Source organism: Herminiimonas sp. CN, assembly GCF_000622895.1.
Classification (GTDB): domain Bacteria; phylum Pseudomonadota; class Gammaproteobacteria; order Burkholderiales; family Burkholderiaceae_D; genus AVCC01.
Window position 1 is genome coordinate 1 of sequence record NZ_AVCC01000013.1, and the last position, 57,039, is coordinate 57,039.

Annotated in this window: 52 protein-coding genes, 1 tRNA gene and 2 rRNA genes (1 of these 55 only partly in view); 21 read left to right on the plus strand and 34 right to left on the minus strand. The window is 59.7% G+C overall.

The features are described 5' to 3' along the window. The 3 genes from HMCN_RS17290 to HMCN_RS0104695 all read right to left on the minus strand — a co-directional run. A partial coding sequence (locus HMCN_RS17290) for a UDP-3-O-acyl-N-acetylglucosamine deacetylase (RefSeq protein WP_035625830.1) occupies positions 1-164 on the minus strand: 164 nt, incomplete at its 3' end. Between the two features lie 47 nt (positions 165-211). Then, positions 212-841 carry a lytic transglycosylase domain-containing protein gene (locus HMCN_RS0104690; RefSeq protein ID WP_025916289.1) on the minus strand — a complete coding sequence of 210 codons (630 nt, stop codon included), beginning with the start codon at positions 839-841 and terminating at the stop codon, positions 212-214. Between the two features lie 56 nt (positions 842-897). Then, positions 898-2,622, minus strand: a complete 1,725-nt coding sequence (locus HMCN_RS0104695; RefSeq protein WP_025916290.1) for a proline--tRNA ligase — start codon at positions 2,620-2,622, stop codon at positions 898-900. A gap of 209 nt (positions 2,623-2,831) precedes the next feature. Here HMCN_RS0104695 and HMCN_RS0104700 point away from each other — a divergent pair, with 209 nt between their 5' ends. Both HMCN_RS0104700 and HMCN_RS0104705 read left to right on the plus strand, forming a co-directional pair. Continuing rightward, entirely contained in the window at positions 2,832-3,401 is a 570-nt protein-coding gene (locus HMCN_RS0104700) for an RNA pyrophosphohydrolase (RefSeq protein WP_025916291.1), read from the plus strand. Then, a complete protein-coding gene (locus HMCN_RS0104705; protein ID WP_025916292.1) occupies positions 3,394-3,972 on the plus strand; it encodes a CNP1-like family protein in 579 nt (192 codons plus the stop codon). Before HMCN_RS0104700 ends, HMCN_RS0104705 begins: the two co-directional genes overlap by 8 nt. Before the next feature lie 46 nt (positions 3,973-4,018). Here the strand turns inward: HMCN_RS0104705 and proB are convergent, their stop codons facing one another. The 4 genes from proB to rplU form a co-directional block, all read right to left on the minus strand. Beyond that, positions 4,019-5,137 (minus strand): glutamate 5-kinase, encoded by a 1,119-nt coding sequence (gene proB, locus HMCN_RS0104710; protein ID WP_025916293.1) that lies wholly within the window; start codon positions 5,135-5,137, stop codon positions 4,019-4,021. 141 nt (positions 5,138-5,278) lie between these two features. Continuing rightward, complete coding sequence (gene cgtA / locus HMCN_RS0104715) at positions 5,279-6,388, minus strand: Obg family GTPase CgtA (RefSeq protein WP_025916294.1); 1,110 nt, start codon at positions 6,386-6,388, stop codon at positions 5,279-5,281. Positions 6,389-6,483: 95 nt separating this feature from the next. Then, positions 6,484-6,741 (minus strand): 50S ribosomal protein L27, encoded by a 258-nt coding sequence (gene rpmA, locus HMCN_RS0104720; RefSeq protein WP_025916295.1) that lies wholly within the window; start codon positions 6,739-6,741, stop codon positions 6,484-6,486. 46 nt (positions 6,742-6,787) lie between these two features. After that, complete coding sequence (gene rplU, locus HMCN_RS0104725) at positions 6,788-7,099, minus strand: 50S ribosomal protein L21 (protein WP_025916338.1); 312 nt, start codon at positions 7,097-7,099, stop codon at positions 6,788-6,790. Positions 7,100-7,383: 284 nt separating this feature from the next. Between rplU and HMCN_RS0104735 the strand changes: the two genes are divergently transcribed. From HMCN_RS0104735 to HMCN_RS0104775, 9 genes are all read left to right on the plus strand, one after another. Further along, positions 7,384-8,208, plus strand: a complete 825-nt coding sequence (locus HMCN_RS0104735) for a DUF3025 domain-containing protein (protein WP_035625832.1) — start codon at positions 7,384-7,386, stop codon at positions 8,206-8,208. Positions 8,209-8,351: 143 nt separating this feature from the next. Beyond that, a complete protein-coding gene (locus HMCN_RS18200) occupies positions 8,352-9,350 on the plus strand; it encodes a hypothetical protein (protein ID WP_025916297.1) in 999 nt (332 codons plus the stop codon). Between the two features lie 362 nt (positions 9,351-9,712). Continuing rightward, positions 9,713-10,060, plus strand: a complete 348-nt coding sequence (locus tag HMCN_RS0104745; RefSeq protein ID WP_025916298.1) for a DUF4148 domain-containing protein — start codon at positions 9,713-9,715, stop codon at positions 10,058-10,060. Positions 10,061-10,455: 395 nt separating this feature from the next. Next, on the plus strand, positions 10,456-11,151 hold the full coding sequence (locus HMCN_RS0104750) for a DUF3025 domain-containing protein (protein ID WP_025916299.1): 696 nt from the start codon (positions 10,456-10,458) through the stop codon (positions 11,149-11,151). Between the two features lie 64 nt (positions 11,152-11,215). Next, positions 11,216-12,076, plus strand: a complete 861-nt coding sequence (locus HMCN_RS0104755; protein ID WP_025916300.1) for a DMT family transporter — start codon at positions 11,216-11,218, stop codon at positions 12,074-12,076. Between the two features lie 109 nt (positions 12,077-12,185). Beyond that, positions 12,186-12,728 carry an iron transporter gene (locus HMCN_RS0104760; protein WP_025916301.1) on the plus strand — a complete coding sequence of 181 codons (543 nt, stop codon included), beginning with the start codon at positions 12,186-12,188 and terminating at the stop codon, positions 12,726-12,728. Between the two features lie 46 nt (positions 12,729-12,774). Beyond that, a complete protein-coding gene (locus HMCN_RS0104765; protein ID WP_025916302.1) occupies positions 12,775-13,107 on the plus strand; it encodes a cupredoxin domain-containing protein in 333 nt (110 codons plus the stop codon). Between the two features lie 13 nt (positions 13,108-13,120). Further along, entirely contained in the window at positions 13,121-13,954 is an 834-nt protein-coding gene (locus HMCN_RS0104770) for an FTR1 family protein (RefSeq protein WP_025916303.1), read from the plus strand. Then, positions 13,951-15,324 carry a 4Fe-4S binding protein gene (locus tag HMCN_RS0104775; RefSeq protein ID WP_025916304.1) on the plus strand — a complete coding sequence of 458 codons (1,374 nt, stop codon included), beginning with the start codon at positions 13,951-13,953 and terminating at the stop codon, positions 15,322-15,324. Before HMCN_RS0104770 ends, HMCN_RS0104775 begins: the two co-directional genes overlap by 4 nt. 129 nt (positions 15,325-15,453) lie before the next feature. On the opposite strand, the gene HMCN_RS0104785 is transcribed toward HMCN_RS0104775, so the two are convergent. After that, positions 15,454-15,951 carry a hypothetical protein gene (locus tag HMCN_RS0104785; protein ID WP_025916305.1) on the minus strand — a complete coding sequence of 166 codons (498 nt, stop codon included), beginning with the start codon at positions 15,949-15,951 and terminating at the stop codon, positions 15,454-15,456. Positions 15,952-16,203: 252 nt separating this feature from the next. On the opposite strand from HMCN_RS0104785, the gene secA reads away from it, so the two are divergent. The 4 genes from secA to HMCN_RS0104805 all read left to right on the plus strand — a co-directional run bounded on the left by secA (position 16,204) and on the right by HMCN_RS0104805 (position 21,796). After that, on the plus strand, positions 16,204-18,951 hold the full coding sequence (gene secA / locus HMCN_RS0104790; RefSeq protein ID WP_025916306.1) for a preprotein translocase subunit SecA: 2,748 nt from the start codon (positions 16,204-16,206) through the stop codon (positions 18,949-18,951). 150 nt (positions 18,952-19,101) lie between these two features. Further along, positions 19,102-20,340, plus strand: coding sequence for a bifunctional glutamate N-acetyltransferase/amino-acid acetyltransferase ArgJ (gene argJ / locus HMCN_RS0104795; protein WP_025916307.1), 1,239 nt, complete (start codon positions 19,102-19,104; stop codon positions 20,338-20,340). Between the two features lie 47 nt (positions 20,341-20,387). Further along, the gene (locus tag HMCN_RS0104800) at positions 20,388-21,254 is read left to right on the plus strand and encodes an ATP-binding protein (RefSeq protein ID WP_025916308.1); all 867 of its coding nucleotides are present in this window, start codon (positions 20,388-20,390) and stop codon (positions 21,252-21,254) included. Between the two features lie 92 nt (positions 21,255-21,346). Then, positions 21,347-21,796, plus strand: coding sequence for an NUDIX domain-containing protein (locus tag HMCN_RS0104805; RefSeq protein WP_025916309.1), 450 nt, complete (start codon positions 21,347-21,349; stop codon positions 21,794-21,796). Here the strand turns inward: HMCN_RS0104805 and HMCN_RS0104810 are convergent. The 12 genes from HMCN_RS0104810 to HMCN_RS0104865 all read right to left on the minus strand — a co-directional run bounded on the left by HMCN_RS0104810 (position 21,777) and on the right by HMCN_RS0104865 (position 33,412). After that, positions 21,777-22,202, minus strand: a complete 426-nt coding sequence (locus tag HMCN_RS0104810) for an isoprenylcysteine carboxylmethyltransferase family protein (protein WP_025916310.1) — start codon at positions 22,200-22,202, stop codon at positions 21,777-21,779. The genes HMCN_RS0104805 and HMCN_RS0104810 overlap by 20 nt on opposite strands. Then, positions 22,202-22,390: a DNA gyrase inhibitor YacG gene (locus HMCN_RS19525; RefSeq protein ID WP_025916311.1), complete on the minus strand. Its 189-nt coding sequence runs from the start codon at positions 22,388-22,390 to the stop codon at positions 22,202-22,204. The genes HMCN_RS0104810 and HMCN_RS19525 overlap by 1 nt, the downstream gene beginning before the upstream one ends. A gap of 7 nt (positions 22,391-22,397) precedes the next feature. After that, positions 22,398-23,153 carry a cell division protein ZapD gene (gene zapD / locus HMCN_RS0104820; RefSeq protein WP_025916312.1) on the minus strand — a complete coding sequence of 252 codons (756 nt, stop codon included), beginning with the start codon at positions 23,151-23,153 and terminating at the stop codon, positions 22,398-22,400. A gap of 55 nt (positions 23,154-23,208) precedes the next feature. Further along, entirely contained in the window at positions 23,209-23,832 is a 624-nt protein-coding gene (gene coaE / locus HMCN_RS0104825; RefSeq protein WP_035625836.1) for a dephospho-CoA kinase, read from the minus strand. 230 nt (positions 23,833-24,062) lie between these two features. Beyond that, positions 24,063-24,929 carry an A24 family peptidase gene (locus tag HMCN_RS0104830; RefSeq protein WP_025916314.1) on the minus strand — a complete coding sequence of 289 codons (867 nt, stop codon included), beginning with the start codon at positions 24,927-24,929 and terminating at the stop codon, positions 24,063-24,065. Continuing rightward, a complete protein-coding gene (locus tag HMCN_RS0104835) occupies positions 24,929-26,161 on the minus strand; it encodes a type II secretion system F family protein (protein ID WP_025916315.1) in 1,233 nt (410 codons plus the stop codon). The genes HMCN_RS0104830 and HMCN_RS0104835 overlap by 1 nt, the downstream gene beginning before the upstream one ends. 15 nt (positions 26,162-26,176) lie before the next feature. Next, positions 26,177-27,901, minus strand: a complete 1,725-nt coding sequence (pilB, locus tag HMCN_RS0104840; protein ID WP_051566787.1) for a type IV-A pilus assembly ATPase PilB — start codon at positions 27,899-27,901, stop codon at positions 26,177-26,179. A gap of 135 nt (positions 27,902-28,036) precedes the next feature. Further along, a complete protein-coding gene (locus tag HMCN_RS0104845) occupies positions 28,037-29,338 on the minus strand; it encodes an HlyC/CorC family transporter (protein WP_025916317.1) in 1,302 nt (433 codons plus the stop codon). A 46-nt stretch (positions 29,339-29,384) separates the two neighbouring features. Beyond that, a tRNA-Pro gene (locus tag HMCN_RS0104850) sits at positions 29,385-29,461 on the minus strand. Positions 29,462-29,490: 29 nt separating this feature from the next. Further along, positions 29,491-30,420, minus strand: a complete 930-nt coding sequence (locus tag HMCN_RS0104855) for a polyprenyl synthetase family protein (protein WP_051566790.1) — start codon at positions 30,418-30,420, stop codon at positions 29,491-29,493. Between the two features lie 630 nt (positions 30,421-31,050). Further along, positions 31,051-32,097, minus strand: coding sequence for a dihydroorotase (gene pyrC, locus HMCN_RS0104860; protein ID WP_025916319.1), 1,047 nt, complete (start codon positions 32,095-32,097; stop codon positions 31,051-31,053). A gap of 37 nt (positions 32,098-32,134) precedes the next feature. Further along, positions 32,135-33,412, minus strand: a complete 1,278-nt coding sequence (locus HMCN_RS0104865; RefSeq protein ID WP_035625862.1) for a glycerate kinase — start codon at positions 33,410-33,412, stop codon at positions 32,135-32,137. Between the two features lie 224 nt (positions 33,413-33,636). On the opposite strand from HMCN_RS0104865, the gene HMCN_RS0104870 reads away from it, so the two are divergent. Further along, entirely contained in the window at positions 33,637-34,854 is a 1,218-nt protein-coding gene (locus tag HMCN_RS0104870; RefSeq protein WP_025916321.1) for a hypothetical protein, read from the plus strand. An 88-nt stretch (positions 34,855-34,942) separates the two neighbouring features. Here the strand turns inward: HMCN_RS0104870 and HMCN_RS0104875 are convergent, their stop codons facing one another. From HMCN_RS0104875 to HMCN_RS0104905, 7 genes are all read right to left on the minus strand, one after another. After that, positions 34,943-35,668 carry an amino acid ABC transporter ATP-binding protein gene (locus HMCN_RS0104875; protein ID WP_025916322.1) on the minus strand — a complete coding sequence of 242 codons (726 nt, stop codon included), beginning with the start codon at positions 35,666-35,668 and terminating at the stop codon, positions 34,943-34,945. Between the two features lie 52 nt (positions 35,669-35,720). Beyond that, on the minus strand, positions 35,721-36,416 hold the full coding sequence (locus HMCN_RS0104880) for an amino acid ABC transporter permease (RefSeq protein WP_025916323.1): 696 nt from the start codon (positions 36,414-36,416) through the stop codon (positions 35,721-35,723). Positions 36,417-36,418: 2 nt separating this feature from the next. Further along, on the minus strand, positions 36,419-37,171 hold the full coding sequence (locus HMCN_RS0104885) for an amino acid ABC transporter permease (protein WP_025916324.1): 753 nt from the start codon (positions 37,169-37,171) through the stop codon (positions 36,419-36,421). 132 nt (positions 37,172-37,303) lie between these two features. After that, entirely contained in the window at positions 37,304-38,245 is a 942-nt protein-coding gene (locus HMCN_RS0104890) for an amino acid ABC transporter substrate-binding protein (protein WP_025916325.1), read from the minus strand. 343 nt (positions 38,246-38,588) lie between these two features. Next, on the minus strand, positions 38,589-39,872 hold the full coding sequence (locus tag HMCN_RS0104895) for a Glu/Leu/Phe/Val dehydrogenase (RefSeq protein WP_025916326.1): 1,284 nt from the start codon (positions 39,870-39,872) through the stop codon (positions 38,589-38,591). A 212-nt stretch (positions 39,873-40,084) separates the two neighbouring features. Continuing rightward, complete coding sequence (locus HMCN_RS17300; RefSeq protein WP_035625844.1) at positions 40,085-41,056, minus strand: LysR family transcriptional regulator; 972 nt, start codon at positions 41,054-41,056, stop codon at positions 40,085-40,087. Between the two features lie 6 nt (positions 41,057-41,062). Next, positions 41,063-42,913, minus strand: a complete 1,851-nt coding sequence (locus HMCN_RS0104905) for an ABC transporter ATP-binding protein/permease (protein ID WP_025916327.1) — start codon at positions 42,911-42,913, stop codon at positions 41,063-41,065. Positions 42,914-43,001: 88 nt separating this feature from the next. On the opposite strand from HMCN_RS0104905, the gene HMCN_RS17305 reads away from it, so the two are divergent. The 3 genes from HMCN_RS17305 (at position 43,002) to HMCN_RS0104920 (ending at position 45,364) form a co-directional block, all read left to right on the plus strand. After that, entirely contained in the window at positions 43,002-43,466 is a 465-nt protein-coding gene (locus HMCN_RS17305) for an acyl-CoA thioesterase (RefSeq protein WP_025916328.1), read from the plus strand. A 207-nt stretch (positions 43,467-43,673) separates the two neighbouring features. Beyond that, complete coding sequence (locus tag HMCN_RS0104915) at positions 43,674-44,513, plus strand: isocitrate lyase/phosphoenolpyruvate mutase family protein (RefSeq protein WP_035625848.1); 840 nt, start codon at positions 43,674-43,676, stop codon at positions 44,511-44,513. 158 nt (positions 44,514-44,671) lie between these two features. After that, entirely contained in the window at positions 44,672-45,364 is a 693-nt protein-coding gene (locus tag HMCN_RS0104920) for a MarC family protein (RefSeq protein WP_025916330.1), read from the plus strand. A 15-nt stretch (positions 45,365-45,379) separates the two neighbouring features. Here the strand turns inward: HMCN_RS0104920 and HMCN_RS0104925 are convergent, their stop codons facing one another. The 3 genes from HMCN_RS0104925 to HMCN_RS0104935 all read right to left on the minus strand — a co-directional run bounded on the left by HMCN_RS0104925 (position 45,380) and on the right by HMCN_RS0104935 (position 50,327). Next, positions 45,380-47,062 (minus strand): long-chain fatty acid--CoA ligase, encoded by a 1,683-nt coding sequence (locus HMCN_RS0104925; protein WP_025916331.1) that lies wholly within the window; start codon positions 47,060-47,062, stop codon positions 45,380-45,382. A gap of 113 nt (positions 47,063-47,175) precedes the next feature. Continuing rightward, positions 47,176-48,231, minus strand: coding sequence for an aminopeptidase (locus HMCN_RS0104930; protein ID WP_025916332.1), 1,056 nt, complete (start codon positions 48,229-48,231; stop codon positions 47,176-47,178). 26 nt (positions 48,232-48,257) lie between these two features. After that, positions 48,258-50,327: a molybdopterin-dependent oxidoreductase gene (locus HMCN_RS0104935; protein ID WP_025916333.1), complete on the minus strand. Its 2,070-nt coding sequence runs from the start codon at positions 50,325-50,327 to the stop codon at positions 48,258-48,260. A 179-nt stretch (positions 50,328-50,506) separates the two neighbouring features. Here HMCN_RS0104935 and HMCN_RS0104940 point away from each other — a divergent pair, with 179 nt between their 5' ends. Continuing rightward, entirely contained in the window at positions 50,507-51,712 is a 1,206-nt protein-coding gene (locus HMCN_RS0104940; RefSeq protein WP_025916334.1) for a M20 aminoacylase family protein, read from the plus strand. A gap of 113 nt (positions 51,713-51,825) precedes the next feature. Here the strand turns inward: HMCN_RS0104940 and HMCN_RS0104945 are convergent, their stop codons facing one another. Together HMCN_RS0104945 and HMCN_RS0104950 are read right to left on the minus strand one after the other, a co-directional pair. Further along, positions 51,826-52,611, minus strand: a complete 786-nt coding sequence (locus tag HMCN_RS0104945; RefSeq protein ID WP_155837404.1) for a DUF3047 domain-containing protein — start codon at positions 52,609-52,611, stop codon at positions 51,826-51,828. 218 nt (positions 52,612-52,829) lie between these two features. Then, complete coding sequence (locus HMCN_RS0104950; protein ID WP_081801414.1) at positions 52,830-53,744, minus strand: NAD(P)-dependent oxidoreductase; 915 nt, start codon at positions 53,742-53,744, stop codon at positions 52,830-52,832. Between the two features lie 171 nt (positions 53,745-53,915). On the opposite strand from HMCN_RS0104950, the gene HMCN_RS0104955 reads away from it, so the two are divergent. Further along, complete coding sequence (locus HMCN_RS0104955; RefSeq protein ID WP_025916337.1) at positions 53,916-54,470, plus strand: acyloxyacyl hydrolase; 555 nt, start codon at positions 53,916-53,918, stop codon at positions 54,468-54,470. Positions 54,471-54,625: 155 nt separating this feature from the next. On the opposite strand, the gene rrf is transcribed toward HMCN_RS0104955, so the two are convergent. Together rrf and HMCN_RS0104965 are read right to left on the minus strand one after the other, a co-directional pair. After that, a 5S ribosomal RNA gene (gene rrf / locus HMCN_RS0104960) occupies positions 54,626-54,738 on the minus strand. A 165-nt stretch (positions 54,739-54,903) separates the two neighbouring features. Continuing rightward, positions 54,904-57,039: ribosomal RNA gene (locus HMCN_RS0104965) — 23S ribosomal RNA — on the minus strand; it runs 740 nt beyond the window's last position.

Here is a 57,039-nt window from a genome sequence, read left to right on the forward strand (position 1 = left end):
AGCGCGGCGGCCGGGAAACTGACGATCGGATCGAGATCGACGCGACGAAAGGTGATCCCGCTGTCCGGGCCGCTCGGGCGCAAGGTCAGTTCGACCTTGGTGCCGGAATGCAGCCCGACGCCGACGGTTTTGACTATTTTTTTGATGGTTCTTTGTTTCAACATTTTTTTATTTTTACTGATAATTGCTCGGGCTGATGACAAACAGGAGCCTAACCCTGCAATTTCCACTTGTTCCAGGCCGACAGCACCGCATTCGGATAATCCGGACGGCCGCGGCTGCCGTTATAGCGCCCCAGGGCCAGGTACAGATTGCCTTTTTCCATGTCGATGTACATGCGCAGGATCGCGCAGCCGTAGCGCAGATTGGCTTGCATCTGGAACAGCTTGCTGTGGTCGCTGTCGCCGATGATCCGGGTCCAGAACGGCATCACCTGCATGTAGCCGCGCGCGCCGACCACCGACATCGCGTATTTGCGGAAGGCCGATTCGACCTGGATCAGACCCAGCACCATGGCCGGATCGAGCCCGGCGCGGGTCGCTTCATACCAGACCGACTCCAGGAATTCCTGCCGCATCTGCGTATCGGGGATTTTCTTTTGCAAGCGCTGCGACATCGCGCCCAGCCAGCGCAGGTATTGGATACGCTCACTGGCATCTTCGATCTGCGGCTTGGGCGGCCGCCCGTCGGCAACCGCCTGCGCCAGTGCGACCCGCACCGAATCGGCCAGCGCGATTTCCTGCTGGTTGCCGGCCTGCGCCTGCAGGCAGATGCTCAGGCCAAGGCCCAGAGCCAGTCGCGCACCAATCTTATACACCCTCTCTGTACTACTTAAAACCATGCCGTTTCCGCAATATAATCATGCGACATTATAAATACTCCATAAAAATATCGGGATCACGCAGCCGCCAGGCGGGCCCGCACGAAGTCCGCCATCTCCGCTGCCAGCACCACGGTTGCTGCGCTATCGCGCCGGCCCTGGTATTCCAGCTTGCCTTCCTTCAGACCGCGATCGCCGATCACCACCCGGTGCGGCACCCCGATCAATTCCCAGTCGGCGAACATCGCGCCCGGGCGCTCGCCGCGGTCGTCCAGCATCACGTCGACGCCGGCGGCCTGCAGCGCCGCATACAAACGGTCGGTTTCAGCCTTGACCGCCTCGCTGCGGTCGTAGCCCATCGGACACAGCACCACCTCGAACGGCGCCAGCGCTGCCGGCCAGATGATACCTTTGTCGTCGAAATTCTGCTCGATCGCCGCCCCCAGAATGCGCGTTATGCCGATGCCGTAGCAGCCCATCTGCAGCAATTGCGGCTTGCCATTCTCGTCCAGGAAGGTCGCCTTCATCGATTCGGAATAGTTGGTGCCGAGCTGGAACACATGCCCGACCTCGATGCCGCGCTGGATCGCCAGCACGCCACGGCCGTCGGGCGACGGATCGCCCGCCACCACGTTGCGCAAATCGGCCACCAGCGGCTCCGCCAGGTCGCGACCCCAATTGGCGCCGGTAAAGTGATAATCCTCGGTATTCGCGCCGCAGACAAAGTCGCTCATGCGGGCGACCGTGCGGTCGGCCACTAGCCGGATCGGTTTGAGCGTATCGATCGGCCCCAGGTAACCGGGCTTGGTGCCGAACCATTCGATGATTTCCTCTTCGATGGCAAAACGATAGCCGGCGATGCCGTCGAGCTTGCTCACCTTGACCTCATTCAGGTTGTGGTCGCCGCGCAGCAACAGCAGCCAGACTTCCTTGCCTTCCGGCTTTTCGACCGTCAGCACGATCGACTTGATGGTTTTTTCCAGCGGAATCTTCAGATATTCGGCCACCTGCTCGCATTTGGCCTGGCCCGGCGTGGCAGTCTTGACCAGCGCTTCGCTGGCAGCAGGACGCTGCTCAGCCAGCGGCACCGCTTCCGCCGCCTCCATGTTGGCCGCGTAATCGGAACTCGGGCAATACACGATGGCGTCTTCGCCGGTATCGGTGATGACGTGGAACTCGTGCGAGCCGGTGCCGCCGATGGCGCCGTTGTCGGCCGCCACCGCCCGGAATTGCAGGCCGAAGCGATTGAAAATGCGCACATAGGCGTCGTACATCCGCTGATACGACTGCTGCAGGCCGGCCAGATCGCGATCGAACGAATAGGCATCCTTCATGGTGAATTCGCGCCCGCGCATCAGGCCGAAACGCGGCCGGCGCTCGTCGCGGAACTTGGTTTGGATATGGTAGAAGTTGAGCGGCAACTGGCGGTACGACTTGACCTCCGAGCGCACCACATCGGTGATCACTTCTTCCGAAGTCGGCTGGATCGCGTAATCGCGGCCGTGGCGGTCCTTGACCCGCATCAGTTCCGGGCCCATCTTGTCCCAGCGCCCGGTTTCCTGCCACAACTCGGCCGGCTGCACCACAGGCATCAGCAACTCGATGGCGCCCGCGCGCTCCATTTCTTCGCGCACGATGGCTTCCACCTTGCGAATGACGCGCAAACCCATCGGCATATAGGTATAGATACCGGAGCCGATGCGCTTGACCATGCCAGCGCGCATCATGAGCTTGTGACTGACAATTTCAGCATCCGAAGGTGCTTCTTTAAGGGTGGAAATGAAAAAACGGGAAGCGCGCATGACGATGGATTCTTTTTAAAAAGAGAGAGTTATAATCAACTCAATTTTAAAGTATTCGCAGGCTGATGCATCACATCTTCGTACAATTGGTTCAGAACACTGCACAACGCCGCCCGCGGACGGGTTGTGCACGGTGTCTGGCCGGCACCAAATTAGGTGCCGAACCCAGGATGAGGTGCAGCTAGCGGCAGAAAGTATCGAGGTGCAATATGCTGGACCGTGAAGGGTTTCGCCCCAACGTCGGCATTGTCCTGCTCAACACGCAAAACGAAGTGTGGTGGGGCAAACGGGTGCGCGAGCACTCATGGCAATTTCCGCAAGGCGGCATCAAATACGGAGAATCGCCGGAACAGGCGATGTTCCGCGAACTGGAAGAGGAGGTCGGCTTGCGGCCGGAACATGTCCGCGTGGTCGGCCGCACCCGCGACTGGCTGCGCTATGAAGTGCCGGATCATTTCATCAAGCGTGAAATCCGCGGCCACTATCGCGGCCAGAAGCAAATCTGGTTCCTGCTGCGGATGGTGGGTCGCGATTGTGACGTCAACCTGCGCATCAGCGAGCATCCGGAATTCGACGCCTGGCGCTGGCACGACTATTGGGTGCCGCTGGACGTGGTAATCGAGTTCAAGCGCGACGTCTACCAAAAGGCGCTGCAGGAACTGTCGCGCTTCCTTTCGCGACCAGCGACTGGCGCGCCTCAGTCACAGCGCCACACCGCACGCTACCTGCGCCAACCGCACGCGCCCCGCATGCCGGAAACGGAATCCAAGGATGAATGAATTTCTCATGCAAAAAATCCGCACACTGAGCGTCGTCCGCAACAAGCCTGCGCTTTTTCTGGCAACAGCCGTGCTGGCACTGCTGGCAGGCAGCGCAATGGCGCAGATCCAGTCACAGCATGAAGAAGAAAGCGACCAGGTCAAAGCCTGGCAGGAGCAGCCGGTGGAACTGCCGGCTGCGCCCGATGCCTCCGCCTTGCTGCATTTCGACATCACGCCCAATACGTCACAGCGCTTTCACATCGATCCGAAGGCACTGACGGTCGGCACCGACGGCGTGGTGCGCTACACGCTGGTGGCGCACAGCAGCGCGGGCGCCGCCAGCATCAGTTATGAGGGAATACGCTGCCAGACGCTCGAGAAGAAACTGTATGCATTCGGCCGCGCCGACGGCAGCTGGTCGCGCGCCAGGCGGGATGAATGGCAGCCGATTTTCAAGAATGCCGCCAACCGGCAGCATGTGACGCTAGCGCAGGACTATTTCTGCCGGGACGGTCAAGTCGCCGGCAAGTCCAGCGAAATCATCAACAGGATACGCAGTCACCGGCCATTGCCGGTTTCCGGCAATTAGTTAGGGATGTGTTCAACTTGGCGGCGCCGGTGCAGCGCCGCCCCCCTTACAGCAGCACCAGGTTATCGCGGTGAATCAGCTCCGGTTCTTCGATAAAACCCAGAATCGACTCGATATCTCCGGAAGGATGCCGGATGATGCGGCGCGCATCCGAACTTGAATAATTGGTCAGGCCGCGCCCGATTGCACGTCCGTCTTCGTCGGTACAGGTAATGACTTCGCCCCGGCTGAATTCGCCATGCACCTGGATGACGCCGATCGGCAGCAGCGATTTGCCTTCGTCACTGATTTTTTGCACCGCGCCCGCATCCAGCACGACCCTGCCGGCAGTCTGCAAATGGTCGGCCATCCACTGTTTGCGCGCGGTTAATTGCCCGGTTTGCGCAGTCAACTGCGTACCTATCAATTCCCCGCTTGCCAGACGGGTAAGGACATCATCCTCACGCCCCCAGGCAATTACGGTATGCGCACCGGAGCTCGCAGCCCTTTTTGCCGCCAGTATTTTGGTCAGCATGCCGCCGCGCCCGATGCTGCTGCCGGCACCGCCAGCCATCGCCTCCAGCGCCAGATCGCCGGCCTTGGCATGGTGCACGAATACCGCAGCCGGATCCTTGCGCGGGTCGGCGGTGTACAAGCCCTTCTGGTCGGTCAGAATGATTAATGCATCTCCTTCGATCAAATTTGCCACCAGAGCGCCCAGAGTATCGTTATCGCCGAACTTGATCTCGTCGGTGACCACTGTGTCGTTTTCGTTGATGATCGGCACCACGCCCAAGCGCAGCAGGGTAAATAGGGTCGAGCGCGCATTCAGATAGCGCTCGCGGTGCGCCAGGTCGGCATGGGTCAGCAGCACCTGCGCGGTACGCAAACCGTGCGCCTGAAAACTGGTTTCGTAGATGTGGGCCAAGCCCATTTGCCCGACTGCGGCGCAGGCTTGCAGCTTGTCGATACCGGTCGGGCGCTTTTCGAAGCCAAGACGCAACATGCCTTCGGCAATCGCGCCCGAACTGACCAGCACCACTTCCTTGCCCATCTGGCGCAAACGGGCGATTTGATCGGCCCACCTGGCGATTGCGGCGTGATCCAGCCCCCGCCCGTCATTGGTCACCAGCGAGGAGCCGACTTTAACCACCAGGCGTTTGGCGTTTTGAATAACAGAGTGCATATTTTTCAGTTGCTGCGGGAGAAAAATCGGTCAAGAATCAGCTAACAATCAGCGCGCCCCTGCGCGCTTGCCTTCGCATCGAAAAACGGCGCTAGCGGCACTCGCCGTCCCGCCGCATTTGGAATGCAGATGGAAAACGGCTTAATCGATAATCTTGAAGCGAGGGTCGTCCGGGTCTATCGATGCAATGCCGCGCGCTTCTTCCGTCATTTGCATTTCTTCGGCGCGGTGTTCGGCATTGCGCTTTTCTTCCAGGTGACGGTAAATCGCCGTCACCAACTCTTCGCAGCCCTCGCGATTGAGCGCGGAAATTTCGAATACCGGACCTTTCCAGGCGAAGCGCTTGATGAAATCCTTGACGCGCTTTTTACGCTCATCTTCCGGTATCACGTCGAGCTTGTTCAATACCAGCCAGCGCGGCTTGTCGACCAGCGACTCATCGTATTTCTTCAATTCTTTGACCAGAGCCTTGGCTTCCTTGACCGGGTCAACCGATTCATCGAACGAGGCCAGATCGACGATGTGCAACAGCAAACCGGTACGCTGCAAATGGCGCAGGAACTGGTGCCCCAAGCCGGCGCCTTCGGCCGCACCTTCGATCAGGCCGGGCACATCGGCAATCACGAAACTTTTCTCGTGGCTGACGCGCACCACGCCCAGATTCGGATGCAATGTCGTAAAGGGATAATCGGCAATCTTCGGCCGGGCATTCGAAACCGCCGTGATGAAGGTCGATTTGCCGGCATTCGGCATGCCCAGCAAGCCGACGTCGGCCAGCACCTTCAGTTCCAGCCGCAGTTCGCGCCGTTCGCCTTCCTTGCCGTCGCTCTTCTGGCGCGGCGCCCGGTTGGTCGAAGATTTGAAGTGGATATTGCCCCAGCCGCCCTCGCCGCCCTTGGCCAGCAAGACTTTCTGGCCGTGCTCGGTCAGATCGGCAATGGCTTCGCCGGTGTTGTAATCGGCAATCAATGTTCCAACCGGCATGCGCAGCATGATGTCGTCGGCACCCTTGCCGTAACAATCGGCGCCGCGGCCGTTTTCACCGTCGCGCGCCTTGTGCAGCTTGGAAAAACGGAAATCCACCAGCGTATTGATATTGCGGTCAGCCACCGCATAAATGCTGCCGCCCTTGCCGCCATCACCGCCGTCCGGACCGCCGAAGGGCCTGAATTTTTCACGACAGAATGACGCGACACCGTTGCCGCCGTCACCAGCAATGACTTCAATTTTTGCTTCGTCGATAAACTTCATGTTGTGCCGCCAAAAAACTAAAAAGGCCCTACCTTGGGCAGAGCCTTTCGATTGAAGGCTTTCGCCTTACACTGCGCAATCGTTACAAACGATGCTTATGCAGGTACTACTGTCACGAACTGGCGCTGCAATGCGCCTTTGATGACGAACTGCACCTTGCCGTTGGTCAACGCGAACAAAGTGTGATCCTTGCCCATGCCGACGTTTTCGCCCGGATGCACTTTGGTGCCGCGCTGGCGAATGATGATGCCGCCGGCATTGATTACCTGGCCGCCGTACACTTTAACGCCAAGTCGCTTTGACTCGGAATCACGACCGTTGCGCGTGGTGCCGCCGCCTTTTTTATGTGCCATTTGAAACTCCTTGGTATCTGGTTAGTTCGAGCAACGCCGAATTAAATCAAGCGTTGATGGAAACGATTTGCAGTTCGGTGTAATTTTGACGATGGCCTTGGTGTTTCTGGTAATGCTTACGACGACGCATCTTGAAAATCTTGACCTTGTCGTGACGCCCTTGCGCCACTACCGTAACCAGCACCGTTGCACCTTCAACCAGCGGCGCACCAAATTTAATGGTGTCACCTGAGCCCACTGCGAGCACTTGATCTAGGGTGATTTCGGAGCCAATGTCTGCAGGTATCTGTTCTACTTTAAATTTTTCACCAGCAACAACTTTATATTGTTTGCCACCGGTTTTTATGACCGCGTACATGTGGAACCTCATCAAATGATTGAATAAACTTTTTTCCCGAAACAGGCAAAAACCACCTACCCAACACGGAAAACCGCAAATTATACATGGACTTGCGTTGCCGGTCAAAATCTGCTCAGGTTGATTGCGGCAGGCATGCCGCATCCGTTCCAAGACGGCCGCTCACACACCCCCGCCATCCGAAATGCCAGCCTATATACACACGACCGAAACACAAGCATGTTTGACTATATACTCCGTTTAAACCAATTTTTGCATGCTTGCCGCAAGTCTGGAGTCGCATATTGCCGTCCTTTTACTCTGCCATTGACTGGTCCCGACCATGGTATGCATCGATTCACGCTGCGGCCCAGAACATCATTCATGCGCCCAACTGGCGCGCAGCGTTGAATGCGCAGGCAGTCGTGCTGGCGCTGCGCAATCATCGCGGCCTGCCACTTTCGTTCGTCCCGCAGGGAGATCTCCCCGATGGCGCCGCTTACGAAGCATTCATCAGCGCCAGCGCTTGCGTGCCGACGCGCGAAAATCTGCACGATTTCTTCAATGCGCTGGTCTGGCTCAGTTTCCCGCGCATCAAGCGTGCGCTCAATGCGCTGCAGGCGGCGCAGATCGCACTGGACGGCATCGGGCATGCACGCGGCCCGGCGCGCGATGCGGCCACCATTTTTGACGAAAACGCAGCGCTGCTGCTGGTGCGCGATGCGCCGCCGGGCCGAGCGCGGCTTGACGCCTTGCGCAACCATCAATGGCAAGATGCCTTTACCCAGCAGCGCGGCGATTTCGGCAGCGAGGCCGAAGTCTGGCTGTTCGGCCATGCATTGATGGAAAAACTGGTGGCGCCGTACAAGGCCATCACCGCCCACACCCGTGCGGTGTTGGTGGATGACACTTATTTCGCATTGGATCGCTCTGCGCGCCGCGACTGGATAGACCGCCAGGTCGCACAGGAGCTCACCGATCAAGGGTTGAGCGCAGCCTGCTTCACCCCGCTGCCGGTACTCGGCGTACCCGATTGGTGGCCGGGGCAAGATCAGGCATTTTATGACGATACCAGCGTGTTCCGGCCGCCTAGGGTGGCAAGAAGCCCAGCTGGCAGCGGATGTCGATAAATGTCTCTTATGATGGACTATATTGATAGTATGGCTTCGAGAATGCACATGAAGCCATGCGCATTTTAATTGCGGAATGTTAAACAGCCGCAGGCGGTATTGCATTCTCCATAATGTCGCCGCTTCGGTCGCGTGAGGCAGCCATGAAACGGGTTATTGCGGGTGCGTCGATCGCGCTGTCAATTTTGGCCACGCATGACGTGCGTGCTGCCGACTTGAGAGCCGAGCCGCAGCAGAAAAAGATCGGCAACAGCAACCGTGCGGAAAATAGCCACGGGCTGATGATCCGGGTCGCGGCGGGCGAATGGGGCGATGCGCAGCCGGAAGAGATCGAAGCCTTGCTCTATGCAGTGGCCGATCAACTGCTGGTGCATTTTCCGCAGCGGCAACTAAATCCTATCGTCGTCTCGCCCACCTACCAGAATCCCATTGTGCTGTACCAAAAGGGGCCGGCAAACGAATATCAGGTGCATCTGGCGGCCAAGGGCCGGCGCTGGGCAGAGTATGTATATGAGTTCTCGCACGAGCTGTTCCATATTCTTGCCAACTACGAGAATCACGCGCCGCCCAGAATTGCATCCCATCTGTGGTTCGAGGAAACATTGTGCGAGACGGTCTCGCTGTATGCCTTGAGACGAATGTCGGCGAGCTGGGCGCAATCGCCGCCGCGCCCGGAGTGGGCTGCATACGCACCGGTCCTGAACGCATATGCGGGACGGGTGCTGGGAGAGCCGCATCGACGGCTGCCGGCCAATGCGTCGCTGGCGCAGTGGTTCAAGGAAAATGGGCCGCTGCTGCTGGAAAATCCTTATCTGCGCGGCAAGAACGAACTGATCGCCAATCTGTTCCTGCCGATCCTTGAGCACAACCAGGACTGGCAGGCGGTCGGCTTTCTCAATCTTGACGCACCGCAGCAGAAAATGAATTTCTATGATTACCTGGCCAGCTGGCACAGCAGGACGCCTCCGGAACACCAGGAATTCACCCGCCTTGCGCTGCGGATGTTCCAGTTCGACGCCCCCGAGACGGTTGCGCCCAAGCTCACCAAGGCTGCGGAACCGGCACCGGTGCGGGATCAACCAGCAGATCAACCCGGCGCAATACAACAGTTGCTGGGCGCCGCAGGTTCCAGCCGGAAATAACGGCATTGCTTTCCTGTTGAATACGTTGGAATTTCACCATTTTGTACGCGTGCAACTCAGCGATCTATTGCTGCTCGGGTTGCAGACAAGCACCTGCAACCCAGTCATTTAATACTGATCCGGTACCGATTAAATCTTGCATTGCACATTTCCCGACCTAGAATTCCATTAGGAAGCTAGATGCATCGAATTGGAATTGGTTTGATTGAAGAGCAGATGCGGGTTCCTGAAGATGGCTTGCAGTCAGGCGAGGAATCGGGTGATTGCAGGCATGAGAGGTGGCTCTTTCGGTTGATGCTATGTGAAAGGCATTTGTGACTGAGCCGCCGGACTGGTTATTTTATTACTGGTTGGAGGCTGACATGAAAACCAGATCATTCATTGCTGCGGTGTTTGCATTATCTGCGATCGTTACCGCAAGTTCGGCATTTGCAGATCGCCCTTACCCTCCTGACGAACCGGTCGCAGGATCGACCAAATCCCGTGCGGAAGTGCGGGCTGAATTGGAACAAGCCCGCAAGGACGGCACGTTGATGAATTCGGGGGAGCATGGATTTCATGACGAATGGATCCGGCCGGGTATCGGTGCGGGCGCACAAGGTGTTGCTGGTTCGCGCTATTCCGGACGCACCCGCGAAGAGGTAAAGGCTGAAACGATGGAATATATGAAAAACCATACATCGAGTTTCGACGAGATGTATAGCAGGTGAAATGGCTTGCTTTCAACGCATGATATTCAATGCATGCTGAGTAGCTATCAATCTGTCTCTCGGTAGTGATCCAACTCCCGCGCGGTGCATCGATCCAGATCATGGCGCGGGAGTTTTTCATTCCATCGCCAAATCAGCCGGGCACCATCCCCGCTCCGCTTTCGATACGTGCATCAATAACATACTAAGCCAGGTATTTTAAAACTCCGCAGCAAATACGTGCAGAATGTACTGCGTTTATCAATATACTCCTGCTTGAATCCAAACAAGAAGTTTTAGGGGCCAGAGGCGCGTCGCCATCTTTTTATTCTTCGATTGACTGCTCCGGGGTCTGGTGCGCATCGATTCATGCTGCTGCCTGGAACATCATCGAGGCGCCGGACTAGCGCGCGGCATTGAATGCGCAGGCCGCTGGGCTGGCGCTGCATAACCATGCCGGTTTGCCGTTGTCTTTCGTGCCGCAGGAAAGTTTGCCGGAAGGCACCGCCTACGAAGCCTTCATCAGCGCCGCTGGTTGCGTGCCGACGCGCGCGAATTTGCATGATTTCTTCAATGCGCTGGTCTGGCTGAGTTTTCCACGCATCAAGCGCCAGCTGAATGCGCTGCAGGCGGCGCAAATTGCGCTGGACGGCATCGGCAAGGCGCGCGGCCCGGCGCGCGATGCCGCCACCATCTTCGACGAAAACGCGGCGTTGCTGGTGGTGCGCGATGCGCGGCCGGGCCGGGCGCTGGTGGATGCGTTGCGCAACCATCGGTGGCAGGAAGCCTTGGTCGGGCAGCGCGGCGATTTCGGCGCCGCGGCCGAGGTCTGGCTGTTCGTCCATGCGCTGATGGAAAAACTGGTGGCGCCGTACAAGGCGATCACCGCGCACACCCGCGTGGTGCTGGTGGACGGCTGGTATTTTGCGCTGGATCAGGCCGCGCGGCGGGCCTGGGTCGACCGCCAAGTGGCGCAGGAACTGGCCGCTCAAGGCCTGAACAATGCCGGTTTCACGCCGCTGCCGGTGCTCGGCGTGCCGGACTGTTGGCCGGGGCAGGATGCCCCGTTTTATGCCGATGCCGGCGTGTTCCGGCCTAAAAGGCAGCGCTGAGCGGCGCACGCCGCACTGCATTTCTGGCGCACAATAGCGCCAACTCAACTTTCCAACAAACAAGATGTCGACTGCGCGCCTGATGTTTTTGACCATGACCGCGATGATTGCTTTCGCGGCCAATTCGCTGCTGTGCCGTTTTGCGTTGCGCACCACACCGATCGATGCCGCCAGTTTTGCCGCGATCCGGCTGGTGTCGGGCGCGCTGGCGCTGTGGCTGATCGTTGCGCTGCGCAGCGGCGCATCCGGCAAGCCGACGGCGGGCGGCAACTGGCGCTCCGCGCTGGCGCTGTTTGTCTATGCGGCCGCATTTTCCTTTGCATACGCTGGGCTGCCGACCGGCACCGGCGCGCTGCTGCTGTTTGGCGCGGTGCAGGCGACCATGATGGTCGCCGGCTGGCTGGACGGCGAGCGCCTGTCGCTGCGCCAGGGCGGTGGTTTTGCGCTGGCCGTGGCCGGACTGGTGGCGATCATGCTGCCGGGGCTGTCGGCGCCGCCGCTGGGCGGTGCCTTGTTGATGCTGCTGGCAGGCATCGCATGGGGCGTGTACTCGTTGTGCGGCCGCGGCGTGCCGGATGCGGCGGCGGCCACCGCCGGCAATTTCATGCGCGCTGCATGGCTGGCGCTGGGCCTGAGCTTGGTCATGGCGCTGCTGTCGGAGTTGCGCCCGGACGCAACCGGCGTGCTGTATGCAGTGCTGTCGGGTGCGATTGCGTCCGGACTCGGCTATGTGGTCTGGTTCGCGGCGATTCGCGGCCTGAGCACGCCCGCTGCCGCGACCGTGCAGCTGAGCGTGCCGGTCATCGCGGCGGCGGGCGGCATCGTTTTTCTGCAGGAGCCGATCACGCTGCGCCTGTTGCTGTCGTCGCTGGCGATCCTGGGCGGCATTGCGCTGGTGGTTTTGAGTAAACGCCGGGCAGGTTGAGCGGCCGCGATTTTCCCCTGCATAAAAAATTCCAAATACAAATGAGAATGATTCCCATTGTTGTGCTAGACTCGTTGCATCCGACAAACGCTATAAAGGCAGGCGCACCATGAAAAAAACCCTCGGCACCCTATTGTTATCCGGCCTGGCATTGACGCTGAGTGCGGCCCGTGCGGCAGAAACGCCGATCGGCAAGCACCAGATCCTGCATGGGATGGAAATCGGCGCCGTGTATTTGCAGCCGATCAAGATGGATCCCGAAGGCATGATGGGCAAGGTGGAAGCTACCGATATCCACCTCGAAGCGGATATTCATGCGGTCAAGGACAATCCAAATGCGTTTGCCGAAGGCGACTGGATGCCGTACCTGGTAGTGAAGTACGAACTGAGCAAGGTCGGCAGCAACTTCAAGGCGGCTGGCGACCTGATGCCGATGCAGGCCAGCGACGGCCCGCACTATGGCGACAACGTCAAGCTGTCCGGCCCCGGCAAGTACAAGCTGAAGCTAACCGTGCTGCCGCCGTCGGCCAACACCCACGCCCATTTCGGCCGCCATGTCGACAAGGAAACCGGCGTCGCGCCGTGGTTCAGGCCGTTTGATGTGAATTACGACTTCACCTTTGCCGGCACCGGTAAAAAAGGCGGTTATTGATTGACAAGCGCCGGACCAGTGATCCGGCCCTGATTTTGGAGGCGAAATGTTGAAACGATTAAGCGTATTGTGCGCCGCCCTGCTGTTCGCAGGCGCGGCATCTGCGGCCGAGGATTTGCCAACCTTCGCTTTGAACTGCAACAATGGCGTGTTCACGCCGAAGGTGTTGCAGGTGCCGGCCGGAAAGAAATTCAAACTGGAAATCCATAACGTCGGCACCGAGGCAATCGAATTCGAGAGCAAGCAATTGCGCAAGGAAAAGGCATTGAGTCCGGGCGGCAAATCCTTTGTCGTGATTTACCCGCTGGAACCCGGCGAGTACAAGTACTTCGATGATTTCCATGTCAGCGTCGGCCAGGGCAGCATCGTCGCCAAATAAATTCGATCCCATCATGCAAAATTTCACTCAAATCCTGTTTGTGATGTGGCGCGAAACCGTCGAGGCGATGCTGGTGGTCGGCATCCTGTATGCATGGCTGTCGCATAACCCGGCTGGCGCGCGCGGCGTGAAGTATCTGTGGGGCGGCGTGCTGGCGGGCTTGGCCGGTGCTTTCCTGCTGGGACTGGGGATCGGGGCGATGGGCGATCTGTTGTCGGAAGAAGGCCATGCGTATTTCATGGCCGGCATGCTGCTGGCAGCGGCAGTCCTGATTGTCCATATGGTGTTCTGGATGCGCCGCCATGGGCGGCGGCTGAAGCAGGATATGGAGCAGTCGCTACGCGCCAGCGCACAAACCGAAAACTGGTGGGGCGTGTTTTCGCTGGCGGCGATTGCAGTGGCACGCGAGGGCAGCGAAACGGTGGTGTTCCTGTCCAGCCTGGCGATGGGCAGCAACGGCTTCACCTCGGCGCCATTCTGGCTGGCGCTGGGTTTGGGAGCTGTGCTGGCGGGCGCGACCTTTGCGCTGCTGCAACTGGGCGGCAAGCTGGTTTCGTGGCGCGCGTTTTTCCGCGTCACTGAAATCCTGCTGCTGCTGCTGGCCTGTTCGCTGCTGATGAGCGGAGTGGAAAAGCTGATCGACGTGCAATTGCTGCCGGTGATCGTCGCCCAGGTATGGGACAGCAGCCGGCTGCTGGATGACGGCTCGGTGCTGGGCAGCCTGGTGTCGTCCTTTACCGGCTATCGGGCCCGCCCGGCGCTGCTGAACCTGATCGTTTTTGCCGGCTACTGGCTGGCGATTCGCTGGCTGCTGCGCTTAAGTAATCGTCCGGCGGCTGCCGCATGAGCGCGCTGGCGCTGGCGCCGCTGGGACACTGGCTGCAGCGCCACGGCAGCCTGATCCGGCGCGTGCAATGGGTGGTGGTGCTGTTTTACGTCGCATTGCTGGTGCTGCCGGCGGTGTCGCCGCTGCCCGATGAGAGCGCGCACATCGTCAACAACCTGACCATTTTTGCCCAGTTCGTGTTCTGGGGCATCTGGTGGCCGTTCGTGCTGCTCAGCATGGTGCTGCTCGGGCGAATGTGGTGCGGCGTGCTGTGCCCTGAAGGCGCGCTGACGGAATGGGCCAGCGGCAAGGGCCGCAACCGCGCCATACCGCACTGGATGCGCTGGGGCGGCTGGCCGTTCGTGGCATTCAGCCTGACCACGCTGTACGGCCAGCTGGTCAGCGTGTATCAATATCCGAAGGCGGCCTTGCTGGTGCTGGGCGGCTCCACCGCGGCCGCAGCCGTCATCGGCTACCTGTACGGGCGTGAAAAACGGGTCTGGTGCAAATACCTGTGCCCGGTGAATGGCGTGTTCGGCTTGCTCGCCAAGCTGGCGCCGATGCACTACAAGGTCGACGCCGAGGCCTGGCGCAGTTCCTACCACAGCGCGATCCGGATTCAACCGGTCAATTGCGCGCCGCTGGTGGCGATGCGCCAGATGCAAGGCGCCAGCGATTGCCACATGTGCGGGCGCTGCAGCGGCCATCGCGACGCGATTGCGCTGACTGCCCGCACGCCGAATCACGAGGTGGTCAGGCTGGGCGCACAGCTGGCGACCGGCTGGCAGAGCGTGCTGATCCTGTTCGGCCTGCTCGGCATTGCGCTGGGCGCGTTCCAGTGGACCGTCAACCCCCACTTCATCACCGTCAAGCAGCTGGTCGCCGAATGGCTGATCGAGCGCGACATCCTGTGGCCGTTCGCCGAGAATGCGCCGTGGTGGCTGCTGACCAATTACCCGGCGCAGCGCGATGTCTTTTCCTGGCTCGACGGCGCGCTGGTGGCCGGCTACATCCTGGGCATGGGGCTGCTGATGGGTTGTGCGTTATCCGCCATCGTCGGCACGGCCAGTCGCTTGCTGGGGCCGTGGCAGCGCCAGCGCTTTTATCATTTCAGCCAGGCGCTGATTCCGCTGGCCGGTTGCGGCGTGTTTCTCGGCCTGTCGGCGCTGACTGTCAATTTGCTCAAGAACGATGGCGTGCCGGTATTCTGGATCGGTGACCTGCGGCTGTTGCTGCTGACCGGCGCCAGCCTGTGGTCGTTCTGGCTGGCTATCGGCATTACGCGCCAGTATGCTGCCAGCGCAACCCGGCGATGGGCGGCGCTGGGCGCATTCGGGCTGGCGCTGGCGCTGGTCGATATTAACTGGGTGCTGATGTTCTGGATTTGGTAGATGACAGGAAAAACGCCGTGCAGAGGCATGATCGCGAATACATACTGGCGATGGTATTTTTTGATTCCGCCAAAAAATATGTTGCAGGCATCGAGTTTTAACGCATACCCCAATGCACATTCATTGGAATCAGTCGCGGCCGCGCCGCGCCATGGCGTCCAGCGCGGCTTTCAGGGCCGCATTGCGGGGTGAGCTTTCCAGCGTGTCGGCCAGCATCGCCAGCGCCGAGCGTGCCTGCTGCGGCAGCGTCAATTGCTTGACCGGCTGGGATTTTTTCAGGGCCGGCAAAAACAGTACTTTGAGGCGGATTGCATCCACCTGCCAGCCCCGCTTGAGCAGAATACCCTGCAATTTCGGCAATTGTTGCTTGAGTTTTGCCGCCAGCGCGGCATTCGGCGTCGACAGCACCAGTTGGCCGGATTCGAATTGCAATATCGCACAGGCGTCGAACATTGCCGGCAGCGCCGCCGCGCAATCGGCTTGCAGTGCCGCCATCCTGGTGACGGCCGGCATCAGCGCCGCCATCTTGTCGTGCGCCCGCAAAAAGTCCAGTGCATCTTGCGGCGTGCGCGCCGGCAGCGCCCCGCGGGCGCTGCGCTGATAAGGGGAGTAGGAGGGAGAACGCATGCGTGAAACCTTACCATATCCGCGCCGGCAAGGCGGCTGCACTACCGGGCAGATCCGGGTTCGGCGACAGTTTTCCTTCTGACGCAGGTGCAATCGACCATTGTTTCGGCCCGGTTTAGCCCAATATGCGGAAAATCGCATGCTAAAATTCAATGTTCGACATAGTCCGGCCCGATGCCAGCAGTCATGCAGTGTAAATGCGCAGTGCAGATGCATCGAGTCATTTTTCCGGCGCTTTTTTAGAATCCAAGTATGTCATTACTGACCCAGATTTTCGGCAGTCGCAACCAGCGCCTGCTCAAGCAATACAAAAAAACCGTCCGCGAGATCAATGCGCTGGAAGCGGAGATGGAAAAACTCTCGGATGCGCAACTGCAAGCCAAGACGCCGGCCTTCAAGCAGCGCATTGCGAACGGCGAAAAACTCGACGATCTGCTGCCGGAAGCGTTTGCGGTCTGCCGCGAAGCCAGCAAGCGGGTGCTAAAGATGCGCCATTTCGACGTGCAGCTGATCGGCGGCATGGTGATCCATCAGGGCAAGATTGCGGAAATGGGCACCGGCGAGGGCAAGACCCTGATGGCGACCCTGGCGTCCTACCTGAACGGCCTGGCCGGCAAGGGCGTGCACATCGTCACCGTCAACGATTATCTGGCGCAGCGCGATGCCGACAGCATGGGCCGGCTGTACGGCTGGCTCGGCCTGACGACCGGCGTCAACCTGTCGCAGATGGACCACGACAGCAAGCAGGCCGCCTATGCCGCGGATATCACGTACGGCACCAATAACGAATTCGGCTTCGATTACCTGCGCGACAACATGGTGTTCGAAGCATCAGAGCGGGTCCAGCGCGGCCTGCACTTCGCCATCGTCGATGAGGTCGATTCGATCCTGATCGATGAAGCGCGCACCCCGCTGATCATCTCGGGCCAGGCTGAAAACCACACCGATCTATACTACAAGATCAATGAACTGCCGAAACTCCTGACGCTGCAGATCGGTGAAGAAACGCCGGACGGCAAGGGCAAGGTGGAGGTGCCGGGCGATTACACCAAGGACGAGAAGGCGCACCAGGTTCTGCTGACCGAAGCCGGCCACGAGAAGGCCGAGCAGATCCTGACCGAAATGGGGCTGCTGGCAGAAGGTGGCTCGCTCTACGACGCCACCCATATTTCGCTGGTGCACCATCTGTATGCAGCATTGCGCGCTCATGCGCTGTATTTCAAGGACCAGCATTACGTGGTGCAGAACGGCGAAGTCGTCATCGTCGATGAATTCACCGGCCGCATGATGACCGGCCGGCGCTGGTCCGACGGCTTGCACCAGGCGGTGGAAGCCAAGGAAGGGGTGCAGATCCAGAACGAAAACCAGACCCTGGCCTCGATCACGTTCCAGAATTACTTCCGCATGTACGGCAAGCTGGCCGGCATGACCGGCACCGCCGATACCGAAGCCTACGAATTCCAGGAGATTTACGCACTGGAAACAGTGGTGATTCCGCAAAACAAGCCGAACCAGCGCAAGGACAAACAAGATCAGGTCTACAAGACTGCCGCCGAGAAATATCAGGCGATGCTGAAGGACATTCAGGATTGCTATGGGCGCGGTCAGCCGGTGCTGGTCGGCACCACTTCGATTGAGAACTCCGAATTGCTGTCCGGCATTCTGGATCAGGCCAAGTTGCCGCACAATGTGCTCAACGCCAAGCAGCATGCGCGCGAAGCCGAGATCATCGCCCAGGCCGGCAGCCCGAAAGCGATCACGATCGCCACCAACATGGCCGGCCGCGGCACCGATATCGTACTCGGCGGCAACGTCGAAAACGCGATTCAAACCATCGAAGCCGATCCTGCCATAGCCGATACCGACAAACAGGCGCGCGCGCTAGTGTTGCGCAGTGGCTGGCAGGCGTTGCACGACCAGGTGGTGGCGGCCGGAGGCCTGCACATCATCGGCACCGAGCGCCATGAATCGCGGCGGGTCGACAACCAGCTGCGCGGCCGAGCCGGCCGCCAAGGCGACCCCGGTTCCTCGCGTTTTTACCTGTCGCTGGACGATGCGCTGCTGCGCATTTTCGCTGGCGACCGGGTGCGCGCCATCATGGACCGACTGAAGATGCCGGAAGGCGAACCGATCGAGGCCGGCATCGTGTCGCGCTCGATCGAGTCGGCGCAGCGCAAGGTCGAGGCGCGCAACTTCGACATCCGCAAGCAATTGCTGGAATACGACGACGTCGCCAACGATCAGCGCAAGGTAATCTACGCCCAGCGCAACGAATTGCTGGAATCGGATGATGTGTCGGAAATGATTGCGTCCTTGCGCAAAGGCGTGTTTACCGACCTGTTCCGCGCCTTTGTGCCGGCCGAGTCAATGGAAGAACAGTGGGATATTCCGGGCTTGCAAGCGGTGCTGGCCGACGAATGGCAACTGGATTTGCCGCTGGCGCAGATGCTGGAAGCCGAACCTAACCTGACCGACGAAGAATTACTGCAGCGCACGCTGCAGGCTGCCAGCGCGTCCTACGATGCCAAGATCGCCATCGTCGGCCGGGAATCGTTCGCCGGTTTCGAGCGCAGCGTGATGCTGCAAAGCGTCGACTCGCACTGGCGCGAACACTTGGCCGCGCTGGATCATCTGCGTCAGGGCATTCACCTGCGCGGCTATGCGCAAAAGAATCCGAAGCAGGAATACAAGCGCGAAGCGTTCGAATTGTTCGGCCAGATGCTCGATCTGATCAAGAACGACGTGACCCGGGTCATCATGACGGTGCGCATCCAGTCGCGCGAGGAAATCGATGCGGCGGAACAGGACCTGGCCCAGTCGCATGTCGAGAACGTGCATTATCAGCATGCGGATTTCGATGCCGATGCGGCGCCGGAGGATTTGCTGGCGCCCACTGCACAGCAGCCGAACGTGAACGCGGTGGCGAAGGTCGGCCGCAACGATCCATGTCCTTGCGGCAGCGGCAAGAAATACAAGCAGTGCCACGGCAAGCTGGCGTAAGCGGCTCTGGCTGTTGCGCATAAAAAGACGGGCTTGCCCGTCTTTTTTATTGCCGCCCCCCGGTTCGGCTGCAGGACGGCATTGCTGCATTGTCCTTGGCGGCAGAACGATTACAATACGCTCTTCGTCTACCGCTAGAGTACTCACAACATGGCCGTCAATTCCCCTCTTCCGCTCGCCGCCAATCTCAAGCCGGTGCCCGGCATCCTGCTCGGGCATGCCGAAGCGGGCGTGAAAAAACCCAACCGCAAGGATTTGCTGGTACTGCTTTTGCCCGACAGCGCCACGGTGGCCGGCGTCTTCACCACCAACCGCTTCTGCGCGGCGCCGGTGCAAGTCTCGAAGGCCCATCTGGCAGCGGCGGCGCAATCCGGCCGCCGCATCCGCGCACTGGTGATCAACACCGGCAACGCCAATGCCGGCACCGGCGCGCCCGGCCTGGCCGACGCCAACGCCACCTGCGCGGCGCTGGCTAATCTGCTGGGCTGCGAGCCGAGCCAGATCCTGCCGTTTTCCACCGGCGTGATCCTGGAGCCGCTGCCGGTCGGGCGCATCGTGGCTGGCCTGCCGCAAGCCATCAGTAATCTGGCGCAAGACAACTGGTTCAATGCGGCCGCAGCGATCATGACCACCGACACCCAGCCCAAGGCGGCCTCGCGCAGCGTGGTGATCGATGGCGTAGCCATCACCCTGACCGGCATCAGCAAGGGCGCCGGTATGATCAAGCCGAACATGGCAACCATGCTGGGCTTTCTGGCCTGCGATGCGAAGGTGGCGCAGCCGGTGCTCGACCATCTGGTCAAGCAGGTCGCCGATACCTCGTTCAACTGCATCACCATCGACGGCGACACCTCGACCAACGACTCGTTCATGCTGATCGCCAGCGGCACTGCGGCGCTGGAAATCAACGATATCGGCTCCAGCGCCTATGCGGCACTGGCGCAGGCGGTGACCGGCCTGGCGCAAGAACTGGCGCAGGCGATCGTGCGCGATGGCGAAGGCGCGACCAAATTCATGACGATCACGGTCGAGCAGGGCAAGAGCGGCGAGGAGTGCCGCAAGATCGCCTACTCGATCGCCCATTCGCCGCTGGTCAAGACTGCTTTCTTCGCGTCCGATCCGAACCTGGGCCGGATCCTGGCCGCGATCGGTTACGCCGGCATCGACGACCTCGATGTCAGCCAGCTGAACCTGTATCTGGACGATGTCTGGGTCGCCAAGAATGGCGGCCGCAATCCTGACTATCAGGAGCAGGACGGCCAGCGCGTGATGCAGCAAAGCGAGATCACGGTGCGCGTCACGCTGGCGCGCGGCGCAGCCAGCGCCACGGTCTGGACCTGCGACCTGTCGCACGACTACGTGACCATCAACGCCGATTACCGCTCTTAATACTTGACGATCCGGGCCCGGCGCGCCGGGCCCCACTGCATCCATCCATGACCCAACTCGACCAGTTTCTGATCCGCGCCGAAAGCTTGCTGGCGCGCCTGGAAGCCATCCTGCCGCCGCCGGCGCACGCCACCGACTGGGCCCGCGCCAGCGCGTTCCGCTGGCGCAAGCGCCCCGGCCAGGGCATCGGCTTCCTGCAGCCGGTGGGCCATATCGCGCCCATCGACTTGAACGACCTGCACAACATCGGGCCGCAAAAGCAGCAGATCGAGCAGAACACCCGGCAATTCGTGCAGGGCCGGCCGGCCAACAACGTGCTGCTGACCGGCGCCCGCGGCACCGGCAAGTCGTCGCTGATCAAGGCTTGCCTGAACCGCTACGCGGCGCAGGGCTTGCGCCTGATCGAGGTCGACAAGGCCGACCTGGCCGACCTGCCGGATATCGTCGATCTGGTGGCCGGCCGGGCCGAGCGCTTCATCGTCTTTTGCGACGACCTCAGCTTCGAGGAGGGCGAAGGCGGCTACAAGGCGCTGAAAGTGGCGCTCGACGGCAGCATCGCCGCCCAATCCGACAACGTGCTGATTTACGCCACCTCGAACCGGCGCCACCTGCTGCCGGAACGCATGGCCGACAACGACAGCTACAGGCGCAGCGACGACGGCGACCTGCATCCGGGCGAGACGGTCGAGGAAAAGATTTCCCTGTCCGAGCGTTTCGGCCTGTGGGTATCGTTTTATCCGTTCAAGCAGGACGACTACCTGGACATCGTCGCACACTGGCTGGGTTCGTTCGGCTGCGATGCCGCGCAGATCGAAAGCGCCCGCGCCGATGCGCTGCGCTGGGCCCTGCAGCGCGGCTCGCGCTCCGGCCGGGTGGCTTGGCAGTTCGCCCGCGATCACGCAGGAAAAATGTAAAATCGTAGGGTATGCATGAAAATACAGGATATCCATCCGTATTCATTGCGGATTTCAAAATACAGCAATCAGTATTCATCAAGGATGGTTTAATGCCTGAATCCAGCCAGGTTCCGGTTGCAGTCGCAGTCGGGATTCTCATGCAGCCGAACGGCGATATTTTGCTGGCGCAACGCCCCCCCGGCAAGCCGTATGCCGGCTATTGGGAATTCCCGGGCGGCAAGGTCGAGCCGGGCGAATCCATTCTGGATGCACTCAAGCGCGAGTTCATCGAGGAACTGGGAATCGAAATCATCAGCGCCGAGCCCTGGTGCGGCGTCGAGCACGTCTATCCGCACGCCCATGTACGGCTGCATTTTTTTATCAGCCGCGCCTGGCGCGGCGCGCCGCAAAGCCTGGAAGGACAGGCGTTCGCCTGGCAGGGCAGCGTCGGCGTGGCGCCGCTGCTGCCGGCTACCGTCCCGCTGCTGGAATGGCTGGACCGGCTGCGTTACTCGGCCACGGCGTCGGCCACAGCGCCGATCACAACAGATAAGGAATAAGCGCGCCGGTTTTTTGGCGGTACGCGGCGTAGGCGGGAAAACGGGCCAGCAGCAGGCGTTCTTCACGCCGGATTTTGACGGCCAGCACACCGGCCAGCAGCGCCAGCAAGCCCCACTTCGCCATCGAACCGTACGCCAGGCAGGCGGCCAGGCTGCACAGCAGCACGCCCAGGTACATCGGGTGCCGGACATGGCGGTAAATGCCGCGCGTGACCAGTTCGCCGCCGCTTCTGGGTTCCGGCAGCACGCTGAGGGTACGGGCCGGCATCACGAGCAGCGCGGCAGCGGCTGCGATCAGGCCCAAGGCAAACAGTGCGATGCCGGCCATGGTGAGAGCGGGAGCATGGCTGGGCCAGGCGATCAGCACGATCAGCAGGAATTGCGCAGCAACCAGCAGGCGCGACATCAGGGCTGCAACTTGCCGTCGTCGTCGATATCCTCGGCAGGATCGACGGCGGGAATGACGTATTTCTCCGCGGCCCAGGCGCCCAGGTCGATTTGCTTGCAGCGCTCCGAGCAGAACGGGCGGAAACGGTTTTTTTCGGTCCATTCGAGCTTGCTGCCGCAAGTCGGACAATTTACAAAAGTAGTCATGTTCGATTCAGAAATTGCACAAAGTCAGCTCGAACGGCACGTCGCCTTCGAAATTTTTGGGTTTCACGCTGCCATCCTGGCAACCGAAGCGGATCCACAACATGTATTTATTGGCGGAAATTTCGGGGATGAAACCGAGCTCTTCGTCGATGACCAGACGCAGCATCTGGTATATCTTGCCCTGCAGCATTTGCTGGTAGGTGCCGGACTGCGCGATGATCTTGCTGGTGCTGCCGGATTGACGCAACAGCCGCAGCACCAGGCTCAGGGCCTCGAACAGCGGCAGCAAGGGCGCAAACCATTCGGAGATATCGTCAAACCGCTGCTGCGCCGGGCGCTGCTGCCAGGCGTAATACGAAGGCAAGTCGAACTCGCAGGCGCCGCCGGGGATGATGGTGCGGCCGCGAATGCTCATCAGCCACTCATTGTCGCGCACGTTTTGCCCAGTCCGGCCTTGCGCCGCCACCAGGGTCGCGCTGATGCGATCGAGTTCGAGCAGGATTTCATCGAGTCGCCGGCTTTCCACATTGGGATTGCTCTTGAAGCCGAGCAAGGTCTGCCTCTGGCGTTCCAGTTCTTGCAGCAGATCCGATTTCAGGTCGGCGCGGCCGGCCACTTCGAGCATTTCAAAAATGGTCGAAAGGGCAACGTGGTGTTGCAGCGCATGTTCCTGATGCAGGAAAAAAGTGAATTTTTCATACAGGTCCTCCAGCCGCAACAACGTGCGAATACGCTCGTTGAAAGGATATTCGTAAACAATCAAAGCGTATCCCGGTAAAGTTGTAGGGTTATATGATTCTGAACGATGCTGGCTTAAATTACAAACGTTGAGACATTTTAGCCGCCAGCGACAGATACAGCGCGTGCAACCGCTCGACCTGCGGCAACAGAGCGCCGGCGTCGGCATCATTGAGAATCACGTCGTCGGCCGCTGCCAGACGCGCCGCGCGTGTAGCCTGGCTGGCCATGATCGCGCGCACTTGCGCCTCGCTCAAGTTGTTGCGCTGGATGACGCGCTGGATTTGCAACGATTCCGGACAATCGATGACCAGCACCCGCGTCACCCGCCGGGCCCAGTCGCCGGACTCGACCAGCAGCGGCACCACCAGCATCAGATAGTCGCCCTGCGCCTGTTGCGCGGCGCGTTCGGTCTCGGCCCGTATCAGCGGATGCAGGATCGCTTCCAGCCGCTGTTTGGCGGCCGGGTCGGAAAATACCCGGTCGCGCATCGCGGCCCGATTCATCGCGCCGTCGGCGTCGATGAAGGCAGCGCCGAACTGGTCCCGGATCGCGCCGATGGCAGCACCGTCCGGCGCGCACAAACGGTGTGCAATCAGGTCGGTATCGACGACGGCTGCACCGCGGGCGGCGAACAGGTCGGCCACCGTACTCTTGCCGCTGCCAATGCCGCCGCTCAAACCGACTGAAAACGGATTTTTCATTAATTCCTCAATAGCAGGAAAAGCACTGCCGCAAAGTGTACGTCACAGGACAAGGAGAGTGCCGGAGAGTGCCGGAAGTTCCCGCATTTTCCATCAAAAATAAGGGGTATATTAAAAATATAGTGTATTTCCGCTAATTTTTAAACGGTATTAAAAAACACAGGGCCCTGTATTATTGTCTTCAAGACTGCATCTATTGATCCGGTTTCATACTTGTCCGTACCGCATCATCAGAGCAGAAAGCCGAGCGCATTTTCAGTAATGTATTTTCCATAGAGCAATGCAATCATGCCGGCAGCGGCCAGATAAGGCCCGAACGGAATCGGATTGTCGCGGCCGCGCCTGGTAAACACAATCAGGAAGATGCCGACGGCGGCCCCGACCACCGACGACAGCAGGATAATCGCCGGCAACATGCCCCAGCCCAGCCATGCGCCGAGCGCGGCCAGCAGCTTGAAGTCGCCGTAGCCCATGCCTTCCTTGCCGGTGGCGAACTTGAACAGCCAGTAAATCGCCCACAGGGCCAGATAGCCGGCGGCGGCGCCGATCACCGCGTCCGGCAACGGCACAAAGGTGCCGTTCAGGTTGACCAGCAGGCCGGCCCACAGCAGCGGCAGGGTCAGGTCGTCGGGCAGCAGCTGGGTATCGGCATCGATGAAGGTCATCGCAATCAGCAGATAGGCGAACAGCAGCGTCGACAGGCCCGCCAGGCCGCCGCCGAAACGCCATATCAGCAGCGCCGACAAGGCGCCGGTCAGCAATTCGATGACCGGATAGCGGGCTGAAATCGGCGCGTGACAGGATGCGCACTTGCCTCTTAGCACCAGATAACTGATGACCGGGATATTTTCCAGCGCGCCGATCCGGTGTCCGCAATGGGGGCAGGCCGAACGCGGCAGCATCAGGTCGAAGCGATCGGTGTGCGGCAGGTTCCGGCCGCTTTCGTGCGCCACGTAATTGTCCGATTCGCGCTGCATCATCTTCGGCATCCGATAGATGACCACATTCAGGAAACTGCCGATCAGCAGGCCGAACAGGCCGGCCAGCGCGGCGCCCAAAGCATTGCCGGGCGCCGTAAAAAAAGAAAATTCCGGCATTAGACCACCGACCCCAGCTTGAAGATCGGCAGGTACATGGCAATCACCAGACCGCCGATCAGCACGCCCAGAATCACCATGATCAACGGTTCCATCAGGCTGGAAAGCGAGGCCACAGCATCGTCGACCTCATCTTCGTAGAAATCGGCGACCTTGCCCAGCATCATGTCGAGCGAGCCGGATTCCTCGCCGATCGATACCATCTGCGTGACCATGTTCGGAAATACCTCGGAATTTTGCATCGCTGCGGTCAGGCTGGTGCCGGTGCTGACTTCGGTTTGGATTTTCCTGGTGGCATCCAGATACACCGCATTGCCGCAGGCGCCGCCGACCGAATCGAGCGACTCGACCAGCGGCACGCCGGCCGCGAACATGGTGGCCAGAGTGCGGGTCCAACGCGCGATGGTCGCCTTGCGGATCACTGCGCCGAAGACCGGCGCCTTCAGCAGCAGCCGGTCCATGCTCTGCTGCACCTTCAGCGAGCGCTTCCAGGATTGGAAGAACAGATACAGGCCGCCAAAAGTTATGCCGAAGATCAGATACCACCATTGCACGAAGAAATCCGAAATCGCCATCACGAACAGGGTCGGCGCCGGCAGGTCGGCGCCGAAGCTCTTGAAGACGTCCTTGAATGCCGGCACCACCCAGATCATGATCACCGCCGTGACCACGAAGGCGACCACCAGGATCGAGACCGGATAGAACATGGCCGACTTGATCTTGCCCTTGATGGCGATGGTTTTTTCCTTGTAGACCGCCAGCCGGGTCAGCAAGTCTTCCAGAATCCCGGCCTGTTCGCCGGCGCCCACCAGATTGCAGAACAGCGGGTCGAAATACAGTGGGAATTTGCGGAAGGCCTGATTCAGGCTCGATCCGGTTTCAACGTCGGCGCGGATGTCCTGCACCAATTTGGAAACCGACGGATTGGCGTGGCCCCGGGCGACGATGTCGAACGCCTGCAGCAGCGGCACGCCGGCCTTCATCATGGTGGCCAGTTGGCGGGTAAACAGCGTGATGTCCTTGTCGGTAATCCGCTTGCCGCTGCGGAAGTTCTTTTTCTTGATCTTGGTGACCAGAATGCCCTGGCGCCGTAACGTGACGCTGACCACCGCCTCGCCGCCGGCGCGCAATTCGCCGCGCACCGATTTGCCGGTCTTGTCCTTGCCTTCCCAGGCAAAGATCGCGTCCTTGTTCAGGCGCGCGCTGGCGTTGTTGCGTGATGCGGTTGCCATCTGCTGCCTCCTTGGTTATTCGTTGGTACAGCCGAGGACTTCTTCCAGGCTGGTCAAACCTTGCTTGACTTTGATCAGCCCCGACTGGCGCAGGGATCTGACCCCTTCCAGCGCGGCCTGGCGCTCTATGTCCGGGGCCGAGCCCTGGGCCAGGATGATGCGTTCGATTTCTTCCGAAATCGGCATGATCTGGTAGATCCCGACCCGGCCCTTGTAGCCGCTGCCGTTGCAGCGTTCGCAGCCGACCGGCTTGAACGGTTGCCAGCTGCCGTCCAGATCCGCTTCCTTGTAGCCGGCCTGCAGCAGCACTTCATCCAGGAAAGCGGCCGGCTGCTTGCAGTTGCACAGCCGGCGCGCCAGCCGCTGGGCGGTAATCAGGATCACCGAGGAGGCGATATTGAACGGCGCCACGCCCATGTTCATCAGCCGCGTCAGGGTCGATGGCGCATCGTTGGTATGCAGCGTGGAAAATACCATGTGGCCGGTTTGCGCCGCCTTGATCGCAATGTCGGCGGTTTCCAGATCGCGGATCTCGCCCACCATGATGACGTCCGGGTCCTGGCGCAGGAAGGATTTCAGGGCTGCGGCAAAAGTCAGGCCGGCCTTGTCGTTGACGTTGACCTGGTTGACTCCGGGCAGGTTGATCTCGGCCGGGTCTTCGGCGGTCGAGATGTTGATGCCGGGCTTGTTGATCACGTTCAGGCAAGTATACAGCGACACCGTCTTGCCGGAGCCGGTCGGGCCGGTCACCAGCACCATGCCATAAGGGCGCTGGATCGCATTGAGCAGGATTTCCTTCTGGTCCGCATCGTAGCCCAGCGCATCAATTCCCATCTGGGCCTGGCTCGGGTCGAGGATACGCATCACGATCTTCTCGCCGAACAGGGTCGGCAGCGTGCTGACCCGGAAATCGATCGCGCGCGTCTTGGAGATCACCAGCTTCATGCGGCCGTCCTGCGGTACCCGTTTTTCGGAAATGTCGAGCCTGGAAATGACCTTGATGCGCGAGGCCAGCTTTTCCTTGATCGATAGCGGCGGTTGCGCGACTTCACGCAAAATGCCATCGACGCGGAAGCGGATCCGGTAAAACTTTTCAAACGGCTCGAAGTGGATATCGGATGCACCCAGATTAATCCCGTCCAGCAATATTTTTTGCAGAAACTTGACGACCGGGGCGTCATCAACCTCGGTTCCGGCCGCATCGGTTGCAGCGACGGCGTCGTCCTCAACGAAGTTGATATCGAGATCGTCGCCGATCAATTCGTTCAGGTTTTGCTCGGCATTCTGCCCGAGTTGCTCCAGCAATTGCAGCAGCGCATCGTGCTGCACGATGACCGGTTCGACGATCAAGCCGGTCTGGAACTTGATCTGATCGAGCGCCTGCGTATTGCTTGGGTCCGAGAGCGCGACCGTGACCTTGTTGCCGCGCTTGGTCAGGGCGACTACGCGCTGACCCTGCATCAGCTTGGCATCGATGATTTTTTCCGGCAGCGCCGCGAGATCGAACGCCGACAGGTCAAGCGCCGGATAACCGTAGGTTTCGGAGCAGAACAGAGCCAGTGCGCGCTTCTCGATATGACCGCTCTGGAGCAGCGTATCGATGAAAAAGGATTTTTCAGACAGCGCGTTCTTGTTCAGGGCCTCGGCTTGCGAGGTCGACAAATGTCCCGCTTGCACCAGTGCCCTGGCCAATCCTGACATCGGGAGGGGGGCTATGCTGTTGGGAGAGGCTGCAGCCATAAATGATTCAGTCGGAAAATAACGCAAAAAGACGCAGGAACGCCGTTAGATAATGCCTCCAAGCATCCCGCTTGTAAAGCCTTGCCAGGGCGGAGTCGATTTTTCGGCCTCATCCGGCCCTGCCTTGCCAAGAACTCATGTTTTGCCGCTAGCGCGGCTTTTTGGCATGCGGCGTATCAGTTTGACCACCTTGATTGCCTGATTCTGGACCTGGACGATTTCAATGATGCACTTTGGGAATTTGACGCTGACATTCGCCTCCGGTATATCCTGCAACAGTTCCAGCAGCAAGCCGTTGAGCGTCTTCGGCCCGTCCAGCGGCAGTTCCAGCCCGAGCCGCTTGTTGATGTCGCGCAGCGCGGTGGCGCCATCCAGCAGGCATTCGCCCTGCTCGTCCCACCTGAAGTTGTCGGCACGGGCGGCGCCCGGGGTCGAGGTGGTGAATTCGCCGATCATTTCTTCAATGATGTCTTCCAGCGTCACCAGGCCCTGCACTTCGCCGTACTCATCGACGATGATGCCGAGGCGCTCGTGGTTTTCCTGGAAATACTGCAGCTGGGTAAATACGCCGGTATCTTGCGGGATGAAATAAGGCTCGGTCAGCAGCGCGCGGAAGTGCTCCACCGTCAGCTCCTGCTCCTGACTGAGCAGGGCCACCGCCTTGCGCATGTGCAGGATACCCACGATCTTGTTGATTTCGCCTTCGTAGACCGGCAGCTTGTTGTGATAGCAGGTCACCAGCTGGTGCTTGATCTCGTCTACCGGAACCGACAGGTTCAGGGCTTCGATCTGGGCTCGTGGCGTCATTACGTCTTCAACCGAAATGGTCTCCAGGTCGAACAGGTTGAGCAGGATGCTCTTGTGTTTCTGCGGGATGAAATTGCCGCCCTCCAGCACGATCGAGCGCAATTCGTCCGGCGACAGCCGCTGCTCTTCCGCGTTGGCGCCGGTCTTGATGCGAAACAGTTTCAGTAGTCCTGAAACGAACAGATTGACGAACCAGAGCACAGGCTTGCCGACAGCGATCAGAATTTTGAGGATGAAGCTGGCCGGCAGAATGATGCGCTCAGGGTAAGTCGCGCCGATTACCTTGGGGACGATCTCGGCGAAGATGATCAGCAGGAAAGCCACCACGCCGGTGGCGATGGTGATTACCTTGTCGTCATTGCCGAAGGCGGTAATCGCCATCGCGGTCACCAGTGCGGTCACCAGCGCATTGATGACGGTATTGCCGATCAGGATCAGCGAGAGCACCTTGTCGATGCGCTCCAGCAGCCATAGCGTGGTGCCGGCAAGCTTGCTGCCGCGTTTGGCCAGATGACGCAATCGATGGCGGTTGGCCGCCATCAGGGACGTTTCGGAAATGGAAAAAAAGGCGGAGCAAAGTATTAAAAGAGCGAGCGCAAGCAACTGCACCCAGAGGGGAACGGAATTCAATGGTTTGCCGTTAAAAAGGATTGCACAAGAAAACCGTCCGATAACCTGGTCGGGGTGAGAGGATTCGAACCTCCGGCCTCTACGTCCCGAACGTAGCGCTCTACCAGGCTAAGCTACACCCCGATTGCGATGCAGGCAGAATCTTCGTCGTTTCAGTGATTGCGCTTGACTGCAAAGCTGCATAATTCTAGCAAAGAATTCTTGAATCGACTATCGGGCCATGGCGCCAGCGCCGCTGCAGCCTTGGCGGCGGCCTGCTGCGCCTGGCCGGTGGTGTATTCGAGCGCGCCGGAAGTGGTGATGGCAGCCAGTATCTGATCGAAATGCTGTTCATCGCCGTTTTCGATGCAGGCGCGCACCAGTTCGCGCTGCGCCGGCGTCCCATGTTGCATCAGGTAAATCAACGGCAGCGTCGGCTTGCCCTCGCGCAGGTCGTCGCCGACGTTCTTGCCGATTTCGGCCGCATTGCCGGAGTAGTCCAGCACGTCGTCGATCAGCTGGAAAGCGGTGCCCAGCGAGCGGCCGTATTCGGCGGCGGCTTCGATGTCGGCCTCCGTGGCGCCGGCGACCCGCGCTCCCAATTGCGCCGCCGCCTCGAACAATTTGGCGGTCTTGGAGCGGATGACCTGCAAATAGCGTTCTTCGGTCACATCCGAATCATGCATGTTGAGCAATTGCAGCACTTCGCCCTCGGCCAGCACGTTGGTGGCGTCGGCCAGGATGCGCATGACCTGGATGTCGTCGACCGCGACCATCATCTGAAAGGCGCGCGAATGCAGGAAGTCGCCGACCAATACCGAGGCCGCATTGCCGAATAGCGCATTGGCGGTTTTCCGTCCGCGCCGCATTGAGGATTCGTCGACCACGTCGTCGTGCAGCAGGGTGGCGGTGTGGATCAGTTCGACCACCGCAGCCAGCTCGTGGTGATGGGCGCCGGCATAGCCGTGGGCCTTTGCCACCAGCAAGACCAGGTACGGGCGGATGCGCTTGCCGCCGGCGCTGATGATGTATTGTGCGATCTGGTTGATCAGCGGGACGGTGGAATGCAGACGCGTGCGGATCACCTGATTGACGGCTTCCATGTCGGCGCTGATGGCTTGAAGCGGGTTGCTGCTGGCGGTGAGATCGGTTGCGGTAGACAAGGTGGCGCCTGTAAAAAATCATCGATTGCGGGAATTATACGATGACAATATCGTGCTGTTGTGATCGGCTTCGGCTATCGGGCATGCGGAGGATTGCCGGCAGGGAGTCGCGACGACTTTCCGCAGGGCACCTCAAGCAGCCATCTTCATCTGGAGTATCGTTATTTTCCAGCATCTTGCGCAGACATTCATTGCGCAACCAAAAAATACAAATCCCAGTATAGTGAAAATAGCGCAAGCTTTTGGCGCCTGCGCGGCCAGATGAAGTCGATCGAAACCGCATTATGAAGGGAGGCCAGCGAAACAGCCGATCAGCGGCATCGGACTCGGCACGACAAAACTTGCCATGGCGGAGATTGGCCGATTTCTTGACCTGTGCGGCGCAAAAGTCACCGCATCCGATGACATCGGCCACCTTGCGGCAACCGCTCCGCGCCCGAAATTCATCAATAAAAACATGGGAGTATATTTAAAAATACTTATTTTTCACACTATTTCATTGCGATGTATAAAAATACACATCTTAGTATAATTGCACTCCAAGGCCTCGATGGAAAGCTGGAAACGTTCTCACAGCAGCTTCCAGGAGATCGTTTCGCCGCCGTTCAAGGGCACGATGCTGGCGTCGCCCAGCGGCAATTCGGCCGGCAACTGCCAGTCTGCACGCTGCAAGGTGACCGTTGCGGCATTCCGCGGCAGACCGTAAAACGCCGGGCCGTAAAAGCTGGCGAACGCCTCCAGCTGGTCGAGCGCGCCGGCCTGGTCGAACGCGTGCGCGTACAGTTCCATCGCGTGCAAGGCGGTGTAGCAGCCGGCGCAGCCGCAGGCGTTTTCCTTCAAGCCCTTCGGATGCGGCGCCGAATCGGTGCCGAGGAAGAAGCGCGGATTGCCGCTGACGGCCGCAGCCACCAGCGCCTGGCGATGGGTTTCGCGCTTGAGCACCGGCAGGCAGTAATAGTGCGGGCGGATGCCGCCCTTGAAGATTTCGTTGCGGTTGTACAGCAGGTGATGGGCGGTGATGGTGGCGGCGACCGGGCCGCCCGCTTCACTCACATACTGCGCGGCATCCCTGGTGGTGATGTGCTCGAGCACGACCTTCAGTTCCGGCAGCGCCTGGCGCAGCGGCTGCAGCACTCGCTCGATGAAGACCGCTTCGCGGTCGAAAATGTCGATTTCGGGATCGGTCACCTCGCCATGCACCAGCAGCGGCATGCCGGCTTCCTGCATCGCTTCCAGCGTTTTATGACACTTGGCCAGATCGGTCACGCCGGCATCCGAATTGGTGGTGGCGCCGGCCGGATACAGCTTGACCGCATGGATGAAGCCGGACTCCTTGGCGCGGCGGATTTCATCCGGCGGCGTATTGTCGGTCAGGTACAGCGTCATCAGCGGCTCGAAGGCCATGCCGGCCGGCAAAGCGGCCAGGATGCGCGCGCGGTAGGCCTGAGCCAGGGCGACGGTGGTGACCGGCGGCTTCAGGTTCGGCATCACGATCGCGCGGCCGAACTGGCGCGCGCTGTGCGGCAGCACCGAGGCCAGCGCCGCGCCGTCGCGCAGGTGCAGGTGCCAGTCGTCGGGGCGGGTGATGGTAAGGGTATTGATCGGTGTGGTCGGCATGGCGGCTCTTTCGGTGGATTGCCGCCATTTTACCTTTCTACAGGATCAGGATCACCCGATAATCGTTGACATTGGTGCGGGTCGGCCCGGTGACGACCAGGTCGCCCAGCCCGGAAAAATAACCGTAGGAGTCATGCGCCGCCAGCATTGCCGCAGCACTGATGCCCAGCGCCGCGGCGCGCGCCGGCGTGTCCGGCGTCAGCACCGCGCCGGCGTTATCCTCGCTGCCGTCGATGCCGTCGGTGTCGGCCGCCAGCGCATATACATCGGGCATGCCATCGAGTTCCAGCGCCAGCGACAGCAGGAATTCGGCGCAGCGCCCGCCACGGCCGCCTTCATTGCCGCCCATGGTGACCGTGCATTCGCCGCCGGAGATCAGGGCCACCGGCGGGCGGAACGGCTGCTGATGGTCGCGGATTTCGCGCACCAGCGCCGCATATACCTTGGCGACCTCCGATGCTTCGCCGGTGACGGTGTCGCCCAGCACCACCGGCGCGATGCCGCGTTCGCGGAAAAATCCGGCCGCCGCCTGCAAGCTCTGGTGCGCAGTGGCGATCACGGTATTGCAAACATGCGCCAGCACCGCACTGCCCGGCTTGGGCGTTTCAGCGACCGCACCGCGCGCGCCCGCCTGCAAATGCGCCAGCACGCTGGCCGGCGCGCTGACCGCATGGCGGCCGAGGATATCGAGCGCGTCCTGATACGTGCTGGCATCGCAACAGGTCGGGCCGGATGCAATCGCGCTCGGATCGTCGCCGGTCACGTCGCTGATTATCAGGGCGGTGACCGGCGCCCGGCAGGCTGCCGCCAGCCGTCCGCCCTGAATCTGCGACAGGTGCTTGCGCACCACGTTCATCGCTGCAATCGGCGCGCCGGAACGCAGCAAGGCTCTGGTCACCGCCTTCAAGTCCGCCATCGGCACCGCGGCGACCGGCAGCGACAGCAGGCTGGAACCGCCGCCGGAGATCAGCGCGATCAAACGGTCGGCCGGCGTCAGCGCGCGCACCTGCGCCAGGATCTCCGCCGCCGCGCACTCCCCCGCGGCATCCGGCACCGGATGGCCGGCCTCGATCACGCGGATGCGCCCGGCCGGCATGCCGTGCGCATAGCGCGTGACGACCACGCCCGCCAGCGGCGCAGCGGCCGGCCACGCCAGCTCGACCGCGCGCGCCATGCTGGCGGCAGCCTTGCCGGCGCCGACCACCAGCGTGCGGCCTGACGGCAGCGGCGGCAAAAATCCCGCAACGATACCCAGCGGATCGGCGGCGGCAACCGCTGCGTGGAAACTGTCGGTCAGGAGTTGGCGCGGGTTCATGGCATTGGATTCATCGAAATGGGGCAAGCCGCCATTTTGCCAGCAATACGCTGTTCGCCCAACCGCCGTTGCCGGCTGCCGTATATGGCCAGAATTCAATGCAAATCAATATCATCGCCGACTTTTACCCCTAAGTTGAAGCAACGCAGCGCGTATCGCCGGCAGACAGGAAACGGCTTTATCAAAACACCGAAAATCTGCCGGACTTGGGTGAGGTGCGAAACATGGCTTATCCTGGCGTTTCCATCGGGGCCGCATGGCTCTTGGCTTTGGCGGTGCCGATTGCAGTGCTCGATAGCCCGGGACGGGATGCCAGGACGGCCACCGATGAGGGCATCCGCTTCTCCTGCCGCTCGCACCAGCTGCAAGCGATCGAATCCGGCATGGATGCCTATCTGGCCTCGCTGGAAATCGGCCCGGACCTGTTCGTGAAAAGGATCGATCGGATCGGGGGCGTCGCGGTATACACCCTGAATACCCCCGGGGAGGACAGCAACACACGCGACCTTCAGGCCCGTCCCGGGCTGCAGATCCGGGACGATATCGTCAGCCTCCCCGCGCAATACGGGAAACAGAGGCGCATCCAAACCGTTTCGAAAAAAGAAATCGTGCTGGCGCTGCTGCAGCATGGTCGCTTGACCGAATTCACAGGCGGCGCTTGCGACATCGAAGCCTTGAAAGATCATGTCGGGATCCGCCAGAACACCGTGGCCTGGGCGGAAAACTTGCAGTGGGCCTGGCCCGATGGCGGTTCGGCGCAGTGGAACAGAAAATACTGGAAGCGCGGCACCCCGGAGCCGGGGTACCCGCTGCATGAAGCCATGGACGATCTCTTCCTGCAGCAAAACCTGTATTCGATCGGTTGCTACACCGCGACCAAGCTGGTGGTGATACAGGGCGTACTGGATTATTACCGCCGCATCAAGCCGGATCCGGTGCGGCAGAACCTGCTGGAACAGCGGCTCTCCGTTGACAAGGAACCGCTGGCAGGGATAGAGCCCGGCAGAATGTGGCACTTCGAACAGGACTTCGATCCGCAGGAACTGTCCCGGCCCGGCAAGCTGGTGAAAATCCGCTACGGCGCCGCTGCCGGGAATTTCGTTCCCGGCGACTGGGTGTATTTTTTAAATACCGACCCGGCTTCCTATCAAAAAACCGGGTATGAGGGCTCCAACGCAATCTACCTGGGACGCAACAAATTCGATGATTACTATAACGACAACAATCACTCCTATACCTATGAGGAAAAACTCGATGAGGTATTCCAGTGGAGAAATGGCGTATTCAGCCGCTCCCGCGATTTTGCCCGGATACAGGCGCTTACCGCCGAAAATATCGCGCTGCTGGGCAGGGCCCCGGCCGCAGGCGGTCTCCTGACGGATATGCGGGTTGTTCCCTATTTTTTCGGATACGAGGAATTGCCGCCTTTGGCTGCGCGCTGATGCGCGGAATAACCCTGCCTGCCAATGGCAAGCAAACAGCCGCTTGCAGCGGCGAGCTGAAGCGGCTGTTTGCTGGTCTGCGGTCAAGTCAGTGAATGATTTTCGCCAGAAAGTCCGCGGCGCGTTCGGAGCGCTGGGTGTTGAAGAATTCGTCCTTGGTGCAGTCTTCGATGATGCGGCCCTGATCCATGAAGATCACGCGGTTCGCGACTTTCTTGGCGAAACCCATCTCGTGCGTGACCACCATCATGGTCATGCCTTCCTGCGCCAGGCCGACCATCACGTCCAGCACCTCGTTGATCATTTCCGGGTCGAGCGCCGAAGTCGGCTCGTCGAACAGCATCGCCATCGGGTCCATCGACAACGCGCGCGCAATCGCCACCCGCTGCTGCTGGCCGCCCGAAAGCTGGCCGGGGAACTTGTCCTTTTGTGCGATCAGGCCGACCCGGTCGAGATATTTAAAGCCGCGCTCACGCGCCTCTTCGAGGCTGCGTCCGAGTACCTTGGTTTGTCCGATGGTCAGGTTTTCGGTAATCGACATGTGTGGAAACAGCTCGAAGCTCTGGAATACCATGCCGATCTGCGAGCGCAGCTTGGACAAATTGGTCCTGGGGTCGCTGACCGAGACGCCGTTGACGGTGATTTCCCCCTTCTGAAACGGCTCCAGGCCGTTGACGGTCTTGATCAACGTCGATTTGCCGGAGCCGGACGGGCCGCACACCACCACCACATCGCCTTTGGCGACCGCGGTCGTGCAGTCGGTCAGAACCTGGAAATTGCCGTACCACTTGCTGACGTGTTTAAGTTCAATCATCTTGTTCTCCTAATTTTCTGAATGCGGTTCGCATGTCCGGGCCGGTCGCCGATTAACGGATAATCGCGACTTTTTCCTGCAGTTTCTTGACCAGCAGGGACAAGCCGAAGCTCATCGCGAAATACACCACGGCGACAAACAAATACATCTCGACCAGACGGCCGTCGCGCTGCGCGATTTTCGACGCCACGCTGACAAAATCCGGCACCGAGCCCAATACGTACACCAGCGATACGTCCTGGAACAGGACGATGGTCTGGGTCAGCAGGATCGGGATCATGTTGCGAAACGCCTGCGGCAGGACCACGTTGCCCATCATCTGCCAGTAATTCATGCCGATCGCATAACCGGCTGCCACCTGACCGCGCGGAATCGACTGGATCCCGGAGCGCATGATCTCGCAATAATAGGCGGCTTCGAACAGCACGAAAGTAATCAGCGCCGAGGAGAATGCGCCGACCCGAATCGGCTCGGACGCGCCGGTGACCCAGGCGCCGATGTACGGCACCAGAAAATAAAACCAGAAAATCACCAGGATCAGCGGAATCGAGCGGATCAGATTGACATAACTGGCGGCGACGAACCCGATCGCCTTGTTGTGCGACAGGCGCATCATCGCCAGCAGCGTGCCGAACACGATGCCGCCCAGCATCGCAAAGAAGGTCAGCGTCAGCGTAAACTTCATGCCGGTGGTAAACAGATACACCCAGGAACGCTGAATGACGTCAAAGTCGAAATTCGCCAACATGATCAGTGCCCTCCCGCGCCGCTACTGCTGGCGGCAATGAACCCCGGTACCGCGGTCCTGCTTTCGAGCCAGCGCGCCAGCAGCAGCGCAATCGCCGACACGAAGATGTAGATGACGGTCGCCGCAGTGAGCGACTCGAAGGTCTGAAAAGTGAATTCGCGCATCGAATAGGTCGCCGCCGTCAATTCCACCAGGCCGATGGTCAGCGCCACCGAGCTGTTCTTGATGATCGCCGCAAATTCATTGGTCAGCGCCGGGATGATGATGCGAAACGACATCGGCAACAATACATAGCGATAGGTTTGCGCCAGAGTCAGGCCGAGCGCGGTTCCCGCCATCCGCTGCCCGCGCGGCAGCGCGTTGATGCCGGTCGAGACCTGGATCGCGACCCGCGCCGAGGTAAAGAATCCGAGCGCCAGGAAGGCGGTGATGAAGGATGCGTTCGGCAGCGACTTGAGCCAGTTGCCCGCACTGGCCGGCACCAGTTCCGGCATCACGAAATACCACAGGAACATCTGCACGATCAGCGGGATATTGCGAAACAGTTCGATATAGGCGTTCGACAGGCGCACCAGCCACTTGTTTGGCATGGTGCGTACGGTGCCGACCACGGTGCCGATGACCAGCGCCATGATCCAGGCGCTGACGGCGGTGGCCACCGTCCATTGCAGGCCGGCCAGCAGCGTATCCATGTAGGTATGCACGCCGTCGGGAGATTCCTGCCAGTAGATGCTCCAGTTCCAGGGGTAATGCATTGTGTATCTCCTCTTCGGTGGGAGTGGCCCCGGAATTATTGCGGCGCCATCAGGGTTTCAGGGCGTGACCCCATCCCACATTAAAACAAAAATGGGAGGCTTGCGCCTCCCATTTCCTGGTAAGGAAAAAAATTATTTTTTCTTGGAAGATTGCTTTTGCGCTTCCGGTACGGCGGCGTAGGCAGCAGGATCAGGAGAATCGGTCGGTTTGGCAAACGCCGCCTTCAATTCCGCACTCATCGGCACATTCAGGTTGATGCCTTTAGGCGGGATCGGAGACAGGAACCATTTGGCATAGATCTTGTTGATTTCGCCCGATTTGTAGACGTGCGTCAATGCGGCATCTACCGCCTTCTTGAACTCGGGATCGTCGCGGCGCTCGATGATGCCATACGGCTCGACCGACAGCGCTTCGCTGGTGATCGTGTAATCGTTAGGCGCCTTGGAACTGGCAGCCAGCGAGAACAGCAGGATGTCATCCATCGAAAATGCAACGGCACGGCCGGTTTCCACCATCAAGAATGCCTCGGCGTGGTCCTTGGCGGCGAGGATATTCATGCCCAGATTGCGTTCGCCATTCAATATGGTGATTTGCTTGAGCATCGAAGTGCCGGAAGTCGAGACGATGGTCTTGCCCTTCATGTCGGCCAGCGTCTTGATATTGGATGATTTTTTGGCCAGCAGGCGGTTGGCGGTAATGAACATGGTCGGAGCGAAAGCCACGACTTTCTGGCGCTCGGCATTATTGGTCGCGGAGTCGCAGGACAGATCGATGGTGCCATTCGTGATCAGCGGGATCCGGGTAGCGGACGTGACCGGAACCATCTTGACGTTGAGCGAAGTCATGCCGAGCTGCTTCTGGACCGCGGTGGCCGCTTTCATGCACAAGTCGATCGAATAACCCTGGTAGGACTGCTTGTCGTCGAGATAGGAAAATGGAATCGAAGAGTCGCGCACACCCAACGTGATAGTGCCGGTATCCTTGATTTTCTTGAGCGTACCGGTCAGCTCCGCAGCCTGAACCGCACCTGCGAACAGGCCGGCGCCGATGAGAGCGACGACACATTTCGACATTGTATGAATTTGCATAAACCTGACTCCTTGAAAATACTTCAGTGATATGGATAACACCTGATTTCTCAGCATCTGCGCGCTGATGGCGTGATTGGATAACTCCCGCGAGAGCCTCTTCGCTGGCGGAGATATTTCAGCCATCGACGGAGATGAAACCAGTGGCATGATAGATGCCCGACGCACGATGTGCAACACGCGTTCATCATGCTGCCGGCCCGCAAGGAAAACTTATGCCGAATCAAAAACGATGTATATAAGGGTTAACACGTAGAAAGATTATCCCGCGCGCAGCGCGGGATAATCTTTCCCGAAATACCCGGCAACGCCAGGCCTATGCCTATGCTTATGGATATAACCCGCGCACCTCGCGCGCCTGCAGCACGCGGGTGCAGGCGACGATGAAGGCGGCAGTACGGAACGACGTCTTGTGCTCCTCCGCCACATGCCAGATCGAATTGAACGCTTCGCGCATGATGCGGGTCAGGCGCTGGTTGATTTCATCTTCGCTCCAGAAGAAGCTGGAGAAATCCTGCACCCACTCGAAATAGCTGACGGTTACGCCGCCGGCGTTGGCGATCACGTCCGGCACGATCAGTACGCCCTTGTCATGCAGGATATCGTCGGCTTCCGGCGTGGTTGGGCCGTTGGCGCCTTCCAGGATGATCTTGGCGCGAATCCGATGCGCATTCCCGGCATTGATCTGCTGCTCCAGCGCAGCCGGTATCAGGATGTCGCAATTGACGCCCCAGAACTGTTCGCTGGTGAGCACCGCTTCTGCCGCAAAACCGGCGACGCTGCCATTGGCTTCCACGTGCGCCAGCAGCGCCGGCACGTCCAGGCCGCCTTCTGAATATACAGTTGCAACATGATCCTGCACCGCCACCACCTTGGCGCCGGCTTCCGCGAACAGTCGTGCCGCAGTGCCGCCGACGTTGCCGAAACCCTGCACTGCAATCCGCGAGCCCTTGATTTCCATGCCGCGCTTGATGGCAGCCTCGCAGCCGACCACATACACGCCGCGCCCGGTGGCTTCGCGCCGGCCCAGGCTGCCGCCGAGCGAAATCGGCTTGCCGGTCACCACACCGGTTGCGGTGCCGCCCACGTTCATCGAGTAGGTGTCCATCATCCACGCCATGGTTTGCTCGTTGGTGTTGACGTCGGGTGCCGGAATATCCTTGTTGGGGCCGATGATAATGCCGATTTCGCTGGTGTAGCGACGCGTCATGCGCTGCAACTCGCCCTTGGAAAGCGTCTTCGGATCGACCCGGATGCCGCCCTTGGCGCCACCGTAAGGAACGTTTACCGCCGCATTCTTGACCGTCATCCAGGCCGACAGCGCCATCACTTCAGACAGCGTCACGTCCTGATGGAAACGCACCCCGCCCTTGCCTGGGCCGCGCGACAGATTATGCTGGACCCGATAGCCCTCGAAGTGGGCGACGGTACCGTCGTCGCGCTCGATCGGCACATCGACGATCAGAATTCGCTTCGGGCGCTTGAGGGTTTCCACCCAACGGCTGAGGTGACCGAGATACGGCGTAACCCGATCGATTTGTTCGAGGTACACGCCCCAGGGGCCTAAATGACTGTGATCGAGATACGATGGAATAACGTGATTGCTGGACATGGTATGAACGCTCCTTGAATGTTTTGGCGCCGGCTTGCAAGCAAAAGACTTGCGGCAGCCAAGGCGATACAGCATCCTAAAGGTGCGCTCCCTGCCCCGGCAAATGCTTTGTATGCATGTAACTATGCGTATGATGCATAGTTACAGACGAAGGACATGGTCAATTTCACGATCGCCCATATGCGGCCTGCAGCGCCTGACGCAGCCGGACATCAAGCCGGCTTGCGCTGCGATCGGGGCGGCATTTCCGACTGGCTGCGCCGTAGCAGATACTCCCACAGGCGCGCAACCAGCGGCTTGCCCGGATGCAGGCCGGAAGGACGCTCGCGGTACAGGCGGATCTCCATCTCGACTTCCCATTCGCCGCTGCCGCCATCGGCGCGCGCCAGGCGTTTTTCCTTTACCTCGCGCGTTACCGCCGATTCCGGCAAAAAAGCCAGGCCGCGCCCTTCCAGCGCCATCATCTTCAAGCCTTCCGCCATATCGGTTTCATAGCATTTATCCAGATGCAGGGCGGTTCTGGCATTGGCCAGAATCAGCTCCACCATGCGGCCGAAATAGGCATTGTCGGTATATGACAGAAACGGCAACGGCGCCGCGCTGCTGCCGGGCAATACGAATTTCGGCGCTGCCGTTCGCGCTGCCGTCTTCTCGCAGCGCGAATAGGCGCGCAACGATTCGCACCCCAGCGTCAGCATGTCGTAGCGGCTGGTGTCGAGTTGCAGCGGCTGCAGCGGATGGTGGTAGCAGATCAGCAAATCGCAGCCGCCTTCGACCAGCGTCATCACCGCATCGTGCACATTGAGCGCAATCAGGCGCGCGCTGATCTGGCCGAAGCCGGCTTCCAGCGCCATCATCCACTTCGGCATATAGGTCAGCGACAGGGTATGCGGCACCGCAAAATCGATCGTAGTCAGGGCCGCCTTGCGCTTGCCGCGCAGCAGCGCGCGGGCATTGTTGATCTGCCCCAGCACTTCCAGCGATTGCTCGTAAAATACCTCGCCGGCCGGCGTCAGCCGGGTCGGGTACGAGGTGCGGTCGATCAGATCGGTACCGAGCCACGATTCAAGCGACTGGATGCGGCGCGAAAATGCCGGTTGCGTGACGTGGCGCATTGCGGCGGAGCGGCTGAAACTGCCGGTCTCCGCCAGGGAAATGAAGTCCTCAAGCCATTTGGTATCCATATCTGCCTACACGACCGCCATCTGAGGGCGATCTGGTGGCGAATCCAGCAGTTGTTCATCCTGACGCGCCTGCTGGCGCTGCCACATCTGCGCATAGGCGCCATCCGCTGCCAGCAAGTCGGCATGCGTGCCGCGCTCGACGATGCGGCCGTGATCGAGCACCAGAATCTGCTGCGCGTCGGCAATCGTCGACAGCCGATGCGCGATCACCAGCGTGGTGCGATTTTTGGCGATCTCCTTCAATTGCGCCTGGATCGCCTGCTCTGACTTGGAATCCAGCGCCGAGGTGGCTTCGTCGAAAACCAGGATCGCCGGGTCTTTCAGCACGGTGCGGGCGATCGCGACCCGCTGTTTTTCGCCGCCAGACAGTTTCAGGCCGCGCTCGCCGACCCGGGTGGCGTAGCCGTCCGGCAGGCTTTCGATGAAGTCGTGGATATACGCGGCCCGGGCCGCGCCGACGATTTCTGCCTTGCTGGCGCCCGGCTTGCCGTAGGCGATGTTGTATTCGATCGTGTCATTAAACAGCACGGTATCCTGCGGCACGATGCCGATCGCGCTGCGCAAGGATGCTTGCGTGACGTCGCGCAAATCCTGGCCGTCGATCGTGATGCTGCCTGCGTTCAGATCGTAAAAGCGGAACAGCAGCCGCGACAGCGTCGACTTGCCCGATCCGCTATGGCCGACCACCGCCGTCGTGGTGCCGGCGGGAATCGTGAAATCGACATCGAACAGGATCTGCCGGTTCGACTCGTAGCTGAAATCGACATGGGAAAAACGCAGCTCGGCACCCTTGATCTGCAGCGGCCTGGCGTCGGCACTGTCGGCCACTTCGCGGTTCTGGTCCAGCAGCGCGAACAGCCGCTCCATGTCGGCCAGACTTTGCTTGACTTCGCGGTAAATCACGCCCAGAAAATTGAGCGGAACATACAACTGGATCATGAAGGCGTTGACCAGCACCAGATCGCCCAGCGTCATCGTGCCGTTGATCACGCCCTGGGTCGCACGCCACAGGATCAGCGTGACCGCAATGGCGATGATGATCGACTGACCGGTATTGAGCAGCGACAGCGAAGTCTGCGACTTCACCGCCGCGCCCTCATAGCGCCGCAAGCCTTCATCGTAGCGATGGGCTTCGTAATCCTCGTTGCCGAAATACTTGACCGTCTCATAATTGATCAGCGAATCGATGGCCCTGGTGCTGGCTTTCGAATCCAGATCGTTCATGGTGCGCCGGAAATGCGTGCGCCACTCGGTCACCAGCACGGTAAAGCCGATATAGGAAGCCAGCGCCACCACCGTGATGATCGAAAACCAGATATCGTAATGCAGCGCCAGGTAACCGAGTACCAGCGCGATCTCGATCAAGGTCGGCAGGATATTAAACAGCGTAAACGACACCAGCGTCGTGATGCCGCGCGTACCGCGCTCGATATCGCGCGTCATGCCGCCGGTCTGCCGGTTCAAATGGAAGCGTAGCGACAGCGCATGCAAATGCCGGAATACCCGCAATGCGATGGTGCGCACTGCCCGCTGCGTGACCCTGGCAAAAATGAATTCACGCAATTCGGTAAACAGCGTGGTCGCCATCCGCAACACGCCATACGCGACCAAAATCCCCAGCGGCAACACCAGCAGCGCCTGCGGCTGGCTCGGGCTGATCGTCATGCGGTCGATCAGGGCCTTCAGCACCAGCGGCACGCCGACGTTGGCCAGCTTGGCGCCGACCAGGAACACTAGTGCAAAAACCACCCGCCACTTGTATACCCACAGGTAGGGCAGCAAGGTTTTCAAGGTAGCCCAATCGTTGCGAGGACCTTGTGAGACGGGAGGCGGCGGCGAACCGGAGTGATGACGCATGGCGAAAATGGCTCTTTTATGATTCAATTGAAAGATACTGTTGCGCGGTGACGCGCAGTTCCGAATTGTAGCCCCTTAGAGAACCCACATGACACCGACACCAGAAAACACCGCCGCCACAGCCATCTACCCTGGCTTGCCTCCCGGCATCATGCCGACGCTACGGGTAATGCCGATGCCGACGGACGCGAATATCCACGGCGACGTGTTCGGCGGCTGGATCATGGCCCAGGTCGACATCGCCGGCGCGATCCTCGCGACACGCCGCGCCAACGGACGGGTCGCCACCATCGCGGTAAACTCCTTCCTGTTCAAGCATCCGGTATTCGTCGGCGATCTGCTGTCGTTCTACGCCGAAGTGGTGCGGGTCGGCAACACCTCGCTCACCATCAATGTCGAAGTCTATGCGGAGCGCAACCGGCTGGAAGCTGAAACGGTCAAGGTCACCGAAGCCACACTGACCTACGTCGCCACCAGCGAAGACCGCAAGCCGCGCCCGATTCCACCGCTGGCATCGCTGACATCGGCTGCCGGAGGCATTCCGCACAAATAACATACTGGATATTGTATTTATATACTCCGTTTAAATACATGCTGAAAATCATGTATTTTTAGATATACCCGCCGAATAATAGATGCGATCGCTTATGCTGCGAATGGCGGCTGCCGGCCGTTCCCGGCTATCGCAGGCCATCTGGACAACCAGAAATTTCCCCCTAATTGAAGTTAGGCGCTCAACCGGCAAAGAATGCGAATTCCCATGAACCAGTTACAAAAGGCCCAGCTGTTCAAACAACTACACCTCCAGGACGGGACATTCTTGATGCCAAATGCCTGGGATGCAGGTAGCGCCCGAATGCTATCGGTCTCCGGCTTTCCCGCCATTGGCACCACCAGTGCCGGAATAGCGTTTTCTCAGGGGTTGCCCGATTACGAGGGGGCTGTAACGCGCGAGTCGATGTCGGACTGCATTCGCCGCATTGCCGCTGCCGTTAGCCTTCCTGTCAGCGCCGATCTTGAAGCAGGCTATGGCATTGAGCCCCGGCAAGTCGGTGAAACCATTCGGTTGGCCATTGCTGCTGGCGCGGTGGGGGGAAACATAGAGGACTTCACCGGCGATAGCAGCGCACCGCTGTTCGACCCCGCCCTGTCGGTGGAGCGCATTCGTGCCGCACGGAATGCTGCTGACGCGGCGGGGATCCCGTTTACGCTGACGGCTCGTACCGATTGCTACCTTGCGCAGGTTGAAAACCCGTTCTCGGCCGCAGTCGAACGCGCCAACAGGTACAGGGAGGCTGGCGCCGACTGCTTGTTTGTTCCGGGCATATCCGATCCTGACATCATTAAGGCGTTGGCAAAAGAAATCGATGGCCCGCTGACGGTCGTGATGGGCTTGTCAGGCGCAACGCTGTGCGTTGCGCATCTGGCGGAACTTGGGGTCAAGCGAATCACTATCGGCGGCAGCCTGGCGCGAGCGACTTACGGGCTCATTCGGCAGGCTGCACTCGAGATGAAGGAACATGGAAGTTTCTCGTTTGCGAATCAGCAAATTCCCGACGATGAACTGTGCCGGTTTTTTTCCTCGTTCGCAAACACCTGACCGACTCGCGTCAAACGTGTACGGCGGAAAATTTAGGAGTTACAAGATGCAATTGATTCTTTCGACCTGGACTATTCCGGCAGAGCAGCGACAGGAGAAGCCGTTGCGTCGAGGCATGTGCGAGAGCGCCGCGAAACAGACGCAACGGAGGCCCTGACATGGCGGCCACATTGCTACTGGCGCTCGGCAAAAGCTTCCTGTTCGTGCTGGCAGCAATCCTGCCAATCCTGAATCCCGCTGCCACTGCACCGATTTTCCTCGGCCTGACCGAAGGCGCATCGGCCAGCACGCGGGCGCTGCTGGCGCGGCGCATCGCGCGCAACATGTTTGCCTTGATGGCGGGCTCGATGCTAGTTGGCTCCTACGTACTCGATTTTTTCGGCATTTCGCTGCCGATCGTGCGCGTTGGCGGCGGCCTGATCGTCGCTGCCAACGCGTGGCGGATGCTCAATGCCAGCCATCCTGACGACGATCGCCGCGCCGAACTCGCCGATGCCTTTACACCCGAGCATGCGCACCGCCAGGCTTTCTACCCGCTGACATTCCCGATCAGCTGCGGTCCAGGGTCTATCGCCACGGCGATCACGGTCGGCGTTGCCCTGCACGACCAGAAGCTGACGCTGTCCTTGGCGCGAATAGGCGGCGGCGTGCTGGCGCTGCTGGTGATAGCCGGCCTGCTGTACCTTGCGCTGCGCTACGCCCAGCGCCTGCTCAAGCCACTGGGCGATGCCGGCACTGTGATTTTCCTGCGCTTGTCTGCTTTCATTCTGTTATGTCTGGGCGTGCAGATCGTCTGGGATGGCGCCAGCGAACTACTGCGCAGCGTGCTGCTGGCGCCAGGCGTCAGCTGAACACTGCGCCATCCCTCAGGCAGCCCTCTTCTCGTCGCGCAGTTCGCGCCGCAATATCTTTCCGACGTTGGTTTTTGGCAATTCGGTGCGGAACTCGATGAATTTCGGCCGCTTGTAGCCGGTCAGTTCTTCCTTGCAGAAATGCTGCAGATCTTCGACCGTCAGCGCCGGGTCCTTGCGCACCACGAACAATTTCACCGCTTCGCCCGAATGCTCGTCAGGCACTCCGACGCAGGCGCATTCCAGCACGCCCGGATGCTGGGCCACCACGCCCTCGACCTCGGTCGGGAAGACGTTGAAGCCGGACACCAGGATCATGTCTTTCTTACGGTCGACGATGCGGGTATGGCCGCGCTCATCCATGACGCCGATATCGCCCGACTTGAAGAATCCGTCCGGCGTCATCGCGAGCGCCGTTTCTTCCGGGCTCTGCCAATAGCCGGCCATCACTTGCGGACCTCGGATCGCGATTTCGCCGGCCTGGCCGAGCGGCACCGGCTGACCGTCGTCATCCAGAATGGCGACTTCGGTGGACGGGATCGGCAAGCCGATGGTGCCGGAATATTCGGTGCTGTCGGCCGGATTGGCGGTGACTACCGGCGAGGTTTCGGACAGGCCGTAGCCTTCGGCGATCGCGCAGCCGGTGACCTTGAGCCATTTGTCGGCGACCACTTTCTGCACCGCCATGCCGCCGCCGTTGGAGACCTTGAGGCCGGAAAAATCGAGCTGATCGAAACCCGGGGTATGCAGCAGCGCATTGAACAGCGTATTCACGGCCGGAAAAATATTGAACCTGTACTTCGACAGCTCCTTGACGAAGCCGGCGAAGTCGCGCGGGTTCGGCACCAGGATATTGAGTGCGCCGATGCGCGTGCCCAGCAGGCCGCAAATCGTCAGCGCAAAGATGTGGTACAGCGGCAAAGCGCACACCATCGTCAACTGCTCAACGCGCGGCTGCTTCCTCAGCGCCGGCTGCAGCCATGCCTCGTTTTGCAGCACGTTGGCGATCACGTTGCGGTGCGACAGCATGGCGCCCTTGGACAGCCCGGTGGTGCCGCCGGTGTATTGCAGGAATGCGATGTCGTCGTGGTTGAGTTCGACCGGACGCAAGCGCATGCCGGTGGCGTCGGACATCATCCGGTTGAAGCGGATCGCGTTCGGCAGGGTGTAGGGCGGCACCATTTTCTTGACATGGCGCACCACGAAATTGACGATGGCGCCCTTGACGCCGCCCAGCAGGTCACCCATGCTGGCCACCACCACATGCTTGATGCTGGTCCTGGCGATCACATGCTCGAGCGTGGTGGCGAAATTTTCCAGGATGATGATGGCTTCGGCGCCGCTGTCCTTGAGCTGGTGCTCCAGTTCGCGCGCGGTGTACAGCGGGTTGACGTTGACCACCGTGTAGCCGGCCCGCAGGATGGCGGCAATCGCCACCGGATACTGCAGCACGTTCGGCATCATGATCGCGACCCGGGCACCTTTGGCAAGGCTGCGGCTTTGCAGCCAGGCGCCGAATTTCCGGGACAGCGCATCGACTTCGCCGTAGGTGAGGAATTTATCCATGCAGACGAAGGCGTTGCGCGACGCGTATTTGTGGAATGCCTCGTCGAACAAATGCGCCAGCGAGCGGTATTGGGTGAAGTCGATTTCGCTCGGTACGCCTGCCGGATAGTTTTTCAGCCAGATCTTATCCATGGTGTATCCCTTGTCTCGATTATTGTTAACTGTCCCGCAAAAAACGCACGGTTGTTTCTTTTTATATTGCCATGCTATCGGGCACCACGCTCCAGCACAAGCCCTTTGCGTGCTTACAGAGCAAGATCTCTAAGAGTTTGGGTCCCGGCAAATTCCAGCAAACGGCGGCGGCGCTGTTGCCGCTCGAGATTGGCCAGCGCCTTGACGTCCGCATAAAAACGCTCGAAACCCTGATCCTGTCGCAGCAGCGCCTGGAACGCCGGCACCAGATCATGGTAGGTCGCCAGCGCCGCCAGATGAGCATTCGACAGCGGCTCGGCAAACCAGCGGTCGTAGCCGGTATAGCCGCCCCACGACTGTTTCAGCGCCTGGTAATCCTGCTGCAGCGCCTGGAAGATTTCGGCTTTGCGCCGCAGCTTTTCCGCCTCGGGCGTTGCCGCCGCATAGTTGGCTTCCAATGCCTGCCGACAATGCAGCAACAATCCCAGAAAACCCTGCTTGCGCGCCGCATACACTGCATACGACTGACGCATCTTGGCATCGCCATGCACATCCAGCCAGCGCTGCAGACCGGCCTGCTCCACCGTGGTCGCAAACGATTCGTTGAATTCCGAATCGCCCGGCGCATACGCGACCTGATGCGCCAACTCGTGGAAAATCAGCCGCGCCAGTTCGGCATCGGGGTAATGGATGAAGGTGGAGATCACCGGATCCTTGAACCAGCCCAGCGTCGAGTAGGCGGGCACCCCGGCGACCTGCACGTCGTAGCCCTCGGTGCGCAAGGCCAGCGCCTCGGCCCGGGCTTGCGCCAGTTCGTAATAGCCGCGATAACTGACGCAGCCCGCCACCGGAAAGCACCATTGTTTCGGCTTGAGCGACAAGGCCGGGGTGGCGACCACGTTCCACAGCACGAACGGCCGCCGCAGCGCCGCGTAAGTGGTGTAGCTGGCGTTATCCGGCAGCGCCAGTTCGCGCACCGCAAAAGCACGGATGAGTTTGGCGGTGGCGAGTTTGTCCTTCAAGCCCGGATCGGCTTGCGGATCGGCCAGCCAGTCGTCGATCGGGCGCGCCGCAGACAGCAGTGCGGATTGCCCATGCGCGGCTTGCACCAGATAGCCGAGCTGCGCACAGCCGCCCAGCAGGCCGCTCAGGGCCAGCAGAACCGCCATGCGCCAGGTGGTTTTCACGCGCAGTTTCACGCTTTTTCGACCTCCACCAGCACGTCATAAAAAGTCGGCCCGCGCCCCATGTCGGTCAGGCTCTGGCTGGTCACCTGGTTCGCGTTCTTGCCATCGGCGGCAAATTTTTTCCACCAGATCGACAGCCCGACCACCAGCCCGGGACGGGCTCTATCAGTGACGCGCGCCCAGCACGCAAAGCTGCCGCGGTCGTTGAAGATGCGTACCAGCTCGCCCTGCGCAATGCCGCGCGCCGCGGCATCAACCGGATGCATGTCCAGATGCGGCTCGCCTTCGGTGTCGCGCAGGCTTTGCACGTTGACGAAGGTGGAATTGAGGAAATTGCGGGCCGGCGGCGAGATCATCGCCAGCGGATAGCGCGCCGCCAGCGCCGGATTGCTGGCCGCCGATTCATGCGGCGCGTTGTAGGCCGGCAGCGGGTCCAGCCCGGCGTCCGCCATAGCCTGCGAATACAGCGCGCATTTGCCGGACGCGGTCGGGAAGCCGCCGTGCACGAACGGCGCGTCGGCCAGCCGCAGCTTTTGCCAGCCTTGCCGCTTGAGCTGCTCCCAATAGGGTCCGGCGACCCGCGCATCGTCGGCCCGGAAGGCCTGCGCCGCGATGGCGTCGTCGCTGTCCTGGAAACAGGGCTCGGAAAATCCCATGCGCGCCGCCAGCAGGCGGAATATCTCGGTATTCGGTTTCGCCTGGCCCAGCGGGGCAATCGCCGCATTGTTTGCCATCATGTACAGATGGCCGTAAGTCGAATGGATATCGACATGCTCGAGCTGCGTGGTGGCCGGCAGCAGGATGTCGGCGTAATCGGCGGTGTCGGTCTGGAAATGCTCCAGCACCACGGTAAACAGGTCTTCCCGCGCAAAGCCCTGCGCCACCTTGTCGGACTCCGGCGCCACCGCCACCGGGTTCGCGTTATACACGATCAGCGCTTCGATCTTCGGGCCGAATGCGGGGCTGGCGTCGCGCAGCAAATCGTCGCCGATGGTCACCATATTGATGCTGCGCGGGTTGCGCCCGGCCAGCAAGTCGGGCCGCTCCAGCACCGCGCGGTCTTTCGGGAAGGCGTCGGAGCAGGACAGCAGCACGCCGCCGGCCGCATGGCGCCAGGCGCCCGCCAGCGCCGGCAGGCAAGCGATATTGCGCACCGCCATGCCGCCGCCGCGAGTGCGCTGCACGCCGTAATTGAGCCGGATCAGCGCCGCTTCGCCGCGCCGCGCCGCGGCGCCGTAATCGCGCGCCAGCTGCAGCACTTCCCCGACGCTGATGCCGCAGGTCACCGCCACCCGCTGCGGCGGCCATTCGGCCGCCCGTTCCTTGAGCTGCGTGTAGCCTTCGGTATAGCGATCGATGTAATCCCGGTCGACCAGATCTTCGGCGATCAGCACGTGCATCAGGCCCAGCGCCAGTGCGGCATCGGTGCCGGGCAGCAGCGCGATATGCTGATGGCATTTCTCCGCGGTCAGCGAGCGGTACGGATCGATCGCGATCAGCTTGGCGCCGTTGCGCTTGGCCTGCTGCGCCCGCATCCAGAAATGCAGGTTGGAAGCGACCGGATTGCCGCCCCAGATCAGGATCAGCTTGGCATGTTCGGTTTGCTCGACATCGGTGCCGATCCGCGCGCCGATCGTGTACTTGTAGCCCTCGCCGCCGGCGGTGGAGCAGATGGTGCGCTCCAGCAGCGAGGCGCCGAGCTTGTGGAAAAAGCGCATCGCCATCGATTCGCCCTGCACCAGCCCCATGGTGCCGGCATAGCTGTACGGCAGGATCGCCTGCGGGTCGGCAATGCGCTGCAGCCGGGCCGCGATGGTGGCAATCGCCTCCTCCCAGCCAATCGGCGCGAACTTGCCCTCGCCCTTCTTGCCGATGCGTTTCATCGGCGAAAGCAGCCTGTCCTTGTGATAGGTGCGCTCGGGATACCGCGCCACCTTGGTGCACAATGCGCCGGCCGTGGTCGGATGCGCGGGGTCGCCGCGCACCTCAACGGCCACGCCGCCCTCGACGGTCACCAGCAGCGCGCAGGTATCGGGACAGTCGTGCGGGCAGACCGCGCGGATGGTCGAGGATGTCATCGGATTCTTCGCTTTATTCGGTGGGATTTGCATCCTGTACTGTAATCCAAATTCACCGCAACTGCGCCCGTCCCGACGCCGCCATCGGAGCGCGCCGCATTCACACGCGCATGCCGGTTGGAGTTACCATTGCCGTTCATATAGCCTGCCTTGCAGGACAAAAGAATTTGGAGAACACCATGCAATTACTCGATCCGATCGTCCAGTTTCAGGCCGAGCTGCAGCAGATTCGCCGCGACATCCACGCCCATCCCGAACTCTGCTACGAAGAACAGCGCACCGCCGATCTGGTGGCGGCCAAGCTGACCGAATGGGGCATTCCGATCCTGCGCGGTATGGGCGGCACCGGCGTGGTCGGCATCATCAGGAACGGCGACAGCAAGCGCGCGATCGGTCTGCGGGCCGACATGGATGCGCTGCCGATGCAAGAGATCAATACCTTTGCGCATACGTCCCGCCATCCCGGCAAGATGCACGCCTGCGGCCATGACGGCCACACCGCGATGCTGCTGGGCGCAGCCCATTATTTATCGAAACAGCGCGACTTCGACGGCACCGTCTACCTGATTTTTCAGCCAGCCGAGGAAGGCGGCGGCGGCGCGCGCAAGATGATGGAGGACGGCCTGTTTGTACAATGTCCGATGGATGCGGTGTACGGGATGCACAACTGGCCCGGCATTGCAGTCGGCAGCTTCGGCGTGATGCCGGGACCGATGATGGCGTCCAGCAACGAGTTTGAGGTCACTGTCGGCGGCAAGGGCGGCCATGCGGCGCAACCGCACAAAGGCATCGACCCGATCATGGTGGCGGTGCAGATCGCGCAAAGCTGGCAAACCATCATCAGCCGCAACACCAATCCGAACGATGCCGCGGTGCTGTCGATTACCCAGATCCACGCCGGCAGCACCACCAACGTGATCCCGGACGAGGCCGCGCTGATCGGCACCGTACGCACCTTCAGCATTGAAGTGCTGGACCTGATCGAGCAACGCATGCGCGAGATCGCCCGGCATACCGCCAGCGCCTTCAATGCCGAGTTGCAGTTCGAGTTCAAGCGCAATTACCCGCCGCTATTCAATCATCCGCAGCAAACCGCCGCCGCGGTGGCCGTGCTGCAGTCGATGGTGGGCGCGCAGCAGGTCGATGCGCAGGTAGAACCGACCATGGGCGCCGAAGATTTCGCCTTCATGCTGCAGGAAAAGCCGGGTTGCTACGTCTTCATCGGCAATGGCGAAGGCGACCATCGCAGCAGCGGACACGGACTGGGGCCGTGCAATCTGCACAACCCCAGCTACGACTTCAACGATGCGCTGCTGCCGATCGGCGCCACCTACTGGGTCAGCCTGGTGCAAAGTTTGCTGTCCCGGCAGCGCCCAGAAGAATAAAATATACTACTCATTGTATATTTTTATATCGCAATAATTGCATACGTAAAATTGAATAAAATATGCATACCCCATCATTTAATCAAATTTGACGGATAGGGGACGGGCTAAGATTAATGCTCCGAGGCCTGTTGCGCCAACAGCAGAATGTCGCCGTACCATGCCTCGACACTTTCCTCGGTGTTGTCGGTATCGGTCATCACGCCAATGCCGATCAGCCGGCCCGGCTTCGCACCAAAGGCGCGCGCATAGTCATCGACAATGTTGCGCGAAAAATTTTGCCAGCGGCCGACGCCGCGATTGCCGCTGGCAGCAACCATCATCTTGATCCGGCCGGTGCGGCTGTTATTGATGACGGTATCGACCGGCGCCTTGTTTTCCCATATATACATCAGCGTCGCATACGGCAGATCGCGGCCGGAAACCAGTTTGCCGGTTTCGAACATGATCTGGTCGGCAAACGACAGCGCATCCTTGTCGCCATCGAAAGCCAGTATGATGCGCACCGGTGAATCCTCCGCCTCGCGCCGGGTATTGTCGGCCGACTGGAGCAGATCGGCGATTTTCCAGCGCCATTGCAGCCACGGATAGTGCAACGGATCGAGGCTGGTTTCCTGTATCAGCCCGGATGCGGCAGCGCTCGCTTGCGCATGCAAAATAGTGTGCCCCGCCTCGGACACCAGCCGGTATTCGGTACGTTTTTTGTTGCGGGTAATCAGCAGCGGCGACCAGCCGTCAGGCAGGCCGGCGGCGGCATTGGCGGAAAACAGCGCCAGTCCGGCATCCGACCCGGTTTTTCCGGGCATGGCTGCGGCCTGCTCCGGCATTGCGTCAGCGGGGAATTGCGCGCAGCCGTTAAGTGCGAACAAAGCGATCATGAGCAGCAAGAAACGTGTCATATCAACAGGGAAATGGTCGCGCGGAATTTTGTGCGGCGGGGTTGGTAGCAGCAGTGCCATTCAATGCGTGCGGTGAAAACGCCCGGGACAAAGCCGCAGAGAATTTCAGTTGCATCCACATGCATGCCGGAGTATCAATATAAATCATGTATTTTCGCAACAATTCCGTACGCACTCTAAAATACTGCCAACGTATTTCATCGTCAAAAATTGAGCGCTCAGTTTGGCAAGCGATCCGCCGCTTTACCCAGACGCAGACCGGGATTGATGGCCTCCAGCGCCAGCAGGATAGCCGACTGATCGGCATGCGGAATGGCGGCAAGAATGCTGTGATAGTGCTGCGTAACCTGCTGCGCCAGCGGCAGTGCAAGACCGGCGTCTGCGGCCGCCAGCAATACATTATCGAGATCCTTGCTCTGGCTCTTGACTTGCCCGCCCGGCAAAAAATTGCGTTCCAGCATGCGTTCGCCATGCACCTCCAGCAAGCGGCTCTCGGCGAAACCGCCGCGCAGCGCAGCCCTTACCGCAGCCGGATCGGCGCCGCCAGCCTGTGCCAGCAACAGGGCTTCCGCAATGATGTTGAGCGTGCCGCCGACGATCAATTGATTACACAACTTGGCAATCTGCCCGCAACCCGCTGGCCCCACCAGCGTCGGGCGGCCCATGCTGCGCAGAATCGGCTCGGCCCTGGCAAAATCCGCAGCGCTGCCGCCCGCCATGATCGCCAGCGAACCAGCCTCTGCCCCCAGCACACCGCCTGAAACCGGAGCATCGACGAATCCAATCCCGTGCGTGCGCAACAGCGCATGCAGCACACGCGCTTCCGATTGACGCGTCGAACTCATGTCTATCACCAAGGTGCCGGCGGCAAATCCCGCCAGCGCAACGCCAACAACCTGCGCCACCACCGGCCCTGCTTCCAGCATCGTAATGACAATCTGGGCATCCTGCACTGCTTCCACAATGGAACTGGCAACCAGCGCACCGTGCCGCACTAGCTCTTCCGCCTTGCTGCGAGTGCGATTCCATGCGATCAAAGGGTAGCCTGCTTGCAATAAGCGCAAGGCCATTGGCTTCCCCATCAAGCCGATGCCGAGAAATGCGATTTTTGGCAGATTGATATTTGTACTCACATTGCACCCCTTGGTTTAAAGATACGCTTGATGGTCGGTACGAAAACGGGATAAAAACGTTACCCAATTTTTGGCGCCAGATGCTACTGCGACCAGCGACCCGCAAACTCGAGAAGGATGGCACAATATTGCAATTAATCAATCCAGTATTTTCGACCATCGAGAGTTGTCATGACAGCATATCTTCAGCAATCCGCCATTAAAATTCTTTTTTCCAGCATTGTTGCCATCGGCATGCAAACCAGCAGTTATGCAGTCGACTCCGCTTCCTTCGAGGTGGCCACCGGCAACAAGACACAAATAGTTCGTATTGGCGCGCAGTGGAACTGGGCTGATAAATGGTGGCAATCAAACAATAGCCATATCGGCGGTTATTGGGATCTGACACTAGCCCAATGGCGCGGCACCCGCTATCAAAATCGCCCGGATGCCACGCAGAATATTACCGACATTGGCATTACACCAGTTTTCCGCTTCCAGCACGATAGCAAAACCGGGCCCTACGCAGAAGCTGGCATTGGCGCGCACTTGCTCTCCCATGCGTATGACAACAACGGCCGCTCATTCTCGACCGCTTTTCAGTTTGGCGACCACATCGGAATAGGGTATGTTTTTTCCAACAAACTCGATCTTGGACTGAAGGTCCAGCACTTTTCCAATGGCGGGATCAAACATCCAAACAGCGGCGCAAATTTTGCTGTGCTAAGTGCAAAAATGATATTTTAAGTGACGTCGATTATGTCATTTGAACGCTTACTTGCCGTTAGCTTTGAGTCAATGACGCAAAGCAGCAGAGGATAGCAGGATTACGCGGTTTTCAATCTACCCGAACGGGCATAAAAAAACCCCGCAAGGTGATTGCGGGGTTTTTAGGAATAACAGCCTGACGATGACCTACTTTCACACGTGTTGACGCACTATCATCGGCGCGAAGTCGTTTCACGGTCCTGTTCGGGATGGGAAGGGGTGGTACCAACTTGCTATGGTCATCAGGCATAACTTGTAACATCGCTTGCTCCTCCGCATGCCGTATTTCTACGGGCCGGCATGGCAGCAAACAACGCAATCTGGAAGAAGTAAATATTGTATATTCTGGTTATGACTGCCAAACAAGGCAAACACGTACATTACTCATCGATCCATAACCGACCAAGGTTATAGGGACAAGCCTTACGGGCAATTAGTACTGGTTAGCTTAATGCATTACTGCACTTCCACACCCAGCCTATCAACGTCCTGGTCTCGAACGACCCTTCAAGGAGCTCATGGCTCCAGGGAAATCTCATCTCAAGGCGAGTTTCCCGCTTAGATGCTTTCAGCGGTTATCTCTTCCGAACTTAGCTACCCGGCAATGCCACTGGCGTGACAACCGGTACACCAGAGGTTCGTCCACTCCGGTCCTCTCGTACTAGGAGCAGCCCCCTTCAAATTTCCAACGCCCACGGCAGATAGGGACCAAACTGTCTCACGACGTTTTAAACCCAGCTCACGTACCACTTTAAATGGCGAACAGCCATACCCTTGGGACCGGCTACAGCCCCAGGATGTGATGAGCCGACATCGAGGTGCCAAACTCCCCCGTCGATATGAACTCTTGGGAGGAATCAGCCTGTTATCCCCAGAGTACCTTTTATCCGTTGAGCGATGGCCCTTCCATACAGAACCACCGGATCACTATGTCCTACTTTCGTACCTGCTCGACTTGTCAGTCTCGCAGTTAAGCACGCTTATGCCATTGCACTATTAGCACGATGTCCGACCGTACCTAGCGTACCTTCGAACTCCTCCGTTACACTTTGGGAGGAGACCGCCCCAGTCAAACTGCCTACCATGCACTGTCCCCGATCCGGATAACGGACCAAGGTTAGAATCTCAAACAAACCAGGGTGGTATTTCAAGGTTGGCTCCACGCAAACTGGCGTTCACGCTTCAAAGCCTCCCACCTATCCTACACAGATTGGTTCAAAATTCAATGCAAAGCTACAGTAAAGGTTCATGGGGTCTTTCCGTCTAGCCGCGGGTAGATTGCATCATCACAAACATTTCAACTTCGCTGAGTCTCGGGAGGAGACAGTGTGGCCATCGTTACTCCATTCGTGCAGGTCGGAACTTACCCGACAAGGAATTTCGCTACCTTAGGACCGTTATAGTTACGGCCGCCGTTTACTGGGACTTCAATCAAGAGCTTGCACCCCATCATTTAATCTTCCAGCACCGGGCAGGAGTCACACCATATACGTCCACTTTCGTGTTTGCATAGTGCTGTGTTTTTATTAAACAGTCGCAGCCACCAGTTTATTGCAACCCTTTCATCCTTCCCCCGCAGGGGGGTCAAACTACAAGGGCGTACCTTATCCCGAAGTTACGGTACCAATTTGCCGAGTTCCTTCTCCCGAGTTCTCTCAAGCGCCTTAGAATACTCATCTCGCCCACCTGTGTCGGTTTGCGGTACGGTCTCGTATGACTGAAGCTTAGAGGCTTTTCTTGGAACCACTTCCAATTGCTTCGCGAACAAGTTCGCTCGTCTCAACCCCTTGAATTACGCTGCCGGATTTGCCTAACAGCCTTCTACAAGTCAAGAACCGGCACTTCCAACCGCCGGACAACCTTCTGTGATCCGTCCCCCCATCGCATCATACGACGGTGCAGGAATATTAACCTGCTTCCCATCAGCTACGCATCTCTGCCTCGCCTTAGGGGCCGACTCACCCTGCTCCGATGAACGTTGAACAGGAAACCTTGGGCTTACGGCGTGGAGGCTTTTCACCCCCATTATCGCTACTCATGTCAGCATTCGCACTTCTGATACCTCCAGCATCCTTTACAAGACACCTTCGCAGGCTTACAGAACGCTCTCCTACCATATGCATTACTGCATATCCGCAGCTTCGGTGACTGGCTTAGCCCCGTTACATCTTCCGCGCAGGACGACTCGATCAGTGAGCTATTACGCTTTCTTTAAAGGATGGCTGCTTCTAAGCCAACCTCCTGACTGTTTTAGCCTTCCCACTTCGTTTTCCACTTAGCCAATCTTTGGGACCTTAGCTGGCGGTCTGGGTTGTTTCCCTCTTGACGCCGGACGTTAGCACCCGACGTCTGTCTCCCAAGCTCGCACTCATCGGTATTCGGAGTTTGCAATGGTTTGGTAAGTCGCGATGACCCCCTAGCCATAACAGTGCTCTACCCCCGATGGTGATACTTGAGGCACTACCTAAATAGTTTTCGGAGAGAACCAGCTATTTCCAAGTTTGTTTAGCCTTTCACCCCTACCCACAGCTCATCCCCTAATTTTTCA

What these genes read in the sequence shown, in the direction of transcription:
- HMCN_RS0104955 (WP_025916337.1), top strand. Translation starts at nt 53,916, where the DNA reads ATGACAGCATATCTTCAGCAATCCGCCATTAAAATTCTTTTTTCCAGC.
- HMCN_RS0104865 (WP_035625862.1), bottom strand. Translation starts at nt 33,412, where the DNA reads ATGAACCCGCGCCAACTCCTGACCGACAGTTTCCACGCAGCGGTTGCC.
- rpmA (WP_025916295.1), bottom strand. Translation starts at nt 6,741, where the DNA reads ATGGCACATAAAAAAGGCGGCGGCACCACGCGCAACGGTCGTGATTCC.
- coaE (WP_035625836.1), bottom strand. Translation starts at nt 23,832, where the DNA reads ATGAAAAATCCGTTTTCAGTCGGTTTGAGCGGCGGCATTGGCAGCGGC.
- HMCN_RS0104870 (WP_025916321.1), top strand. Translation starts at nt 33,637, where the DNA reads ATGGCTTATCCTGGCGTTTCCATCGGGGCCGCATGGCTCTTGGCTTTG.
- HMCN_RS0104935 (WP_025916333.1), bottom strand. Translation starts at nt 50,327, where the DNA reads ATGACATCCTCGACCATCCGCGCGGTCTGCCCGCACGACTGTCCCGAT.
- HMCN_RS0104930 (WP_025916332.1), bottom strand. Translation starts at nt 48,231, where the DNA reads ATGGCGGTTCTGCTGGCCCTGAGCGGCCTGCTGGGCGGCTGTGCGCAG.
- HMCN_RS0104835 (WP_025916315.1), bottom strand. Translation starts at nt 26,161, where the DNA reads ATGGCAACCGCATCACGCAACAACGCCAGCGCGCGCCTGAACAAGGAC.
- HMCN_RS0104915 (WP_035625848.1), top strand. Translation starts at nt 43,674, where the DNA reads ATGAACCAGTTACAAAAGGCCCAGCTGTTCAAACAACTACACCTCCAG.
- HMCN_RS18200 (WP_025916297.1), top strand. Translation starts at nt 8,352, where the DNA reads ATGAAACGGGTTATTGCGGGTGCGTCGATCGCGCTGTCAATTTTGGCC.
- HMCN_RS0104920 (WP_025916330.1), top strand. Translation starts at nt 44,672, where the DNA reads ATGGCGGCCACATTGCTACTGGCGCTCGGCAAAAGCTTCCTGTTCGTG.
- HMCN_RS0104760 (WP_025916301.1), top strand. Translation starts at nt 12,186, where the DNA reads ATGAAAAAAACCCTCGGCACCCTATTGTTATCCGGCCTGGCATTGACG.
- cgtA (WP_025916294.1), bottom strand. Translation starts at nt 6,388, where the DNA reads ATGAAGTTTATCGACGAAGCAAAAATTGAAGTCATTGCTGGTGACGGC.
- HMCN_RS0104695 (WP_025916290.1), bottom strand. Translation starts at nt 2,622, where the DNA reads ATGCGCGCTTCCCGTTTTTTCATTTCCACCCTTAAAGAAGCACCTTCG.
- proB (WP_025916293.1), bottom strand. Translation starts at nt 5,137, where the DNA reads ATGCACTCTGTTATTCAAAACGCCAAACGCCTGGTGGTTAAAGTCGGC.
- HMCN_RS0104940 (WP_025916334.1), top strand. Translation starts at nt 50,507, where the DNA reads ATGCAATTACTCGATCCGATCGTCCAGTTTCAGGCCGAGCTGCAGCAG.
- HMCN_RS0104775 (WP_025916304.1), top strand. Translation starts at nt 13,951, where the DNA reads ATGAGCGCGCTGGCGCTGGCGCCGCTGGGACACTGGCTGCAGCGCCAC.
- argJ (WP_025916307.1), top strand. Translation starts at nt 19,102, where the DNA reads ATGGCCGTCAATTCCCCTCTTCCGCTCGCCGCCAATCTCAAGCCGGTG.
- pyrC (WP_025916319.1), bottom strand. Translation starts at nt 32,097, where the DNA reads ATGCCGACCACACCGATCAATACCCTTACCATCACCCGCCCCGACGAC.
- HMCN_RS0104705 (WP_025916292.1), top strand. Translation starts at nt 3,394, where the DNA reads ATGAATGAATTTCTCATGCAAAAAATCCGCACACTGAGCGTCGTCCGC.
- HMCN_RS0104855 (WP_051566790.1), bottom strand. Translation starts at nt 30,420, where the DNA reads ATGGAAGCCGTCAATCAGGTGATCCGCACGCGTCTGCATTCCACCGTC.
- HMCN_RS0104770 (WP_025916303.1), top strand. Translation starts at nt 13,121, where the DNA reads ATGCAAAATTTCACTCAAATCCTGTTTGTGATGTGGCGCGAAACCGTC.
- HMCN_RS0104875 (WP_025916322.1), bottom strand. Translation starts at nt 35,668, where the DNA reads ATGATTGAACTTAAACACGTCAGCAAGTGGTACGGCAATTTCCAGGTT.
- HMCN_RS0104755 (WP_025916300.1), top strand. Translation starts at nt 11,216, where the DNA reads ATGTCGACTGCGCGCCTGATGTTTTTGACCATGACCGCGATGATTGCT.
- HMCN_RS0104690 (WP_025916289.1), bottom strand. Translation starts at nt 841, where the DNA reads ATGGTTTTAAGTAGTACAGAGAGGGTGTATAAGATTGGTGCGCGACTG.
- HMCN_RS17300 (WP_035625844.1), bottom strand. Translation starts at nt 41,056, where the DNA reads ATGGATACCAAATGGCTTGAGGACTTCATTTCCCTGGCGGAGACCGGC.
- rplU (WP_025916338.1), bottom strand. Translation starts at nt 7,099, where the DNA reads ATGTACGCGGTCATAAAAACCGGTGGCAAACAATATAAAGTTGTTGCT.
- secA (WP_025916306.1), top strand. Translation starts at nt 16,204, where the DNA reads ATGTCATTACTGACCCAGATTTTCGGCAGTCGCAACCAGCGCCTGCTC.
- HMCN_RS0104885 (WP_025916324.1), bottom strand. Translation starts at nt 37,171, where the DNA reads ATGCATTACCCCTGGAACTGGAGCATCTACTGGCAGGAATCTCCCGAC.
- HMCN_RS0104700 (WP_025916291.1), top strand. Translation starts at nt 2,832, where the DNA reads ATGCTGGACCGTGAAGGGTTTCGCCCCAACGTCGGCATTGTCCTGCTC.
- HMCN_RS0104880 (WP_025916323.1), bottom strand. Translation starts at nt 36,416, where the DNA reads ATGTTGGCGAATTTCGACTTTGACGTCATTCAGCGTTCCTGGGTGTAT.
- HMCN_RS0104890 (WP_025916325.1), bottom strand. Translation starts at nt 38,245, where the DNA reads ATGTCGAAATGTGTCGTCGCTCTCATCGGCGCCGGCCTGTTCGCAGGT.
- HMCN_RS0104765 (WP_025916302.1), top strand. Translation starts at nt 12,775, where the DNA reads ATGTTGAAACGATTAAGCGTATTGTGCGCCGCCCTGCTGTTCGCAGGC.
- HMCN_RS0104805 (WP_025916309.1), top strand. Translation starts at nt 21,347, where the DNA reads ATGCCTGAATCCAGCCAGGTTCCGGTTGCAGTCGCAGTCGGGATTCTC.
- HMCN_RS19525 (WP_025916311.1), bottom strand. Translation starts at nt 22,390, where the DNA reads ATGACTACTTTTGTAAATTGTCCGACTTGCGGCAGCAAGCTCGAATGG.
- HMCN_RS0104895 (WP_025916326.1), bottom strand. Translation starts at nt 39,872, where the DNA reads ATGTCCAGCAATCACGTTATTCCATCGTATCTCGATCACAGTCATTTA.
- HMCN_RS0104810 (WP_025916310.1), bottom strand. Translation starts at nt 22,202, where the DNA reads ATGTCGCGCCTGCTGGTTGCTGCGCAATTCCTGCTGATCGTGCTGATC.
- HMCN_RS17305 (WP_025916328.1), top strand. Translation starts at nt 43,002, where the DNA reads ATGACACCGACACCAGAAAACACCGCCGCCACAGCCATCTACCCTGGC.
- pilB (WP_051566787.1), bottom strand. Translation starts at nt 27,901, where the DNA reads ATGGCTGCAGCCTCTCCCAACAGCATAGCCCCCCTCCCGATGTCAGGA.
- HMCN_RS0104785 (WP_025916305.1), bottom strand. Translation starts at nt 15,951, where the DNA reads ATGCGTTCTCCCTCCTACTCCCCTTATCAGCGCAGCGCCCGCGGGGCG.
- HMCN_RS0104905 (WP_025916327.1), bottom strand. Translation starts at nt 42,913, where the DNA reads ATGCGTCATCACTCCGGTTCGCCGCCGCCTCCCGTCTCACAAGGTCCT.
- HMCN_RS0104745 (WP_025916298.1), top strand. Translation starts at nt 9,713, where the DNA reads ATGAAAACCAGATCATTCATTGCTGCGGTGTTTGCATTATCTGCGATC.
- HMCN_RS0104925 (WP_025916331.1), bottom strand. Translation starts at nt 47,062, where the DNA reads ATGGATAAGATCTGGCTGAAAAACTATCCGGCAGGCGTACCGAGCGAA.
- HMCN_RS0104830 (WP_025916314.1), bottom strand. Translation starts at nt 24,929, where the DNA reads ATGCCGGAATTTTCTTTTTTTACGGCGCCCGGCAATGCTTTGGGCGCC.
- HMCN_RS0104945 (WP_155837404.1), bottom strand. Translation starts at nt 52,611, where the DNA reads ATGACACGTTTCTTGCTGCTCATGATCGCTTTGTTCGCACTTAACGGC.
- HMCN_RS0104800 (WP_025916308.1), top strand. Translation starts at nt 20,388, where the DNA reads ATGACCCAACTCGACCAGTTTCTGATCCGCGCCGAAAGCTTGCTGGCG.